Genomic DNA, 54,802 nt, shown 5'->3' with positions numbered 1-54,802 from the left:
AACAGCCCGGACGGTGAGCGGCCGGACATCTCCGCGGAGAACCTCCAGCGGAAGATCCCGGACGTCGACCACCACGACGTCTTCATGTGCGGGCCGCCCGGGTTCGCGCAGTCCGTGTACGAGGCACTGCGCGGCGCGGGAGTCCCCGCGCGCCGTATCCACCACGAGTCGTTCGAGATGTGAGCGGGAGCTGCGAAGCGATGAGGAAGAGCCACCCCATTCGGCGCGTCGTGCTGGCCACCGCGGCCACCGTGTCCGGAGTCGTGCTGCTGCTGTCGCTGAAGCCCGCGTCGGACCCGGCCGCGGCGCCGGCGGCCGGCGCGGCCTCGCAGGCGGGCGCGGCCGCGCAGCAGGCGCCGCAGGGCGGCGGCGCGGCGGCGGGCACCGTCACCGGTGACGCGGCGCAGACCCAGTACGGGGCCGTGCAGGTGCGGTTGACCGTCGCGGACGGGAAGATCACCAAGGCGGAGGCGGTGCAGGCGCCCAAGGGCGGGGTCAGCGACCAGAAGACCGCCCTCGCCGTACCCAAGCTCAACCAGGAGGCCGTGGCCGCCGGGAACGCCGACATCGACGCGGTGTCCGGGGCGACGTACACGAGCGCGGGGTACAAGAAGTCGCTGCAGTCGGCGCTGGACAAGGTGAAGGCGTCGTCGTCCAGGGGCGGTGCCGGCTCGGGTTCCGGGTCCGGCTCGGGTTCCCGCTCGGGTTCGGGTTCCGGTTCCTCGGGTGCCTCGGGGTCCGCGCAGGCCCGGACCGTCACCGGCCGGGTCGCGCAGACGCAGTACGGCCCGGTTCAGGTCAGGATCACGGTCAGCGGGGGCAGGATCACCCAGGCGCAGGCGGTGCAGGCGCCCAAGGGCGGGGTCAGCGACCAGAAGACCGCGCTCGCCGTACCCAAGCTCAACCAGGAGGCCGTGGCCGCCGGGAACGCCGGCATCGACGCGGTGTCCGGGGCCACGTACACGAGCACCGGCTACAAGCAGTCGCTGCAGTCGGCGCTCGACCAGGCCGGTGGCTGACCCGATGACCGAACCGGCCGACGCCCCCGCCGTGGTGCGGCACGCGGAGGAGGTCATGGGGACCGTCTTCTCCTTCGACGTCCGCGGCGGCCGGCCCGAGGCGGTACGCGAGGCGCTGGCCGGGGCGGTCGCGGCACTGCACCGGGCCGACGCCCTGTTCTCCACCTACCGCGAGGACAGCGAGCTGTCCCGGCTGGCCCGGGGCGAGCTGACCGTGGCGCGGTGCGCGCCCGAGATGGCCGAGGTGCTGGAGCTGGCGGCCGAGGCGGAGCGGGTCAGCGAGGGCTGGTTCAGCCCCCGGTACCAGGGCGAACTGGACCCGACCGGGATCGTGAAGGGCTGGGCGGCGGAACGGGCCGCCCGGCTGCTCGCGGCGGTGGACGGGGTGTGCGGGGTCAGCGTGAACGGCGGCGGCGACGTCCAGATGCTGGGCGCGCCGGAGCCGCAGCGGCCGTGGCGGGTGGGAGTGGCCGACCCGCTCCGGCCGGGTGGGCTGGCCGCGGTGGTCTCGGCGGCGGGCGTGGACGAGCTGTCCGTGGCCACGTCCGGTACGGCGGAGCGGGGCGCGCACATCGTGGATCCGCGCACGTGCCGCCCGGCGGTCACCGACCTGGTCTCGGTGACGGTGGTGGGGCCGCGGTTGACCTGGGTGGACTGCTGGGCCACGGCCGCGTTCGCGATGGGGTCGCGGGCGGGTCTGGCGTGGCTGGAGTCGCTGCCGGACATCGAGGCGCTGCTCATCACGGCGGGGGACGAGGTGCGGTGCACCGGGGGGTTGGCGACCCGGCTGGGCTGAACAGGATTGAAGAAGTTTCGACCTTTTCGACTGAAACGCCATCTATCTTCCGCCTCGGGACGTATCCAGAGTGGAGCAAGTTTCAGGAGGAACGAATATGTCCATCTTCAGCAGCCTGATGCCTGCCAACCGCCGGGACCACGGCGACGGCTCGGGACACGGCGACGGGTCGGGATTCGGGCACAACAACGACGGTCGCGGTAACAACAGCTTCGGAGGCCACAACCACGGCAACCGCCACGGCAACAGCGGCGGCCACGGCCACGGTCACGGCGGCCACGGCGGCCACGGCGGTTACTGATCACCACCTGCGGGCTGAGCGGACCGGATCCAGACGGACCCGGTCCGCTCCGCCGGTCCCTGAGGATTGCGTGACATGGCGAAGGTCCTGCGGCGTCTGCTGTCGCTCGGCGAGTCCTCGGACGCCGTGGTCGCGGCCGCGCCCCCGGTGCCCCCGCGCGAGGTCTTCCGGAGATTCTGGCCATACACCCGGGGTGGCCGCCGCTGGCTGATCCCCATCGTCGTCTTCAGCCTGGTCGGTCCCGCCGTCGACGCGGCGGAGATCTGGCTCTTCAAGATCGTCATCGACGATGTGCTGGTCCCCCGGGACCTGGGGCCGTTCGTGTGGATCGCCCCGACCTACCTGGGACTCATCTTCTGCTCCGGCGTCCTCGCGTTCGCCGACGACGTGACCTCGACCTGGGTCGGGGAACGCTTCCTGCTCTCGTTGCGCAGCGATGTCTTCCGGCACGTCCAGGGGTTGTCGCTCGGCTTCTTCGAACGCCGGCGGCTCGGGGACGTGCTGTCCCGGGTGACCGGCGACGTCGACGCGGTCGAGACGTTCCTGCTCTCCGGGGTGGCGGACGCCCTGTACTACGTGGTCCGCCTCGGTGTCTTCCTCGGCCTGCTGTTCTCCCTGGCCTGGGACCTGACCCTGCTGGCCCTGGTCATCGTGCCGGTGTTCTGGGCCGCCGCCCGGCACTTCTCCCGGCTGAGCAAGGAGGCGGCACGCGAGCGCAGGCGGCGCAGCGGCTCGCTCAGCGCGATCGCCGAGGAGTCGCTGGGCAACGTGGCGCTGGTGCAGGCGTACAACCGCCAGGGCTGGGAGGAGCACCGCTTCCACCGGGAGAACCTCGGCAGGTTCCGGGCGGTGATGGCCTCGACGCGGATCCGCGCCGTCTACCGCCCCATCGTGGAGCTCATCGAGGTGTCCGGCGGCCTCGCGGTGATGGGACTCGGTACCTGGAAGCTGGCCCAGGGGCAGCTCACACTGGGCGGGCTGATGGTCTTCCTCGCCCTGATCAGCAAGCTGTACAGCCCGGTGCGCGGCCTGTCCCAGCTCGGGACCACCTTCTACGCGGCCTCCGCCTCCGCCGAACGGATCATCGAACTGCTGGACCAGCGACCTCAGGTGGCCGAGGCGCCGCAGGCCAGGCGGACCGGGCGGGCACGCGGGGACGTGCAGTTCGACGCCGTCTGGTTCCGCTACCCAGGCGCCTCGTCCTGGGCCCTGTCGGGGGTGTCCTTCCATGCGGCACCCGGGGAGACGCTGGCGCTGGTGGGAGCCAGCGGGGCCGGCAAGTCGACGGTCGCGAAACTGCAGCTGCGCTTCTACGACCCCGAGCGGGGGTCCGTACTCCTGGACGGGACCGACCTGCGGGAGCTGCGGCTGGCCGACGTGCGCGAGAGCGTGTCGGTGGTGCTGCAGGAGACCCTCGTCTTCCACGGCACCGTGCGGGAGAACATCGCCTATGGCCGGCCGGACGCCTCGGAGGCGGACATCGTCGACGCGGCGCGCGCCGCGCAGGCCCACGAGTTCGTCGAACGGCTCCCGGAGGGCTACGACACGCTGGTCGGTCAGCGCGGCCGGACGCTGTCCGGCGGACAGTGCCAGCGGCTGGCGATCGCCCGCGCCATGATCAGGGACGCGCCGGTACTGCTGCTGGACGAGCCGACCACCGGGCTCGACGCCCGGTCCGGGCGGCGGATCATGGACCCGCTGCGCCGGCTCATGGCCGGACGGACGACCATCGTCATCTCCCACAACCTGCTGACCGTCCGCGACGCCACCCGCATCGTGGTGCTCGACCACGGCCGGGTCGTGGAGGACGGCACCCACGACGAACTGGTCGGGCGCGACGGGGCGTACGCCCGCCAGTACCGGCTCAGCGCGGCGCCCGGGCCTCCGGCCGAAAGGCAGGTGCTGTCGTGACCGTCTCCACCGCCGAGGCACCCCCCTTCGCGCCGGGCACGGTACCGGCCCCGGGCTACGAGGTGCTGGCGCATCTGGCGCGCACCGGCTGGCTCGACGTGTACGACGCCTGGAGCGAGGAACGGGCCTGCCGCTGTGTGGTCAAGGCGCTGCGTCCGGACCACCGGGGCGAGGAGGGACCGGCCGAGCGGCTGCTGCGGGAGGGCAGGTGGCTGAGCCGCTTCACCCATCCGCACCTGGTGCGCGGCTACGAGACCTTCGAGGCGCCCGAACCGCTGGTCGTCCTGGAGACCCTGACCGGCGAGACGCTGGACCACCTCGTGCACCGGCTGCGGCGCCGGCCGGCCGCCACCGACGTGGCGCTGCTCGGCACCCAGCTGTGCTCCGCGGTGCACTATCTGCACCGGCAGGGCCTGCTGCACCTGGACATCAAGCCGTCCAATGTGGTGGTCGAGCGCGGGCACACGAAGGTGCTGGACCTGAGCCTCGCGCGGCCGCCCGGCCCCGCGCCCACCGGGATCGGCACCTGCTGCTACCTCTCGCCGGAACAGGCCCGCGGCGAACCGCTCACGGCCGCCGCCGACGTGTGGGGCATAGGCATCACCCTGTTCGAGGTCGCCTGCGGCGAGCTGCCCTCCGGCGACCACGAGCCGTGCACCGAAACGGGCGACCGGTTCCCCCGGTCGCAGGAGAGCGCCCCACCGGTCGCCTCCCGCCGGCGCCTGCCGGCCGCCCTCGCCGCCGCCGTCGACGCCTGCCTGCGCTCCGCACCACCGGCCCGGCCCACGCTCACCGAACTGGCCGCCGCCCTCGGTTCGGTCCGGCCCAGCACCCGGCGCCGCCGCGGCTGATACCCGAACGGGCGCCCTCGTTCAAGCCTCTCCGGTGCGGACCTGGCCGGTCTGCAGCGGGGCCTTGGCGAGGACGGTGCCGTCCGGGGAGGTCAGGCGGGCGCCCGACACCGCGGCGGCATCGACGGAAGCCGCCACGCCCCAGGCGCCGCGCCCCTCGTGCATCGGGAACTCGCCGAGCCGGACCGTCGTGCCGTCGGGGCGCTCCAGGAGACAGGTGACCTTGCCGTCGTACGCGGTGCCGGGGCCCGTCAGGTCGACGGACATGAACACCCAGCCGGGGCTCCCGGGGTGGGCGTAGACCTCGCCGGCGGGCCGCGACCCGGCCGAGGTCAGATCGCCGACCAGCATGGTCTCGGCCCCGGCGGGCGCCGCGGGCGAGGCCGTGACCTCCTCGATGGCGGTGCCGATCCCCCAGCCGGCGAACCCGAAGGCGACGGCGAACGCGACCGCCACCGAGGCGAACCGGAGCCGGACCCGCCGGGCGCGGCCGCGCAGCCCCGCACGAAGTGGCGCACGTGTGCGCGGGCGCCGCTCGTACGCCGTCGCGTCCTGGGTCAGGGCGCGCGCCACCCGGGTCTCGAAGCCGAGCGGCGGCTCGCGGTCCGGCAGCAGCTCGATCAGCCGGTCGCCCAGGAGGGTCAGGTGCTCGACGTACTCGCGGCACTCCGCGCAGCGGTCCAGGTGCGCCACGGCCGCGGCGCGCTCGCGGCCGTCGAGCACGCCCAGCGCCAACTCGGCGCCGAACTCCCGCAGTCTCCCGCAGGTCACCTCACTGGACATGGTCGCCTCGCTTCGGAGCCGCGAGGGTGGTCCGCAGTTTGCCCATGGCCGCCCTGATCCGCGTCTTGGCGGTGCCCAGCGGGATCTTCTCCCAGTCGGCGATCTGCTGGGCCGTCATTCCGTAGACACCCGCCATCACCAGGGCACGCGCCTGTTCCCGCGGCAGCCGCGCCAGAGCGGCCCGGAGCTGGGACGAGGCCTCGTCGGCCAGCGCCCACCGCTCGGGGGTCTCGGTGACGACGCCCAGGAGCGCCTCGAGGTCCTCGGGCGCCAGCGCCTGCGTCCTCCGGGCGCGGACGGCGTCGATGGCGAGGTTGTGCGCGATGGTCGTCAGCCAGGTCGTGACCGACCCGCGGCGCGAGTCGTAGATCTGCGCATGACGCCACGCGCGCTCGAACGTCTGCTGGGCGATGTCCTCGGCGAGCTGCGGATCACCGGTGACGGCCATAGCGACACCGAAGACCCTGTGCTGGAACCTCCGTACGAAGGCGACGGCGAGTTCCTGGTCACCGGTGGACAGCCCGGACAGCAGAGCCTCGTCCGGAAGGCGGTCCACCGGTGTCCCGTAACCCGACACACCTCTGTATACGGTCGGCCGACGCCTGGGGATTGCGCCCCGGCTCCGGAAGATCACACGGCCATTGTCCGCCGGTCGGCCGGGACCCGCACGCGGGTCACTGCCCGTTCTGCGCCAGCCGCAGCAAATGGTCCGCGAGGGCCTGCCCGCCGTCCGGATTCCGGCTGATCAGCAGCAGTGTGTCGTCGCCCGCGATGGTGCCGAGGATGTCGTGCAGCTCGGCCTGGTCGATCGCGGAGGCGAGGAACTGGGCCGCGCCCGGGGGGGTGCGCAGCACCACGAGGTTGGCGGAGGCCTCGGCGGAGATCAGCAGCTCCTGGGAGAGCCGCCGCATCCGCTCCTCCTTCGCCGACTCCCCCAGCGGGGCGCGCGGGGTGCGGAATCCGCCCTCGCTGGGCACCGCGTAGATCAGGTCGCCGTCGTTGTTGCGGATCTTCACCGCGTTCAGCTCGTCGAGGTCCCGGGAGAGCGTCGCCTGCGTGACGCTCAGCCCGTCGTCGGCGAGCAGCTTCGCGAGCTGGCTCTGGGACCGCACCGGCTGCCGGTTGAGGATGTCCACGATCCGGCGGTGGCGTGCGGTGCGGGTCTGCGGGACGGCGGGTCCGGCACCCGCCGCCTGCTCGTGGTCCTGCGCCTGGCTCATCGTCGTCTCATTCCCCGGATCGTCCGTCCCCGTCGGCTGCGTCGAGGATGCCGGGCAGTGCCCGCAGCAAGGCGCCCGTCTCGTCGTCGCGCAGGTTCAGCGGCGGCATGAGCCGTACGACGTCGGGAGCGGGCGCGTTCACCAGGAACCCGGCCTCCTGGGCCGCCTGCTGCACCTGTGGCGCGTGCGGCCCGGTGAGCACGATACCCAGGAGCAGGCCCGCACCCCGGACATAATCGATCAACGGGTGGCCCAGCGCCTCGATTCCGTCGCGCAGCCTCTCGCTCTGCCGCTTGACGTTCTCCAGCAGTCCCTCGTCCGCGATGGTGTCCAGGACGGCGAGTCCGGCGGCGCAGGCGACCGGGTTGCCGCCGAAGGTGGTGCCGTGCTGACCGGGCTGGAGCAGCTCGGCGGCGCGCCCGAAGGCCACGGTGGCGCCGAGCGGCAGCCCGCCGCCGAGCCCCTTGGCGAGCGTGACGACGTCCGGCAGGACGCCTTCGTGGGCCTGGTACTCGAACCAGTTGCCGGTCCGGCCGACGCCGGTCTGCACCTCGTCCAGCACCAGCAGGGCGCCGGTGGCGGCGGTGATGGCGCGGGCCGCCTTGAGGTAGCCGGCCGGGGGCACCACGACCCCGTTCTCGCCCTGGATGGGCTCGATGACGACGAGGGCCGTCTCCTCCGTCACCGCCGCGGCCAGCGCCTGCGCGTCGCCGTACGGGACGTGGGTGACGTCGCCGGGCAGCGGCAGGAACGGCTCCTGCTTGCCGGGCTGGCCGGTGAGCGCGAGGGCGCCCATCGTCCGTCCGTGGAAGCCGCCCTGGGTGGCGACCATGTGGGTCCGCCCGGTGAGCCGGCCGATCTTGAAGGCGCCCTCGTTGGCCTCGGCCCCCGAGTTGCAGAAGTAGACCTTGCCGTCCCGGCCGAAGAGCTGCAGCAGGCGCTCGGCGAGGGCGACCGGCGGCTCGGCGACGAACAGGTTGGAGACATGGCCGAGGGAGCCGATCTGCCGGCTGACGGCCTCCACCACGGCCGGGTGGGCGTGACCGAGCGCGTTGACCGCGATGCCGCCGACGAAGTCGAGGTACTCCTTGCCGTCGGCGTCCCACAGCCGGGCGCCCGCACCGCGTACGAGGGGCAGCCGCGGGGTGCCGTAGTTGTTCATGAGTGCGCCCTGCCACCGCGCGGTCAGCTCCTGGTTGCCCGTCATGACTGCTCCCCCTGCGTCTCGTCGGGCACGACCATCGTGCCGATGCCCTCGTCGGTGAAGATCTCCAGCAGGATCGAGTGCTGCACCCGGCCGTCGATGACGCGGGCGGTGCGCACGCCGCCCCGCACGGCGTGCAGGCAGCCCTCCATCTTCGGGACCATGCCGGCGGACAGGTCCGGCAGCAGCTTCTCCAGCTGGGAGGCGGTGAGGCGGCTGATCACCTCGTCGGAGTTCGGCCAGTCCTCATAGAGGCCCTCGACGTCCGTGAGGACCATGAGGGTCTCGGCCCCCAGTGCCGCAGCGAGTGCCGCAGCCGCCGTATCAGCATTGACGTTGTAGACATGTCCGTCATCCTGTGACCTGGCGATCGAGGACACGACCGGGATGCGGCCGTCGGCGAGCAGTGCCTCGATGGCGCCGGTGTCGATCTGGGTGATCTCGCCGACCCGCCCGATGTCGACCAGCTCGCCGTCGATCTCGGGCTGGTGCTTGGTGGCGGTGATGGTGTGGGCGTCCTCGCCGGTCAGGCCGACGGCGAGTGGGCCGTGCTGGTTGAGCAGGCCGACCAGCTCGCGCTGCACCTGCCCGGCGAGCACCATCCGTACGACGTCCATGGCGTCCTCGGTGGTGACCCGGAGGCCGGCCTTGAACTCGCTGACGATGCCGTGCCGGTCGAGGGCGGCGCTGATCTGCGGACCACCGCCGTGCACCACGACCGGCTTGAGGCCGGCGTGCCGCAGGAAGACGACGTCCTGGGCGAAGGCGGCCTTCAGGTCCTCGTCCACCATGGCGTTGCCGCCGAACTTGATGACGACGGTCCTGCCGTGGTGCCGGGTCAGCCAGGGCAGCGCCTCGATGAGGATCTGGGCCTTGGGCAGTGCCGTGTGTTTCCGCGTCGTGGTCATGAGGAGTAGGCGCTGTTCTCGTGGACGTAGTCGGCGGTCAGGTCGTTGGTCCAGATGGTCGCGGTCTCGCCGCCGGCGGCGAGGTCGGCGACGATGTGCACCTCGCGGTAGCGCATGTCGACCAGCTCGCGGTCCTCGCCCACGGAACCGTTCTCGCAGACCCGGACGCCGTTGATGGCGACGTTCAGCCGGTCGGGCTCGAAGGCGGCCTTCGTGGTGCCGATGGCGGACAGGACGCGGCCCCAGTTGGGGTCCTCGCCGTGGAGGGCGCACTTGAGGAGGTTGTTGCGGGCGATGGAGCGGCCGACCTCGACGGCGTCGTCCTCCGTCGCGGCGCCCACCACCTCGATCTTGATGTCCTTGCTCGCGCCCTCGGCGTCGCCGATGAGCTGCCGGCCGAGGTCGTCGCAGACCTGCCGGACGGCCTCGGCGAACTCGTCGTACCCGGGGGTGATGCCGGAGGAGCCGGAGGCGAGCAGCAGCACGGTGTCGTTGGTGGACATGCAGCCGTCGGAGTCGACACGGTCGAAGGTGACCCGGGTCGCGGTGCGCAGGGCCTTGTCCAGCACCTCGCTGCCGAGGTCGGCGTCCGTGGTGAGGACGACCAGCATGGTGGCGAGGCCCGGCGCGAGCATGCCCGCGCCCTTGGCCATGCCGCCGACGGTCCAGCCTTCCCTGGTGACCACCGACGTCTTGTGAACGGTGTCGGTGGTCTTGATGGCGATGGCGGCCCTCTCGCCGCCGTGCTCGCTCAGGGCGCCGGCGGCCGCCTCCACTCCCCTCAGGAGCCTGTCCATCGGAAGCGGCACGCCGATGAGCCCGGTGGAGCAGACGGCGACCTCGATGGCGCCCCGGCCGAGCACCTCGGCCGCCTTCTCGGCGGTGGCATGGGTGTCCTGGAAGCCCTTGGGGCCCGTACAGGCATTGGCTCCGCCGGAGTTCAGCACCACGGCCGACACCTGGCCGCTCTTGAGGACCTGCTCGGACCACAGCACCGGGGCGGCCTTCACGCGGTTGGAGGTGAAGACGCCGGCGGCGGCACGGCGGGGCCCCTCGTTGACCACGAGGGCCAGGTCCGGGTTGCCGTTCTCCTTGATCCCGGCGGCGATGCCGGCCGCCGTGAATCCCTTGGCTGCCGTGACGCTCACGGTGCGACTCCGATCGTGGAAAGTCCCGTGGTCTCGGGGAGACCCAGGGCGATGTTCATGCTCTGCAGGGCACCGCCCGCGGTGCCCTTGGTCAGGTTGTCGATGGCGCTGATCGCGATGACGCGGCCCGCGGCGGCGTCGTACGCGACCTGCACCTGCACCGCGTTGGAGCCGTACACGGACGCCGTGGCCGGCCACTGCCCCTCGGGGAGCAGATGGACGAAGGGCTCGTCGGCGTAGGCCTTCTCGTAGGCGGCGCGGACGGACCCCGCCGTGACCCCGCCGACGGCCCTGGCGCTGCACGTGGCGAGGATGCCGCGCGGCATCGGCGCGAGGGTGGGGGTGAAGGAGACCGAGATCCGCTCCCCCGCCACCCCGCTGAGGTTCTGGATCATCTCGGGGGTGTGCCGGTGACCGCCGCCGACGCCGTACGGCGTCATGGAGCCCATGACCTCGCTGCCGAGCAGGTGCGGCTTGGGCGCCTTGCCCGCGCCGGAGGTGCCGGACGCGGCGACGACCACCGCCTCGGGCTCGGCGAGGTGGGCCGCGTAGGCCGGGTACAGGGCGAGGGAGACGGCGGTCGGGTAGCAACCGGGTACCGCGATGCGCTTGGACCCCTCCAGCGCGGCGCGGGCACCCGGCAGTTCGGGGAGGCCGTAGGGCCAGGTGCCGGCGTGCGGGGAGCCGTAGAACCGCTCCCAGTCGGCCGGGTCCTCCAGCCGGAAGTCGGCGCCCATGTCGACCACGAGGACGTCCGGGCCGAGCCGCTCGGCGACGGCGGCGGACTGCCCGTGGGGCAGTGCCAGGAAGACGACGTCGTGCCCGGCGAGGTTCTCCGGCGTGGTCTCGGCCAGCACCCGGTCGGCCAGCGGCAGCAGGTGCGGCTGGAGCGCGCCGAGCCGCCGGCCGGCGTTGGAGCTTCCGGTCAGGGCACCGATCTCGACCTCGGGGTGCGCGAGGAGCAGCCGCAGGACCTCACCGCCCGCGTATCCGCTCGCTCCGGCCACCGCCGCACGTACCGCCATGTCCACCCTCCTCTGGATGGCATGACTATACGTATCGCTGCACGTTTATGCAATGGCTTCCGTGTGTCACACAGGACGATCACCGGCCTCCTGGGACCGCCCTGGCCGGGACGCACCGCCAGGCGAGGGCCGCGGCGGACAGGTAGGCGAGGGCGCCGACCGCCATGGAGGTGCGCAGTCCGGTGCCGTAGTCGGTGCCGGTGGCCAGCAGGCTGCCGCCCAGGGCGACACCGGTGGCGCTGCCGATCTGGCGGGTGGTGTTGAACAGGGCGGAGGCGGCGCCCGCGTAGGCCGGGGGCGCGGCGCCCATCACGGTGGCGGTCGAGCCGGTGAGTGCGAAGGAGGTGCCGAACCCGGTGGCCATCATCGGGGCCACCAGCAGCGGGTACGCGGGGTCGGGTCCGGCCGCGGCCCAGCCGGCCAGCCCCAGGGCGCCCAGGAGCATGCCGGAGACCACCAGCGGGCGGTCGCCGGTGCGGCGGGTCAGCCGGCCGGACAGCACGGAGGCGAACATCGTCATCGCCACCGCGGGGAAGAGGGCCAGCCCGGTCCTGAGGGCGCTGAAGCCGCGCTGGTGCTGGAAGTACAGGCTGGCGGTGAAGACCATGCCGTAGAAGCCGAAGTTGAACAGCAGCCCGACGACGGCCCCGCCGCTCATCGCCCGGGAGCGCAGCAGCCCCAGCGGCAGGGCGGGAGACCGGGCCAGCCGCTCGCGCACCGCGAACGCCGCGACGGCGAGCACGGCCAGGGCCAGACCGGCGAGCACGGCGGGGTCGCTCCAGCCGCGCCGCCCCGCCTCGTTCAGCGCGGCGGTGAGCAGGGCCACCGCCGCCACCACGGCGCACTGCGCCGGCCAGTCCAGGGCACGGCCCGGGTGCCGCGGTGAGGGCGCGACGAACCGTGACGTCAGCATCAGGCAGACCACGCCGACCGGCAGGTTGATCAGGAAGACCCAGCGCCAGCCCACCGTGGACACCAGCAGCCCGCCCAGCAGCGGCCCGGCGGAGGCCGCGATGCCGGCCATCGATCCCCAGAGCCCGAAGGCGCGTGAGCGAGCCGCCGGCACCGGATAGGCCTCCTGGAGCAGGGCGAGGGAGCCGGGCACGATCAGGGCCGCGCCGAGCCCCTCCAGCAGCCGGGCCGCGACCAGGGAGGGGGCGCCCGGCGCGAACGCGCACGCCGCCGAGGCCACCGTGAACACCCCGACGCCCGCGCAGAAGACGCGCCGGTTGCCCAGCCGGTCGCCCAGCGCGCCCCCGGTCATCAGGAACCCGGCGAAGACCATGGTGTACCCGTCCGTGATCCACTGGATGCCGGTCAGCGAGGCGTGCAGTTGCCGGCCCACCACGGGCACGGCCACGTTGATGATCGTGACGTCCAGGATGACCATGAAGTATCCGGCGCACACGGCCAGCAGCGGTGCCGTGGAGCGCGGCGCGGCCGCCGGGGCCGGGCCGGGGGCGCCGGGCTCACCGCAGCCGGCGGACTCCGCGAAGGGCATGTCGCCGACCCCGTCCTGTCCGGAACCCCTGAGCGGTGAGCATGCTAGGCGGCGGCAGCGGGCGGTTCGACGAACCCGCGCCGCCGGGCGGCCCGCGTACACCGGACGGGCCAACCGGACGCGGCCGGCCGCGGGCCCGGGTCGGACCCGGCCCCGCGGGTTCCTCACCGCCGCCCGCCGGGCTCCCAGTCGTGGACCTCGACGGCGGCGTACACATCCGGGGCCAGGACGGCACGGGCGGCGTCCGGGTCCGGGGCCCGGACCAGTGCCGCCGTACCCAGCCAGGTGGCACCGTCGTCGGACAGCAGCGGCCCGAACGCGATCAGGTCGTCGCGGCCGGGCGGCAATGCGGGCTCGGCGGCCCGCTCGACGCCGAGGCCGAGCACCAGGTACCGGTTGCCGCCGGTCGGGCCACCGGGGAAGTCCCACATGGTGCGCCCCAGCAGGTTGCGGTACCGGCGCAGCAGCACGTCCCGGTACACGCCGGCCTGGTGGTTCGGCTCGTCGAAGGCGAACGCGCGGGCGGCGGCGGGATCGGGCAGGTCGACGATGTGCACGCTGCCCGTGGGCGTGTCGCCGTCGGCGGCGAAGGTCGGGCCGCGCGCGATCAGTTCCTTCGCGTACCGGTCCATGTAGGACCAGTGCTCCTCCAGCAGTTCGTCGCGCAGTGCCTCGGAGCCGGGCCGGTCGCGGTGGTGGCAGAAGAACTCCATGCCGCGGACCCTGGCGTACCTCGGTCCGGCGTCTCAACCGGATTACGACGTCACGCGGGCATGTGCGGCCGGTCCCGGACGTCTCTTCCGCCGGGCAGCATGATGCGGCGGGACACGACGAAGGTCACCGGGATCGCGGCCGCGGAGGCGAGCAGGGGGGCGAAGCGGTTTCCGGCGTGGAGGACGTCCACGATCACGTACACACCCGCGGTGGTGACGAGGAAATTGGTGATGTTCGTCAGCGGGAACAGCAGGAATTTCCGCCAGGTGGGCCGCGTCCGGTAGGTGAAACGCGCGTTGAGGAAAAAGGATCCGACCATGCTGAGCAGAAATGCCAGAACGTGCGCGCCGAGATAGGGAAGCCAGTGCAGGAACAGAAGATAGAGGCCGTAGTACACGGCCGTGTTGACGACACCGACCACGGCGAAGGTGACGATCTGTCTCGGGATCACTGTCTGTCTCGGCATCAGGGTATGAGGTCTTTCGTTCGTTCCACGTTGGTCGCCTTCACGAGGAAGTGCGGACGCCCCTTCACCTCGTAGTAGATGCGGCCGGTGTACTCCCCGATGACTCCCAGCATGACCATCTGCACGCCGGCGAGGGCGGTGACCGCGGTGATGATGGTCACATAGCCGGGGGCGTCGACGCCGTGGACGAGTGCGGCGCCCACGATCCAGGCGGTGTACAGGCCCGCGCACAGCAGCAGGCCGGTGCCGAGCCAGAGGGCGGCGCGCAGCGGCCGGTTGTTGAAGGACAGCAGGCCGTCGAGGCCGTAGTTGAGCAGGCTGCGCAGGTTCCAGGAACTGCGGCCCGCCTCGCGCGTCGCGTTCTCGTACTCGAAGGTGGTGCTCGGGAAGCCGACCCAGGCGAACAGGCCCTTGGAGAAGCGGTTGTACTCGGTGAGGGCCAGCACCGCGTCCACCACACGGCGCGACATCAGGCGGAAGTCGCCCACGCCGTCGACCAGTTCAACGTCGACCAGGCGGTTGACGAGCCGGTAGTACAGGCGGGCGGTGAGGGTACGGGTGAGGCGGTCGCCGGTGCGGGTGCGCCGGGCGATGACCTGGTCGTGGCCCTGCTCGCGCAGCCGGACCATGCGCTCGATCAGCTCGGGCGGGTGCTGGAGGTCGGCGTCCATCACGACGACCGAGTCACCGGAGGCGTGCCGGAGACCGGCGAGCAGGGCCGCCTCCTTGCCGAAGTTGCGGCTGAAGGAGACGTACCGCACCCGGGAGTCGCGCCCGGCGAGGTGCTTCAGCACGGCGAGGGTGCGGTCGCGGCTGCCGTCGTCGACGTAGACGAACTCCATGTCGTGCCCGAGCGGCAGCAGTTCGTCGGCGATCCGCTGGACCTCCTCGTGGAAGCGCTCGAGGACGGCTTCCTCGTTGTAGCAGGGCGCGACGATCGATATCAGCATGGCGGATCTCCCCCAGGACGCGTTCGGAACGCGGTGGTCACGCGCTCGCGTGGCGGTGTGGTCGGGTGCGGTGCCGGGACGCGCCGGCGGCGCACGGCCCCGAGCGCGCCGAGCAGGGCGAGCGTCAGGAGCGAGGCGGCCCCGACGGCCGTACCCAGGCGCAGGCCGGGCGGGTGGAAGGTGCAGGTGAGTGAGGTGGCGGTGCCGTCCAGAGGCACCGCGATCAGCCCGTGGTACGACTCGGCGCGCCGGGGCCGGCCATCACCCGCGGCGCACCGCCAGCCGGCGATCCGCGGTGCCGCCACGACGGCGATCCCCTTGCTGCGTGCGGGCAGTTCGGCGTGCAGGGTGCCGTCGGAGACGGTGACCTTCGCGGCGCCGGTGGCCTTCAGGCGGGCGGCCGCGGTGCGCAGGCGCCCGGTGTCCAGGCAGCCGATGGCGCCGCCCGGTACATGGCCGGGCCGGTCCGGGGTCAGCGTGACGCGCAGCCGCCCGGACGCCGGGGCCGGTCCGAGCGGCTCCATGGCGGCGCGGTTGCGCGGGTGGGCGAACCGGAAGCGCGCGTCGGCGCGGGCGCCGCCCAGGCGCGCCGTGCCCGAGAAGTGCGGGGCCCACAGGTACACCTGGCTGCCGGCCGGGCAGACGGCCGTGACCGTCGGACGGACCAGGGCGTTCCCGACGCCGACCCGGCCGCCCCGGGCGGGCCGCCCGGCGTCGTCGTGCACGGCGGTCCGGGGCACGGTGTAGACGCGGCTGCCGAGCAGCAGTTCCTGGTTGCGGTAGGGCGACGGCCCGAAGCCGGCCCGTTCGGGGGCGCCGCGTACGGTCACCAGGGGCGGCACGTCCCGCCGGGTGACGGCCACCGGGCCGCCGTCACCGTCGTGCGGCGGCTTCGACCGGCGCGGGTCCGGCGGGGAGTGCACCCGGGCGCCGACGGAGAAGACGACGTCGGTGACGGGGTTGTCCAGGCTCTGCACGCTCCGGCCGCGCGAGGTCCAGCCGCCGAGCGCGGTGAGGGTACGGCTGAGCACGTCGGAGGTCAGGCTGCTGTAGTACTGGGCGCCCTGGCCCCCGACCAGCATCGGGTCGTTGGCGACGGTCTGCTCGCGGCCGGGGTCGGTGCGGTACCGGGGCCAGCCGTCGGCCCGGGCGATCACCGCCGCCTGCCGCTGCTGCCGCTGCCCCCAGGGCGCGTAGTCGTCCAGGTGGGCGAGGCGCATCCGGGTGGCCACCGCGCAGGTGGCGACGCTCTCGCCGAGTTGTGCGCCGAGCAGGAGTACGGCGGCCAGGCCGGCCAGGGTCCGCGCGCACCGTCCGGTGTCCGCGCGGCGCAGCAGGCCGAGGCCGCCGAGGGTGCCCGCGGTGGCGAGCAGCAGCACCGGCCAGGTGTGCGGGCGGATCAGGTCGCTGCGGCTCGCGAGACCCGCGACCAGGGCGAGCAGCCCGGCGGCCGCGGCCAGGACGCGTGGAGGCGGCGGGCCGTACGACAGGGTGTGCCAGGCGGCGATGACCAGCAGTCCGCACAGCACGAAGGCCTGCCGGTAGGGGCTGCCCTGCGGGGTGGCGAAGGCGTGCCAGACGAGATGGGTGGGCGCCCACTGCAGCGACAGGGTCACCGCGAGCACGAGCAGGGTCCAGCCGGTGCGCACCCGGGCGGGGACCGCGCGGTGGAACGGCAGGGCGAGGGCGAGCAGCAGGGCGGTCAGGCCGACGTAGAGGGCCGGGGAGCCGAAGCCGTAGGTGGTCGGCAGCAGCCGGGCCAGCAGGTCCTCGCCGGGCACCGGGGCGAACTCGCGGATCCGGCCCGGGTAGGCGTGCCGGGTGCCGAAGTAGACGACCGTGACCAGCGGGGCGGCGAGGCCCACGCCGAGGGCGGCGGTGAGGGCGGCGCGGCCGGCTGCGGCGAGCGCCGGCCGGCGGGGCAGGTCCGCGAGCAGCAGGCGGAGCAGCAGGACCAGGCCGGCGCCGAGGGTGGCCATGTAGGCGGTGTAGAAGTTGGCGGTCCAGGCGAGGGCCACGACGAGGACGCCGAGTACGCGGTGCCGTCCGGCGAGGGCCCATTCACCGGCCAGGCAGAGCAGCGGCAGGGCGATGAGGCCGTCCAGCCACATGGGGTTGTACGAGGCGTCGGCCAGGCTCCAGCCGCACAGGGCGTAGGAGGCGCCGAGCAGGCCGGCCGCCCACCAGCGTCCGGGCCTGAGGGACAGCAGCAGCCAGGCCATGGCGGCACCGGCCGACGCGGTCTTCAGCGCGGTGATCACGTACACCGCGAGGTCGACCTCGTCCCGGGGGAAGACGGCGACGAGCAGGGCGAACGGGCTGCCCAGGTAGGTGCCGAGGTCGGGCAGGAAGCTGGAGCCGTATCCGGACTGCCAGTTGACGAGGAGGCCGCCGTCGGCCCTGCCGTGCAGCAGGTCCCACAGGTGGGCGTGGAACGGTACGTACTGGTTGCCCAGGTCGTTGACGCCACGGGTGCGGGGCCCGAACGGGTAGCTGCGCGCGAGGATGTCGGCGGCGCAGAAGGCGGTGACGGTGACGGCCGCGGCGAGCAGGGCGGCGCGTGCCGTGGTGCGGGGCCCAGGGGGCCGGGTCGAGCGGTCCATTGATCGGCAGGCCCCCAGCGAATTCATTTCCTCGATTTCGCCGGATTAGACGGGACGGATTTCCGGATGGTTGTGCGCTCACCGAAAAGTGATGGCTCTCGCTCCGAATAGGTCAAACACGTCGTGAATTTCTCGACGGCCAGGGAAACATCGGATTTCATGAAGGTGTTTTCAAGGTGAATCGACCTCGCGGACGGCGAGGAGGGCCACCGGGGCCGCCCTTGACCTGGAGTGCGCTCCAGCTCCTAACGTTCTGGCAACGGCGAACGGCGGCCGCGTCGAGCGGCGGCCCGGAAGGGATGTACCGACATGAGCGAGAGCACCACCCGTGACGAGCGTTTCGCCCACGGCCTGGCCGTCCTGCGGAAGGTCGACGGCGAGGCCGGGCAGCGCGTCGTCGACTCGCTCGCGGACATCAGCCCCGAGCTGGGCCACCAGGTCGTCTCCTGGGCCTTCGGGGAGATCTACGACCGGCCCGGACTGGCGCCGCGCGACCGCCAGCTGGTCACGCTGGGCGTGCTCACCGCGCTCGGCGGCTGCGAGGCCCAGCTCGACGTGCACGTGGGCGCGGCCCTGAACGTGGGCCTCACCCCGGAGGAGATCACGGAGGCGCTGCTGCACTCCGCCGTCTACTGCGGCATGCCGAAGGCGCTGAACGCCACGTTCGCCGCGAAGAAGGTCTTCGCCGAGCGCGGGCTGCTGCCGGTGGGACAGCAGCCCGCGCCCGGGGCTACTTCCGCTTGAGGGGGCCGCTCGTAGACTCGGGCGCATGCATGCGCTGACGCCGTATCCGATCGTGCTCGGCTCCCTGGCCGTGGTGTCGCTGGTCCTGACGAGGCTCGCGCGTGCGATCCGGCGTCGCGGCTCGGCCGGCGGCGGTGTGGGCGCGGCACTGGCCGCCTGCGAGGAGGCCTTCCGGGCGACGAGCCACGCCTCGCACCGCGAGATCCGGACCCAGGCCGAGCGCAGGTCGCCCACCGGGTCGCCGGCCGGTCCGCGCCCGGGGTCCCGGAAGGGCCGGCGGTGAGCGGGGTCCGGCCCGTGCCCGATGTGCTGGCCCATCTGGCCGGGCGCTGGCGGGTGGAGCGGAGCGTGCGGGATCTGGCGGGCGGGGACGAGGGGCACTTCGCGGGAGTCACCGTCTTCGGCCCGCTCGACGGTGGCGGGCTGCTGCACGAGGAGTCCGGGGAGTTCACCTGGCGGGGCGTGACACGGCCCGCGACGCGGACGCTGCGGTTCCTGCCGGGGCGGGAGCCGGGCACGGCGGACGTGCGGTTCGCGGACGGCCGGCCCTTCCACGAGCTGGACCTGACCTCGGGGCACTATGTCGCCGCCCACCCCTGCGCGGCCGACTTCTACCGGGGCGAGTTCACCGTGACCGACGCCGACCACTGGCGCACGGTGTGGCACGTGGGCGGACCGGCCAAGGATCTGGTACTCACCACGGACTACGTGCGCGAGGGCTGAGCGAGGACGCCGTCGAGACGGAGGTTCCAGCGGCCCGAGCGGCCCGTCACGGTGGTCACCGACAGCGGGCGGACGTCGATGTTCCAGTACGCGGCGGGCGGTGCCTTAAGGGCGTACACCAGGGCCGCGCGGATCACGGAGGGCTCCGCGACCGCGACGATCCGGCCGCCGTCGTCGGCGGGGCGCGTGTCGAGCCAGCCGCCGACCCGGGAGATGAAGGCGAGCAGCGACTCCCCGCCGTGCGGGGTGGAGCGCGGGTCGGAGAGCCAGGCGTCCACGGACTGCGGCTCGCGGGCCATCGCCTCGCCCAGTGTCAGCCCGCGCCAGCGGCCCATGCCGCAGTCGCGCAGGGCGAGCTGGACCAGCGGGGCGTAGCCGAGGGCGTCGCCGGTGGCACGGCTGCGCGGGGTCGGTGAGCAGTAGCGCAGTTCGGCCGCCGACAGCGGCAGCAGGTCCCCGGCGGCGCGCTGCACCTCGTCCCAGCCGGCCTGGTCCAGCGGCCGGTCGTCCTCGAAGCGCTCCGCGAGCAGCGGGGAACTGCGCGCGGCGGCGACGAACGTCACCCGAAGTGGCATGCGGTGATGGTGGGCCCCGGGGGTACTCAGGTCAAGAGGCGCCGGTCGTCGGTCACCAAGGGTAAGGGAACGCTCACTCGAAGGTGTGCACCATCCACCGTTCCGGGTGGTCGACCGCCCGGAAGCCGAGCCTGGCGTACACCCCCTGCGCGTCCTCGGTGGCCAGCAGGACGCGGCGCAGCCCGTACGGCCGCAGGTGCTCGCGGATCCGGCCGACGAACGCCGTACCGACCCCCTTTCCGCGCACGGCGGGGTCGACGTACACGTCGGCGAGCCAGGCGAACAGCGCCAGGTCGGTCACCACCCGCGCGTACGCCACCTGCTCCCCCGAGGCCACGTCGTACACCCCGAAGTTGATCGACTCCGCCATCGCGCGCTCGTGCTTCTCGCGGGGCCGGCCGATCGCCCAGTAGGCGTCGGACGAGAGCCAGCCGTGGACGCGGCCCACGTCCACGCGGCCGGTGTCGGCGGAGAACTCGTAGCCTTCGGGCAGCTCGGGTGCGTCGCTCATGCCGGAAATCCTCACAGCCCGCCGCAGCCGGCGTCGACTCCATTTCCCCGGCCGGACAGGGACGCTCGGGCCACGGCGTCCGGTCAGCGGCGCCCAGCCCGGGACACCTCGTCGCAGGCGGCCCGGAGCCGGCGCACCCCCTCCGTGATCTCCCCCGTGCCCGCGACCGCTGCGAAGCTCAGCCGGAGGTGGCCGGCGGGGGGCTCGGCGCTGAAGTAGGGGCGGCCGGGGGTGACGGCGACGCCCGCGCGCAGGGCGGCGGCGGTGAGGGCGGACTCCGCCTCGGGGCCCGAGCCGCCGGTGCCCACCGTGCCGTCGGGAAGGCGTACCCAGAGGTGGTAGCCGCCGGACGGGATGTGGGGCAGGGCGAGTTCGGGCAGATGGCGGGCGAGCTCCGCGGTCATGGTGTCGCGGCGGGCCTTCAGCTCGGCCGACAGGGTCCGCAGATGGCGGGGCCAGGCCGGGGAGCCGACGAGTTCCAGCGCGGCCTCCTGCAGCGGCCGGGGCACGAAGAAGCTGTCCACCACCTGGATGGCGCGCAGCCGTTCCAGCACCGGCCCCCGGGCGGCCAGCGCGCTCACCCGGAAGCTGGGCGAGGTCGCCTTGGTCAGCGAGCCGACGTGGACGACCACGCCGTCGGGGTCGTCGGCGGCCAGCGGGCGGGGCAGCGGCCCGGCGTCCGCGTGCACCAGGCGGCGTACGAAGTCGTCCTCGACCACGAACGCGCCCGCCGACCGGGCGATGCGCAGCACCTCGGCGCGGCGGCCGGGGGCGAGGACGGCGCCGGTCGGGTTCTGGAAGAGCGGCTGGCAGACGAAGACCCGGGCACCGGTGGCCCGGAACGCGTCGGCGAGCAGGTCGGGGCGGACCCCGTCGGGGTCGACCGGCACCGGGACCGGGCGCAGTCCGGCGGCGCGGGCCAGGGCGAGCATGCCCGGGTAGGTGGGGGACTCGACGAGCACCGGGGCGCCGGGCGGGGCGAGCGCCCGCAGGGCGGTGGCCAGCGCGGACTGGCCGCCGGCGGCGATGAGCACCTCGGCGGCGGTGACGGCCCCGCCGATGCCGCGCGCGAACCATTCCCGCAGCTCCGGCAGCCCCTCCAGCGGAGGCCTGCCCCAGGCGCCGGGCCGCCGTCCGGCCCGGGCCAGGGCGGCGGCCATGGCCCGCTCGGGCTGCAGGGAGGGGTGCGGATAGCCGCCGTTGAACTCCAGGACGCCCGGCGGCGGTGCGGCCAGCGAGACCGTGACCCCGGAGGCGTCCACGGTGCGCGGGACCAGCTCGGCGCCGTCGGCGCTCAGGGCGACCTCCTGCCAGGAGGTGTCCCCGGCGGGCGCGGAGGCGGCGCGCGGGCCGGCGCGGAAGGCGCCGGCGCCGGGCCGGGTCACCACCAGCCCCTCGGCGGCGAGCCGGCCCAGGGCCCGGGAGACGGTCACCGGGCTCACCCGGAACCGCTCGACCAGGGCCCGGCTGGACGGGAGTTTCCCACCGGGTGAGTAGCGGTCCAGTTCCCGGCGCAGTTGTTCTGCCAGTTCACCCACACTGCTACTCTGCTCCATGAGAGCACAGAGTAGCGCTACTGCCACCACCCCGATAACAGTCACCGCCCCCGCCACCGAGCGCCGGGGCTTCGGTACCGGTCAGGCCGCGCTCGGCGTCCTCGCCTTCTCCCTTACCTTTCCGGCCACCGCCTGGGGCCTGGAGGGCTTCGGTCCCTGGACGCTGGTGGCCGTCCGCAGCGTGCTCGCGGCGCTCGTGGCCGGCGGCTGCCTGCTGGCCCTGCGCGTGCCGCTGCCCGAGCGCCGGCATCTGCCGGGTCTCGCGGTCGTCGCCGCCGGCGTGGTGTTCGGCTTCCCGCTGCTGACCACGCTCGCCCTGCAGACCTCCACCACCGCGCACGCCGCCGTGGTGGTGGGACTGCTGCCGCTGACCACCGCCGTCTGCTCGGCCCTGCGCACGGGCCACCGCCCCGCACGGCGGTTCTGGCTGGCGGCGCTGGCGGGCGCGGCGGCCGTGGTCGCCTTCACCGTCGGCCAGAGCGGCGGCGCGCTCACCATCGCCGACGGCTGTCTGTTCGGCGCGCTGCTGGTGTGCGCGGCCGGGTACACCGAGGGCGGCCGACTGGCCCGGGTGCTGCCCGGCTGGCAGGTCATCGGCTGGGCGCTGGTGCTGTGCCTGCCGCTGAGCGTCCCGGCCGCCGCGCTGGCGCTGTCCTACGAGCCGGTGCGGCTGACCGCACACGGGGTGACCGGTCTGCTGTGGGTGGCGCTGGGCTCGCAGTTCCTCGGGCTGGTGGTCTGGTACCGGGGCATGGCGGTCATCGGCATCCCGAAGGCCAGCCAGTTGCAGTTGGCCCAGCCGCTGCTCACACTGGTGTGGTCGGCGCTGCTGCTGGGCGAGAACCTCACGGCGGCCGCTCCCCTGACCGCCGCCGCCGTGCTCGTGTGCATCGCCGTCACCCAGCGGTCGTGACGTGAGGAGGGCCTGCCAATGCATGCATCCGTGGGAGACCAGCTTGTCCAGCACGGCAGGGTGGTCGGCCAGCACGACCATGTGTCCGTAGTCGTCGAGGTGATGGGCACGGAGGGCAACCCGCCCTACCGCGTCCGCTTCCCGGACGGACACGAGGCCGTGATGTCCCCCGGCCCGGACTGCCAGATCAAGCACAAGGAGAACGAACAGCAGCTGTAGCTGCTCAGCGCGGGGTCCTCGCCGGCTGCCGATAGTGGTCGGCGACCACCCGTGCCATCGCCCCGATCGGGTCCGCCGCCACCTCCTTGGCGGCGAAGAAGACGTGCCCGCGCACCTGCGGGTACCGGGCGGCGAGCGTGAGGTGCCGGGACAGCTCGACGGGGTCCTGCCACTGCGAGGGCTGCCCCGCCGCCCCCGCCTTGTACAGCGCCTCCCCGATGTACAGCCGGGTGCCGGTGCCCCGGGCCACCTCGGCCCACCAGTCGACCAGGGTCGCGTAGTCGGCGGCGGCGAAGCCGATGTTCCAGTAGAGCTGCGGCACGATGTAGTCGATCCAGTGGTCGCGCACCCATGCGCGGGTGTCCGCGTGCAGGTCGTCGTACGTCTGCACGCCCGCCCGGGTGTCCGAGCCGAGCGGGTCGGTCGTGGCGTTGCGCCACACCCCGAAGGGGCTGATCCCGAACCGGGTGCCGGGCCGGACCCGCCGGACGCCGGCCGCCATCTCCCGCACCAGTCGGTCGATGTTGTCCCGGCGCCAGTCCGCCCGGGCGGCGAAGTCGCCGCCGTACCGGTCGTAGGAGGCGTCGTCGTCGAAGGTCTGCCCGGCGACCGGGTAGGGGTAGAAGTAGTCGTCGAAGTGGACGGCGTCGACCGGGTACCTGGCGACCGCGTCCAGCATGGCCCGCCGCACGAAGGCGCGGACATCGGGCAGGCCCGGGTCGTAGTAGAGCTTGCCGCCGTAGGGCACCACCCAGTCCGGGTGCAGCCGGGCCGGGTGCGACGCGGCCAGGAGACCGATGTCGGTGTGGTTGGCGACGCGGTACGGGTTGAACCAGGCGTGCAGTTCCAGGCCGCGGGCGTGGGCCTCGCGCACGGCGGTGCCCAGCGGGTCCCAGCCGGGGTCCTGGCCCTGGGTGCCGGTGAGGTACTGGGACCAGGGCTCGTACGGCGAGGGCCACAGGGCGTCCGCCGTCGGGCGCACCTGGAGGATCACGGTGTTGAGCCGGTCCCGGACCGCCCGGTCCAGATGGGCGACCAGCTCGGCGCGCTGCTCGGCGGCGGTGAGGCCGGGCTTCGAGGGCCAGTCGCGGTTGGCCACGGTCGCGAGCCACACGCCCCGCATCTCGGCGGCCGCGCGGTGCCCGCCCGTCGCGCCCCGCCCGGCGTCGGCGCCCCGTCGGCCGGGTGCCGCCACCGCGTCCTGGGCCCCGGCCGCCTGGGCCGCCGCCAGTGTCGACAGCGCCGCCGCAGCGAACGCCCGGCGTGAGATCCGCCCCATTCCCGCACCCCCATACGCTCCGGATCCGCGCCCTCACGGATCGTTCCGCGCCCCAGGATGCCCCCACCCGCGCGATCGATCATCGATACTTGGCGGTAACGTGCACGATCGGAGCAGGCGCCGACCCGGAGTCCTGCCACACCCGGACAAAGCCGGAGAACCAGCGAAGGGGACGATGTGACCGACATCGAGCGCGTCGGAATCGTGGGCTGCGGCCAGATGGGCGCGGGCATCGCCGAGGTGTGCGCCCGCGCGGGACTGGACGTGAAGGTCGCCGAGACCACCGGCGAGGCCCTGGAGATCGGCCGCACCCGGCTGCTCAACTCACTGGCCAAGGCCGCCGAGCGCGGCAAGATCTCCGAGGAGGAGCGGGACGCCACGCAGGCGCGGCTGAGCTTCACCACGGACCTCGGCGAGTTCGCCGACCGCGACCTGGTGATCGAGGCCGTGGTGGAGAACGAGCAGGTGAAGACGGAGATCTTCCAGGTGCTCGACCAGGTGGTGACCCGCCCGGACGCGATCCTCGCCTCCAACACCTCCTCCATCCCGCTGGTGAAGCTGGCGGTCTCCACCTCGCGGCCCGACCACGTCGTCGGCGTCCACTTCTTCAACCCGGCCCCGGTGCAGAAGCTGGTGGAGCTGATCCCGGCGCTCACCACCTCCGAGGGCACGCTCAGCCGGGCCCAGGCCTTCGCCGAGAAGCTGCTCGGCAAGCACGCGATCCGCGCCCAGGACCGCTCCGGGTTCGTGGTCAACGCGCTGCTGGTGCCCTACCTGCTGTCCGCGATCCGCATGTTCGAGTCCGGCATCGCCAGCCGCGAGGACATCGACAACGGCATGGAGATGGGCTGCGCCCACCCGATGGGCCCGCTGAAGCTGTCCGACCTCATCGGCCTGGACACCATCGTCTCCATCGCCAACTCCATGTACGCCGAGTACAAGGAGCCGCTGTACGCCGCTCCCCCGCTGCTCCAGCGCATGGTCGAGGCGGGCCGGCTCGGCCGCAAGACGGGGTCGGGCTTCTACAGCTACTGATTACCGTCCGCTACTCCCGTGGGCCCGGCACCGGTTTCGGTGCCGGGCCCATCTGTTTCACACACCGTGTGCGCGCCGGGCCCGCATATGCCCGTCACACACGCTCCCCACGCGCCTACCAGCCGAGTTGACTCTGCATGCGCATGCAAAGGGTGCGGAACCACCACGTCCGACTACGGAAAGGAGTGGACCCGTGAGCGCCGAACCGGAGCATCCCGTGGTCCATGGAGAACTCGCAGAGTTACGGCGCCGCCTCGACGTGGCGTACGCCCGCGTCGAGGGAGGACTCGCCCTGCTCAGTCACCGCGCGGAGGAGACCGCCAAGGAGGTGGACGACCTGCACACGCGCATGACCTCGCTGGAGCACGCGCGCTGGCCCCTGCCCTCGCTGGCCGTCCTCACCGCCCTCGGAGCACTCGTCGTGACGGTCTGGCAGGCACTGGCCCGTTAGGCGACCCTGTCGTCGGCGAGCCTCATGTGGTGCAGCAGGAGTAACGCGGCCGCCATGTTGGCGGCCGGGACCTCCCCCCGGGCGATGAGGTCGGGGACGACCTTGAGCGGGACCCACTCCCGGCGGTCCGACTCGAAGTCGTCCACGGGGTGTCCGACGTACTCGCCGTGGTCGGACCAGTAGATGTGGTGCCGGGCGTCGGTGAGGCCGTTGGACGGCTCCACGCTCATCAGGTGGTGCAGCGGTCCCGGCCGCCAGCCGGTCTCCTCCTCCAGTTCCCTGGCGGCCGCGCTCGCGATGTCCTCGCCGTCCTCCACCACGCCCGCGGCCAGTTCCCAGCCCCAGCTGTCGGTGATGAAGCGGTGCCGCCACAGCAGCAGAACCTCGTTCGCCTCGTTGACGACCGTGGCGACGGCGACCGGCCGCAGCCGGATCAGGAAGTGGTCGAGATGCCGGCCGTCCGGCAGCTCCACATCTGCGAGATTGACGCTGAACCAGCGGTTTTCATACACAGTTTGTTCGTTCTGTTTCGTCCACTGCACGGTGCTGCCACCTTCCGCCGAGTAAGGGGCAATATCGCAGCAGGGGCTGTGTACCTACAGTGCGCCTACAGCGGTACGCGCAGTGCGCCGTCGATGAGTTCGGCGGCTTCGGCGGTCCCGGCCGAGCCGCAGCGCACCAGGTGCTCGCGCACCGCGCGGAGTCTGTCGCGCAGTCGCTGGGACTCCATCCCGCGCGCCTGCTCGGCCATCTGCACGGCCGTGGCCACCGCGTTGTCGGCGTTGCCCTGCCGCAGCTCGATGGTGCTGAGCATGGCGAGCCGGTGCACCCGGCCACGGTCGTGCGCGGGGTTGTCCACCGCGGCCGCCGCGTGCTCCCGGGCGGCGGCCAGCTCGCCGAGGCTCAGCAGCGCCTCGGCCACCTGGACGTTGACCAGGCCGGGCTGTACGTAGCCGGTCTCGTCGGGCTCGTACCCCCGCCGGATGCGGTCGGCGGCCGTCTCGGCCCGGCGGATGCAGGACAGCGCGCTGCCGGAATCGCCGAGGTGGGCGTACGCCTTCGCCTGCATCGCGTACAGGTCGGAGGCGAGGGCCGGGGTGATGTGCTTGCCGGCCGCGCGCAGGGCCGCCTCGGCGAACGCCACGGCCTGCCGGTACTCCCGCATGAACAGCGCCTGGTTGACCAGCAGCGCGATCACGTAGGCGCCAAGTCCCCGGGCCCCGCTGGCCTTTGCCAGCCGGAGCGCCTGGTGGAAGTAGCGCTGGGCCAGGCCGTGCGCGTCGGAGTCGTAGGCACAGATACCGGCGATCGCCACCAACCCGCCCGTGGCCCGGTGCAGTTGGCGCCCGGTGGCGTCGGTGTAGCTGCCGCGCAGCAGCGGGGCCGCCTCGGCGTTGAGGAAGCCGACGATCCGCGCCCGGGTCGCGACGCCGCCGGCCTTCCGGTACATCTGCTCGTAGTGGGTGCGGGCGGCGCGCAGCAGTTCGAGGTCGGCCGCGGTGACCCGGTGCCGGCCGCCGCGGGAGACGTCCACGTCCTCGGGCGGGTTCTCCCACTCCCACACCGGCATGACGGCGGGGGTGCCGGTCACCGCGGGCGCGCCGAGCACGTGCGGGCGCTGCTGTTCGTCCGAGCGCCACAGCGCGGTGGCCCGCTCCACGAAGCCGGACAGCGAGCCGGTGTGCGGGGTGCTGGGCTCGCCGGGTACGCCGAGGCCGATGTCGTCCAGGGTGACCGGCCGGTGCAGCCGTCCGGCGAGCACCTCGCAGATCAGGTCGGGCACCTGGCCGCGTGGCCGCTGGCCCTTCAACCACCGTGCCACGGCGGTGTGTTCGTAGCGGAGCGCGAGGCCCCGTCCGCGGCCGGCCTGGTTCACATGGGCGGCGAGACCGGCGTGCGAGATCCCCGCCTCGTCCAGGATCGCGTCGAGCAGAGTGTTGGGCTGCATGAATGCCCCCCGAATGGCCTGGTGTCCGTCAGCGTAGTGGCTCGGCCTTCACACGGGGTGTGAACGGAGTGCCCGCATCCGGGCTGTGCGCGCACTGTCGCGGAGCGTGCTGCTGCCGGTTGACTGGTTGCCCGGCCAAGCCGTCGGCTCCCCCTCGAAAAGCGGTGGCTTGGCCGGGTCGACCTCCGGCGACTCGGGCGTCGGCAAAGCGAACGGACCGGCCCCGGGGGGCCGGTCCGTTTCTGCCGACAGGCACGGGCCCGGGTCAGCGGGCCGCGTTGACGCGGATCAGCCGCGCAGCACGGCTCCGGTCCGCTCACCTGCCAGGGCGACCGCCGCGTCCCGGGCCGCGGACGCCTCGTCCACGGTCAGCGTCCGGTCACCCGCGCGGAAGCGCAGCGCGTAGGCCAGGGACTTGCGACCCTCGCCCAGCTGCTCCGCGTTCTCGTACACGTCGAACAGCCGGATGGACTCGAGCAGTTCGCCCGCGCCCTCACGGAGCGCGGCCTCGACCTCCGCGGCGGGGACCGGCCTGTCGACCACGAGGGCGACGTCCTGCGTGGCCACCGGGAACGTGGAGATGCTCGGCGCCTGCGGAACGCCGTCGCCGACCGCCTCCAGGGCGTCCAGGTCCAGCTCCATCGCGCAGGTGCGCTCAGGCAGGCCGAGCGCCTTGAGGACCCGCGGGTGCAGTTCGCCCGCGTGGCCCACGATCTGCTCCGTGCCGTCGGCGACGACGACCAGCTCGGCGCAGCGGCCGGGGTGCCAGGGGCCGTACTGGCCCTTGCGCACGATCAGGTCGGCACCGGCCTCCCGGGCTACGGCGCGGCCGGCCTCGATCGCGTCGGCCCAGTCCGCCGGGCGGCCCTTGCCCCACCAGCCGGCCCGCTCGCGAGCGCCCGCGAGCACCACGGCGACGTGCCGGGGCTGCTCGGGCAGCGCGCCGTCCAGCGACGCGATCTCCTCGTCGGTCGGGCGGCGGTCGACGATCAGGTGCACGCCGGCACGCTGCTCCTCGCGCGGCTGGAACACCAGCCCGGTCTCGAACAGGGCCAGGTCGTGCGAGCCGCGGCCGTCGTTGCGCCGCAGTGCGCCCAGCAGGCCGGGCAGCAGCGTCGTACGGAGCGCGGGCTCCTCGTCGTTCAGCGGGTTGACCAGCTTCACCACGCGGCGGGCCGGGTCACCGGACTCCAGGCCGAGCTGGTCGAAGACCTGCTCGCCGACGAAGGGGTAGTTCGGCGCCTCGACGTAGCCGGCGCCGGCCAGCGCGCGGCCTGCCCGGCGGTGCAGCCGCTGGCGGTGGGTGAGGCCACGGCCGGAGGGCGGCTTCGGAAGCGTGGAGGGCAGGTTCTCGTAGCCCTCGAGGCGGATGACCTCCTCGGCCAGGTCGTTGGCCTCGGTGAGGTCGGGCCGCCAGGACGGCACCGTGACGACCAGCTCGTCCTGACCGTAGACGTCGCAGCCGATCTCCTGCAGCCGGCGCACCACGGTCTCGCGGCCGTAGTCCACGCCCGCGACCCTGTCCGGATGGTTCGCTGGGATCGTGATGGTCCGCGGGGCGGAGGGCGCGACGACCTCGGTGACGCCGGCCTCGGCCGTGCCGCCCGCGAGCAGCACCAGCAGGTCCACGGTGCGCTGCGCGGCGGCCGCGGCGGCCCGCGGGTCGACGCCCCGCTCGAAGCGGCGGGAGGCCTCGGAGGACAGCTTGTGACGGCGGGCCGTACGGGCGATCGAGACGGCGTCGAAGTGGGCCGCCTCGATGACCACGTCGGCCGAGGCGTTCTCCACGTCGTCGTGGTCGGCGATCTCCGTGTTCGCGCCGCCCATGACGCCGGCCAGGCCGATCGGGCCGCGCTCGTCGGTGATGACCAGGTCCTCGGAGTGCAGCTTCCGCTCGGTGCCGTCGAGGGTGACGAGCTTCTCGCCCTCCTCGGCCCGGCGCACGCCGATCGTGCCCTGGACCAGGTTCCGGTCGTAGGCGTGCAGCGGCTGGCCCAGCTCCATCATGACGTAGTTCGTGACGTCGACGGCGAGCGAGATCGGGCGCATGCCGACCTTCTGCAGCCGGCGCCGCAGCCAGATCGGGGAGCGTGCCTCGGGGCTCAGGCCGGTGACCGTGCGGGCGGTGAAGCGGTCGCAGCCGACCGGCTCCGCGACCCGCACCGGGTAGCCGAAGGCGTTCGGGGCGGGCACGTCGAGCAGCGCCGGGTCGCGCAGCGGCAGGCCGTAGGCGATGGCGGTCTCGCGGGCGACGCCGCGGATGGACAGGCAGTCGCCGCGGTTGGCGGTGACGGCGATGTCCAGCACCTCGTCGACGAGCTGGAGCAGCTCGATGGCGTCCTTGCCGACCTCGGTCTCCGGCGGCAGCACGATGATGCCGTGGGTGCCGTCGTCGCCCATGCCCAGCTCGTCGCTGGAGCAGATCATGCCGTGGGACGTCCTGCCGTAGGTCTTGCGGGCGGCGATGGAGAAGCCGCCGGGCAGCGTGGCGCCGGGCAGCACCACGACGACCTTGTCGCCGACCGCGAAGTTGCGGGCGCCGCAGACGATCTCCTGGGGCTCGCCGGTGCCGTTGGCCCGGCCGACGTCGACGGTGCAGAAGCGGATCGGCTTCTTGAAGCCCTCCAGCTCCTCGATGGTCAGCACCTGGCCGACGACCAGCGGCCCCTTGAGGTCGGCGCCGAGCTGCTCGACGGTCTCGACCTCGAGGCCGGCCGAGATGAGCTTGGCCTGGACGTCACGGCCGGTTTCGGTCGCCGGCAGGTCGACGTACTCCCGCAGCCAAGAAAGCGGGACCCGCATCAGATCTCCATCCCGAACGGCCGGGTGAACCGGACGTCACCCTCGACCATGTCTCGCATGTCCTCGACGTTGTGGCGGAACATCAGCATCCGCTCGATACCGAAACCGAAGGCGAACCCGCTGTACTTCTCCGGGTCGACGCCACAGGCGGCCAGCACCTTGGGGTTGACCATGCCGCAGCCGCCCAGCTCGATCCAGCCCTCGCTGGAGCAGGTGCGGCAGGGCCGGTCGGGGTTGCCGACGGACTCGCCGCGGCAGACGTAGCACACCATGTCCATCTCGGCGGACGGCTCGGTGAACGGGAAGAAGTTCGGCCGCAGCCGGGTCTTCATGCCCTCGCCGAACAGCGACTGGACCATGTGGTCCAGGGTGCCCTTGAGGTCGGCCATGGTCAGGCCCTCGTCGACGGCGAGCAGCTCGACCTGGTGGAAGACCGGGGTGTGCGTGGCGTCCAGCTCGTCGGTGCGGTACACGCGGCCGGGGCAGATCACGTAGACCGGCAGCTCACGGCTGAGCAGTGAGCGGATCTGCACGGGCGAGGTGTGGGTGCGCAGCACGACGCCGGAGTCGGCGGTGCCGTCCGGGCCGGTCACGAAGAAGGTGTCCGCCTCGCCGCGGGCCGGGTGGTCCGGGCCGATGTTGAGGGCGTCGAAGTTGAACCACTCGGCCTCGACCTCGGGCCCCTCGGCGACCTCGTAGCCCATGGCGACGAAGACGTCCTCGATGCGCTCCGAGAGCGTGGTCAGCGGGTGCCGGGCACCCGCCGGGACGCGGTCGTGGGGCAGCGTGACGTCGACGTCCTCCTCGACCAGTACGCGGGCGTCCCGCTCGGCCTCGAGCTCGGCCTGGCGGCCGGCGAGGGCCTTGTTCACGGCGCCGCGGGCCATGCCGACGCGCTTGCCGGCGTCGGCCTTGGCGTGCGGGGGCAGGGCGCCGATCTCGCGGTTGGCGAGGGCCAGCGGGGAGGCTGGGCCGGTGTGGGCGACCTTCGCCTCGTGGAGCGCGTCGAGGGAGTCCGCGGCGGCGAAGGCGGCGAGCGCCCCGTCCCGCATGCGCTCGATCTCTTCCGGTTTCAACGCCTCGACCTCGACAGGGTCGTACGACTTATTCGGTGCCGACATCTCTTCCCGTGCTTCCGATTGGCTGGCGGACGGTCCCCGTCACCGACTTCGAGCCGGCTGTGGCTCTCTGCGGGCCGTGTGCAGGACACAAAGGTGCCAAAGGCCGAGTCTAACGGGGTGGGGGTGGGCGAATGGCCCGTGGGCCGCTAGGCGAGATACGCCGGCGTGCACACGGGCAACGTAAATCGGAACTCGGCGCCGCCGCCGGGGGCGCGGCCGACCGTGATGGTGCCGCCGTGGGCCTCGACGATGCCCTTGACGATGTACAGCCCGAGGCCCGTCCCGCCGCGCTTGCTGCCCCGCCAGAAGCGGGTGAAGACGCGGTTCATGGACTCCTCCGGGATGCCGGGCCCCTCGTCGCTCACCGTGACCGACGTGGCCGTTTCCTCACCCTCGCGCGGGGACGGCGCGGGCGTGATGTCAATGGTGACGGTTCCCTCGCCGTGCCGCACCGCATTTTCCAGCAGGTTGCTCAGCACCTGGTCGACCTTGTCGGGGTCGGCCCACAGGGCGGGCAGCGGCTGCTCGACGCGCAGCAGGAAGCGGTCGGCCCGCTGGCCGGCGGCGACGTAGGCCTGGATGTGCCGGCCGACGGCCGCGCCGATGTCGACGGGCTGCCGGCGCACCTCGAGCCGCCCGCTGTCGATCCTGGAGATGTCCAGCAGCTCGGCGATGAGGCGGGTGACGCGGTCGGCGTCGGCGTCGACGGTCTCCAGCATCAGCCGCTTCTGGTCGTCGGTGAAGCGTTCCCACTTGGCGAGGAGCGTGGCGGTGAAGCCCTTCACGGAGGTGAGCGGGGAGCGCAGCTCGTGGGCGACCGTCGCTATCAACTCGGCGTGGCTGCGCTCGGTGCGGTGGCGGGCCTCGGTGTCCCGAAGGGAGACGACCACCCCGCGCACGGGCCCGAGGGGTTCGGCGCGCACGTACCGCGCGGAGACCAGCACCTCCCGTCCACCGGGCAGCAGCAGGTTGCGCTCGGGCTGCCGCACCCGGATGGCGAGGCCGCCGTACGGGTCGGTGAGCTGCCACCAGCGCCGCCCCTCGAGGTCCTCCAGGGGCAGCGCCTTCTCCAGGTGCCGGCCGAGGGCGTCCTCGGCGCGGATGGCGGTGATGCGTTCGGCGGCGGCGTTGAAGCAGGTCACGCGACCGTGTTCGTCGGCGGTCACCAGGCCGTCGGGCAGCTCGTCGGGGTCGATGCCGGCGCGGTCGGTGTGCCGGGGCGCGGAGGTGCGGCGCACGTCCCGCCCGTCCGGCGCGGTGCTGCTGCCGACCACCCTCATCCCCGTACCCCACCTCTCAGACGGCGCAGGGCCCCGAGCTGGCCACCCTACTAGCTCTGGGTGACGGAGCGGCACCCTCCGGAGGCGCGCTGGGCACGCGCCGACGCGTAGAGACATACGGCGGCGGCGGTGGCGAGGTTCAGGCTCTCGGCCTTCCCGTGGATGGGGACGCGCACGACGGCGTCGGCCAGCGCGCGGGTCTCCTCGGGGAGCCCCCAGGCCTCGTTGCCGAACACCCAGGCGGTGGGCCCGCCCATGGTGCCCTTGTCCAGTTCCTCGTCCAGGTCGCGGTCGCCCGCTCCGTCGGCGGCGAGGATGCGCACTCCGGCGGCCCTCAGCCCCTGGACGGCCCGCTCGACGGGCACGCCGACGGCGACGGGCAGGTGGAAGAGGGAGCCGACGGAGGCGCGTACGGCCTTGGGGTTGTACAGGTCGACGGAGGCGTCGGTGAGTACGACGGCCTCGGCGCCGGCGGCGTCGGCGCAGCGCAGCACGGTTCCGGCGTTGCCGGGGTCGCGCACGTGGGCGAGCACGGCGACCAGCCGGGGCCGGGCGGCGAGGACGTCCTCGAAGGGGGTGTCCAGGAAACGGCAGACGCCGACCAGGCCCTGCGGCGTGACGGTGGTGGAGATGTCGGCGACGACGTCCTCGGAGGCGAGGTGCACCCGGGCCCCGGCCTCGTGCGCCGCCCCGACGATGTCGGCGTACCGCTCCGCGGCCTCGACCGTGGCGAACAGCTCGACGAGCGTGGGCGTCCCGTCCCCCCGATGCCCGGCGGCCTCCCGGACGGCCTGCGGCCCCTCCGCGAGGAACAGCCGGTCCTTCCCCCGGAAGTTCCGCTTGCCGAGCCGCCGGGCAGCGGCGACACGACCGGACCGGGACGAGATCAACTCGGGGCTGGCGGGGGGCATGCTCTTCTTCACCTTCAGGAGAGTCTCGAATGCGCAGCGCTTCCTGGACTGCGGTACTGCAGCGCCCCCGAAGGGGCGCGGGGAACCGCGCGACCAGCCACGACGCACTCGCAGCCGACCGACGACCGAGGACCCCAACAGCAGGACCCGCAAGCCACAACAGCTTGCGGGTCCATTAGCCGGCCTGGAGCCGGCGCAGCGTCACGCAGCCTTGGGCGCGTTGACGTCGCTCGGCAGAGCCTTCTGGGCGACCTCGACCAGCGCGGCGAACGCGTTGGCGTCGTTGACGGCCAGCTCGGCCAGGATCTTGCGGTCGACCTCGACGTTCGCGGCCTTCAGACCCTGGATGAAGCGGTTGTAGGTCATCCCGTTGGCGCGGGCAGCGGCGTTGATGCGCTGGATCCACAGCTGACGGAAGTCGCCCTTGCGCTTCTTGCGGTCGTTGTAGTTGTAGACCAGCGAGTGGGTGACCTGCTCCTTGGCCTTGCGGTACAGGCGCGAACGCTGACCGCGGTAGCCGGAGGCCTGCTCGAGGATCGCCCGGCGCTTCTTGTGGGCGTTGACTGCCCGCTTGACGCGTGCCACTTCTTAACTCCTTGTAGCGGGGCCACGGGGGTACTCACGCGGCCCGGAAACGAATGGGTCCCGGTCCAGACGTACGGCGTCGCTCAGGCGACGCCGGACGTCACTTGCCGAGAAGCTTCTTGATCTTCGCGGCGTCGCCCGGGGCCATCTCGGCGTTGCCGGTGAGGCGACGCGTCACACGGGACGACTTGTGCTCGAGCAGGTGGCGCTTGCCGGCGCGCTCACGGAGCACCTTGCCGGAGCCGGTGATCTTGAAGCGCTTGCTGGCACCGCTGTGCGACTTGTTCTTCGGCATAGCGCCGTTCTCTCCTCGTCGGTGGCGCTCCGGTGCCCGGTCGGGAAAACCGGGCACGGTGGAGCGTCGCTCTTGTTTCGGTTACATCCTCGGGGACTCGCGTCCCCCGGGATCACGCCTCGGCAGGTTCCTCGGCAGGTTCCTCGGACGGCGCCTCGGCCTCGAAATCGGCCTCGGCGGCGTTCTGCGACCGGCCGGGGTTGGCCTTCGCGTCAGCCTTGCGGGCTTCCTGCGCCTGACGAGCCTCGGCCATCGCCTCGGTCTTCTTCTTGTGCGGACCGAGGACCATGATCATGTTGCGGCCGTCCTGCTTCGGGTTCGACTCCACGAAACCGAGGTCCTGGACGTCTTCCGCGAGACGCTGCAGCAGTCGGTAGCCCAGCTCGGGGCGGGACTGCTCGCGGCCACGGAACATGATCGTGATCTTGACCTTGTCGCCCTGCTTGAGGAACCGGACGACGTGACCCTTCTTGGTGTCATAGTCGTGCGGGTCGATCTTCGGCCGGAGCTTCATCTCCTTGATGACCGTGTGCGCCTGGTTCTTGCGCGCCTCACGGGCCTTCATGGCCGACTCGTACTTGAACTTCCCGTAGTCCATGAGCTTGCACACGGGCGGACGGGCGTTCGCCGCGACCTCGACCAGGTCCAGGTCGTACTCCTGCGCAAGCTCCAGTGCCTTGGCCAGCGGGACGATGCCCACCTGCTCGCCACTGGGACCGACGAGGCGTACCTCGGGAACGCGAATCCGGTCGTTGATGCGGGGCTCGGCGCTGATGGATCCTCCTCGGTAGCACCACGCGACCGCCTGGCGGACAGCCGCGTTATGTCTGTTTTCGACAGACCTAACCGCGCCGAAGCACAAAAAATGCCCCGGCCGATCACAGGCGGGGCTCCCATAGCTACCGGAGCACCGCCGCGGGGACCGCGGGGCGCCATTCGGACGGCTCCATCGTCCGTACGGAACGATGGTGGCCGTCTGACCGGATGACCTGCCGTCCCGAGGGACAGTCAGGTGGGAGATCGGAGCCTCCACTTGTGGGCCGGGCACAGCGTGTCCGGCCGGTCGTCAACAAGGTTAGCAGGATCGCTTGACAAGGGCTAATTGAGAAGGCGGAACGAGGAACGCCTATCGTGTGGGGCATGAGTGACACCCCTCCTGAGTCCCCCGACTTCGACGCGATGACCCGGGACATCGCCGAGGTCCCCGCCGTCGAGGTGATCGTGACGGTCGCCGTCAACCTGATGAGCGCCGCCGCCGTGAAGCTCGGGCTGAGCGAGGAGGGCGAGAAGTACAAGGACCTGGACGAGGCCCGCAAGCTGATCAGCGCGCTCGCCGGTCTGCTGGACGCGAGCGCCACCGAGGTCAGCTCCTTCCACGCGGCCCCGCTGCGGGACGGCCTGAAGTCGCTGCAGCTCGCGTTCCGCGAGGCCTCGATCGTGCCGGACGAGCCGGGCCAGGGTCCGGGCGAGAAGTACACCGGCCCGATCTACGGCTGACCCGCCCCCCGTACGCGACCCGCGTACTCACTCCCGTACGAACAAGGGCTCGCCCGGAGGTGTGGTCCCGGCCGGCAGCAGTGCCAGGTCGAGGCCGCGCACCAGGCGGGCCCTCAGTGTCTCGTCGGCGGCCAGCCGCCCGGCGACCGCGCGGGCGGCATCGGCGGGCGCGGCGGCCGGGTCGAGGACGAGGACGAGGGTGCCGTCGGCCTGCCCGGGACCGAGATGGGCGCGCAGGACGGCCGGCTCGGCGGCGACGGCGCCGCGCACGGCCTCGCGGACGGCCGGGTCGGTGAGCGGGTCGGTGCTGGTGCGGCCCTCGGCCAGGGCGAGCAGCGCGGGGCCGGTCAGCTCGAAGGGCACCGGTCCGGCGAGGTCGAGCACGACCGTGTCCGCCTTCTCGTGCGCGGCGGCCTCGAGCGCCTGGTGCAGGGGAACGGCGACGGGCCGGGCCGACGGGTCCCAGCGGGCCAGGGACTCGGTGGAGGTGAAGGCGGGCAGGGCGGTGCGGTCGCCCGCCTTCAGGGTCGGTACCGCCATGTCGCTGGTCTTCTCGCGGCGCAGCCCGCCCTCCCGTCGCCCACCACCGCCCTTCCAAGGAGCTTCGCGCCCCTCTTGACTGGCCTCCTCCACTTCACCGAGCACGGCCACGACCGGAACCAGCAGCCGGGCGCCCTTCAGCGCCGCGAGGACCGGGCCCACGGCCGTGCGGTCCACCGCCCAGGCGGTGAGCGCGGCGCTCAGTTGGGGGTCGGCGGAGCCGTCGTCGTCGGAGTAGCCGGAGTCGGGAATGTTCTTCTTCGCCACGATCCCGACCCTATAGGGAGGCCGGCGCCGTGCCCGTCCCGGTCCGGAGCCCGGAGTCACAGGAGACTTCGGCTCTCGCTGACGTGATTCTCAGGTTCGTCCAACGGAGCGCACAGCGACCGCCCCGAGCATCGCGGGCATGGAGTCCTCCGGATCCGGCCGTCGTGGCCGCCGCGCCCGCCGCTCGCGCCGCCCGCTGCTGCTCGCCGCCCTGGCCGTCGTGGCGATGGGCGGGGTCACGGCGGGCGGCACGGTCTATGTGACGGCGCGCACGCACTCCGGTGCCGGGCCCGTATCGTCGGCCTCGTCGCCGTCGCCCTCCTCCTCGGCCGCGGCGGGTGAGGAGGCGTCGGTGGAGAGCGCGGCACAGCCGGTGACGGTGGACCGGGAGGCACTGCTGTCGGAGTCCATGGCATCGGTGACCGTGCCGTCGGGGGCCCGGGTGTCGGCGGCGGTGCTGGAGACGGGCTCCGGGGAGAGCGCCACGTACGACACGGCCGCCTTCGACACGGCGAGCATCGTCAAGGTGGACATCCTGGCCGCGCTGCTGCTCCGGGCGCAGGACGCGGGCCGGGGCCTGACCGCGGCGGAGCGGGCCCACGCCACGAAGATGATCGAGAACAGCGACAACGCGTCCGCGACCGCGCTGTGGCACGCGATCGGCCGGGCCGGGGGGCTGGACGCGGCGAACGAGCGGTTCGGGCTCACCCACACCTCGGGGGGCGACGGCGAGCTGTGGGGGCTGACCCGGACCACCGCGGCCGATCAGCTCCTGCTGCTGCGGCAGGTGTTCGGGGCGGACTCGGAGCTGAGCGCCGCCTCGCGCGGGTACGTGCGGAAGCTGATGGGGGCCGTGGAGGCCGATCAGCAGTGGGGGGTGTCGGCCGCCGGTTCGTCGTGGGCGCTGAAGAACGGGTGGCTGGCGCGCAGTACGACCGGGCTGTGGGACGTGAACAGCGTCGGGCGGGTGACGGTGGACGGCACCGAGTACCTGGTGGCGGTGCTGTCGCGGGGGACCACCACGCAGGCCGAGGGGATCTCGCTGGTGGAGGCGGCCGCCAAGGCGGCGGTGTCGGCCTTCACGCGGGCCGACTCCGCCGCCTCCCCGGGGACCGCTTCCCCGGGGACGGGCTCCGCTTCCCTGGGAACCGACTCCGCCGCCTCGGGGACGGGCTTCGCCGCCGGGTCGTGAGGCCGGTCAGCCGTAGGCCAGGCTCAGCGCCAGGTAGCAGGCGAAGGTGGACAGGACGTAGTAGGCGGCGGAGGCGGCCGGCCAGCGCGGGGCGTGGGCCCTGAAGAACCGCCAGCCGGCCCGGGCGGGCAGCAGCAGCGGCAGCAGGGCCAGCGGCACCAGCAGCGCCTCCGGGCGGGCCTGCGTGACCAGCAGCAGCACCGCCAGCACGGGGGCGGCGAGCGCCACGGCGACGGTGCCGCCGAGGCCGAGGGTGCTGACGTAGCTGCGCTCACCGGGCCTGAGCCTGCGGGTGATCTTCTTGGCGAACTCCAGGTGGACGGTGACCAGCACGGTGATCGCGATGGCGAGCACTCCCCCGCGTCCGGCGTCCTGCCCGGTGTCGCTCAGGTAGCGGGTGTACAGGTAGACGTGCAGCAGCAGTTGGGCGGGGAAGCTGATCAGGAGGCTGAGCAGCAGCCGGTCGCCCGGGGGCCAGGCCAGGGCCCGGTCGGCGGCCAGCACCAGGGCGCAGTAGCCGAGTTGCCCGGCGAGTACCGCGAGGGCGGCGGGGCGGCCCGCGTTCAGGGCGAGGACCAGGACCGCGCCCGCCGCGCACAGCACGAGCAGGTCGCGCTCGCGCACGGCGCCGGAGGCCAGCGGCCGCCGGGGGTTGAACGCGCGGTCGTAGGCGAGGTCGCGGATGTCGTCCACGGCCCGCATCAGCAGCAGCGTGACGGTGAGCGTGAGCGCCGCGGTGAGGGTGCCGAGGCCGGGGCGCCACGCGGGGTGCGCGGGCTGGACGACCGCGAACAGCCCGGAGACGCCGTAGGCCCACAGGAACGCGAACGCCACGGACGGCAGCGGCGGGTAGCTGCCCGCCACGAAGCGGGCCCAGCGGCTCAGCACGGCCGTGCCTGACCGATCGGGCGGACGCGCACGGGGAGTTCCCACACGCCGCGCATGAACATCCGGTCCCGCCAGCGGAGTTCGGCCGGATCGACGGCGAGTTCCAGTCCGTCGAGCCGGTCGAGCACGGCGGTGAGGCCCTCCTGGAGCTCCACACGCGCGTGGGCCGCGCCGAGGCACAGGTGGCGGCCGTGGCCGAAGCCGATGTGCGGGTTGGGCGAGCGGTCGACGCGGAAGACGTCCGGGGCGGGGAAGACGTCCGGGTCGCGGTTGGCGGCGTCGGTCAGCGGGACGACCACCTGGCCCGCGGGCAGGACGCGGCCCGCCAGGCGCACCTCCTCGGTGGTGACGTGCGGCTGGCCGCCGGTGCCGGCGAACCAGACCCAGCGCACCAGTTCCTCCACGGCGGCCGGGACCGCCGAGGGGTCGCGGCGCAGCCGGCCGGCGAGGCCGGGCGTGGTGAGCACGTGCAGTACGCACATGGCGAGGTGGGAGGCGGTGGTCTCGCCGCCCGCCATCATCAGGCCGAAGCCGAAGACGGCGATCTCCTCGTCGCTGAGCCTGGTGTCCGGCGGCGCGGTCAGCAGCTGGGTGAGCAGGTCGTCGCCGGGCCGGCCGGCCTCGACGGCCGCGCGGCGCGCGGCGAGCTGCCCGAAGAAGTAGTCGTACATGGAGGAGTGGGCCCGGGCGCTCTCCTCGGGGGTGAAGCGCCCGGCGGACATCATGACGGTGACCTCGGGCAGCAGCCGGTCCAGGTCGGCCACGGGCACGCCGAGCATCTCGCAGATCACCCGGTACGGGAACGGAGTGGTGAACTCGGCGATCAGGTCGACGGGGCGGTCGGCGGCGCGCAGTCCGTCCAGGAGTTCGGCGGCGATCGCGGCGATGCGGGGCCGGTCCTCCTCGGCCCTGCGGTGGGTGAAGCGGGCCTGGACCCTGCTGCGGCGCCTGGTGTGGGTGGGCGCGTCGCTGGTGACCAGGGCCAGGGCGCTGGACTTCCGGGCGAACAGGGTGCCGCCGGCCCAGGCCTCGCGGCTGAAGCGGTCGTCGGACAGGACGGTCCTGACGTCCTCGTGGCGGGTCACGAGCAGCGCGTCCCGGCCGTTGCCCAGCCGCACCGGCACCAGCGGCTCCTCCCGGAGGCGGGCGAGCCGGCCGGGGTCGAGGCAGATGCCGGGCAGGTCGGGGAAGGGGTAGGCGGGCGGCTGCCGGTCCGGGCCGGCGCCGGTGACCGGGCACCGTACGGTGGGCGCCCCGGTCATCGCAGCCACCCCTCGGCGGGCTCGAGTTCCTGGCCCGGGGCGCCGTGCCAGTACTCGTGGAGGGAGGCGCAGCGGCCGTCGGCCGCGAAGCGGAGCACCAGGCAGCCGGCCGCGTTGCGGGGTGCGCCGGTCTGCGGGTCGTACAGGACGCACCACCATTCCACCGCGGCCCGCCCGCCGGAGACGACGGGCTCGCCGAACCACATGCGGGCGTCCCGCTGCCGGGACAGGGTGTTGCGCCAGTGCGCGGCGACGGCCTCGCGGCCGGTGTGCGGGGCGCCGTAGGGGCCCTGGTGGTAGACGGCGTCGTCGGTGAAGAGAGCGGCGACGGCGTCCGCGTCGCGGGCCCGCCAGCCGTCCTTCAGGGCGTCGATCCACCGGTCCACGGCGGTCGTGGCCTCGGGTGCCTGGGCGAGGGTCTGCGGCTGGGTCATGTCCATTCCTTGTACGGGGAGGGCGTCCCGGTGGCCCAGGACGGGGTGGCGGTGATCTCGACGACGGCGGCGAACAGGGAGACGCCGAAGCTGTTGTTGAGCATCAGCACCCGGTCGCCGGGGCCGACCTGGCGGGTTTCCACGAGGTGGTGCAGGGCGGCGAAGTGGTCGCTGGTGGTCATGTGACCGAGGGCGCGGCCGAATTCGAGTACGCCGCGGGCCGGGTCGATGCCCAGGGGTTCGAGGACCGAGCGGATGTACTCGGGGCCGCCGGACAGGACGTGGGTGACACGGGTGATGTCGCCGGGCCGCAGCCCGGCGTCCTCGATGGCGCGCAGTCCGGTCTCGGTGCGGGCCGCGTCCACGGCCTTGCGGGCCAGGGTGGCGGCGCCGGGGTCGCTGCGGGCGTAGTCGAGCATCCGGGCGACCAGGTCGATCCGGCCGGTGCGGGTGCGCCGGGGCGGGAAGAGGGGGCCGCGCGGCCGGTTCATCTCCTCCAGCTCGGGCAGCGAGCCGGAGACGAGGGACAGGACGCGGGCGAAGCCGCCCCGGGTGGACAGCACGACGGCGGTGGCCGCGTCGCCGAGGACGGACGGGCGTTTCATCCGGGCGCCGCTCTGGTAGCGCCAGCGGTCGACGCGTTCGGTGCCGAAGTTCTCGGCGGCGGTCACCAGCGCGGCCGTCCGGGACGGGTCGGCGCTCAGGTGGCCGTGGGCCAGTTCCAGGGCGCCGAGGGCCGCGTTGCAGCCCTGCCGGACCTCCATCGCCGGGACCCGGGTGCCGACCGCGTGCCGGAGCACGTACTGGTGCGGGGTCCACAGTTCGGGACCCTGTTCGTGCAGTGAGGCGTGCAGCACGAGCGCGATGTCGGCGGCCGGGTGCGCGGAGCGTTCCAGAGCGGTGCGGGCGGCCTCCACCGCCATCTCGGGCGGCGAGACGTCGCCCGCGACGGCGGCGCCGGTCCAGCCGCCGGCCCGCCACTCGTCCTCGGCGTACCTGCCCTCGGCGACCGCGCGGTCGGCCGGGTAGGGCCGCGGCAGGTAGCAGCCGAGGCCGTCGATGAACAGGTCGGCTACGCGCACGGTCCGTCCTCCCCCGCCGCGGTGCCGTCGCCGGGCAGCAGGCGTACGGTGCCGGCGGTGCCGTCGAGCTCGATCCAGGCGCCGTCCTCGATGACCGTCATGGCCTCGCGGACCGCGACGACCGTCGGGACGCCGAGCAGCCGGCCGCTGATGGCGGTGTGCGAGACGAGGCTGCCGCGCTCGACGACGATGCCCTTGGCGGCCATCATCAGCGCCAGCCAGCCGGGGTCGGTCTCCTTGGCGACCAGGATCCGTCCCACGCACGCCTCGGGCGGTACGTCGGTGTCCCGGACGACGAGGGCACGGCCGCGTACCGTGCCGCTGCTGGAGGCGATGCCGCGCAGCACGCCGTCCGCGTCGGGGCCGCCGGCCGCCGCGGTGTCGTGGCGGGAGGCCTGCGCGACCGACACGGGCAGGCCGCCGGGGACGGTGAAGTAGGCGGGCGGGTCGGCGGCGGCCGCGCTCTCGGCGAACCGGGCGGCGCGCCGGCGCACCAGCGCGCGCAGGTCGGTGTCGGGCAGGGTGCCGTCGAAGGCGCCGAGCACCTCCTCGGTCTGGAGGTGGACGACGTCCTCGGCCCGGTCCAGCAGTCCCGCCTCGACGAGCCGCCGGGCGAGCCCGCGCATGACCTCGCGGGAGACGCCGTAGAGCTGGCTGCGGCAGAACCTGGTGTCCTCGCGGGCCTTGACGCTGAACCGCAGCGAGGCCAGCACGGCGCCGAGCGCGGCCCGCTTGAGCGGGGCGGGGCAGGCCTCGCGCAGGGCGTGCCGGGCGGCGTCGCGGGCGGCGGCCTCGTCGGCCTCGTTGGCGGCGACGGTCAGCCCCTGGCCGACGTAGGGGCGCAGCGCGGTGACGATCTGCCAGGGTTCCTGGCGCGGGGTCAGGACCTCCAGTTTCAGGTCGTGCAGCGCGCGGTCGCCGTAGGTCCGCAGGTGCCGGGCGAAGGCGTCGGCGGTGCCGGTGCCGTATTTCCCCTCGGTGATCTCCCGCCAGACCTCGGGCGCGGGGCGTTCCAGGACGGCGGTGCGCAGGTCCGGGTCGGCGGCCGCGCGTTCGGCGAGGGCGAGCGCCGAACGGACCGAGGCGAGCGTGCGGTTGGGGCGGCCGCCGCCCATCAGCCGGGGCAGCAGCGCCGCGCCGTCCGGCACCCAGCGGTCGAGGAGGGCGTCGGCGCAGGTCAGGGAGACGAGGGCGAAGTAGCTGGCGACCATGGTGACGCCCCAGCGGTGTTCGGCCTCGGCCCACATGGTGCGGTAGCGGGCGATGAGCTCGTCGGCGGTGCAGTCCTCGAAGGAGGGCCAGCGCGCCATCAGGTCGTCCCACCACCGCAGGAACTCGCGCAGCCGGCGCGGCTGGGTGACGTAGGCGCGGGTGAGGCGGGGGGTGGCGCGCAGGACCTGCTTCCAGGCGCGGCGGCGGGCCGCGCGGTCCGGGGCCGTGTCCTCGGTGCGTTCGGTGAGGCCGAGGGAGCGCTGCCACATGGGGCGGATGAGGTCGAAGCCGGGGATCTGGCCGTGCAGCGCGAACCAGGCGTCGAGGCGGTAGTAGACCCGCCCGTCGAGGTGCCCGATCATCCGGCTTAGGTGGTGCTGGTTGCGGCGCAGGGAGTCCTCGGGCACGCCGAGCCGCCGGTAGAAGTCGGTGAAGCCGGTCCGGTAGAAGACGCGGGCCTGGGAGTAGGTCAGCGTGGAGGTGACGCCGGGGAAGGACTCGGTGAGGTTGTGGTTGGTCCACGGCACCGGCGGCGCGCTCTCCTCGGGCGGGGCCGCGGCGCGGACCACGGGCCGGGCCTGGACGAGGTGGATCCGGCCGTCGGCGGTAAGGGTGCCCTCGATGTCCTGGGGGCCGCCGAAGAGTTCCTCGGCGCGGGCGGCCAGCTCGCCGATGGCGCGGACCTCGTCGTCGGACAGCACGGGTGGTTCGCCGAGCGCCTCCGGGACGGGCAGCAGCACCGGGCCGGCGTCCGGCCGGGCCGGGTCCGGGCCCGCCATCACGGACTTGACGGCGAGTTCGGCGCGTACGGCGCCGGTGGCGCGGTCCATGAAGAAGTGGTCGATGTCGGCCTTCTCCTGCACGATGCCCTCGCCGATGCCGTGCGCCGCGGCCACCACCGCCTGGTCGGCGCCGCCGCGCGGATCGCTGGTGAACATCACGAAGGACCGCACGCCGGGCACCATCCGCTGGACGCCGACCGCGACCCGTACCGCGGTGGCGTCGACGCCGCGCCGCACGCGGTAGAGCACGGCCTCGGGGTTGTAGGCGGAGGCCCAGCAGTCCGCGACGCGGTCCAGGAGGGCTTCCCGGCGGACGTACAGATAGCTGTCGGAGAGTCCGGCGAACGGGTCGTCGGCGCCGTCCTCGCCACTGCCGTCCGGCTGGGCGGCGACGCAGCCGCGCACGGCCACCAGCCCTTCGGGACCGGTGAGTTCGTCGAAGCCGGCGAGCACCTGCCGGGCGAGGCCGGGCGGCAGCGGGGTGGCGCGGACCTCGTCGCGGGCCGCGCGGGCCCAGGCGGTCAGCTCCTCGGTGCTCGCCCCGGCGCCGGGGAACCCGGTGGGAACCGGCACGCAGGCGGTGTACGCCTCGGCGGTCAGCGCGAAGAAGGCGGGGACGGGCAGCCCGGCGCGGCGCATCTCGTGCTGCCGGGAGAACTTGTGGCCCACCAGGGCCGGATCGGCCGGCGCGGTGCCGGGATCGCCGCCGGTGCCGGCCAGCAGCGGGCCGTGTCCGGTGGCCGGGCCGGAGTGGGCGAGCGGGGTCGTGGAGGCCATCGTCTACCACACCCCCGGCAGCAGCCGCGCCCGGCTGCCCGCGTATCCCGGGTATCCGGGGACGGCCCACAGCACGCGCTCCTCGACCCGGATCCGCCACACGATCACGGCGGCCAGGGCGAGCAGGAACAGCACGCTGAGCGGGTTGCAGAAGAACGCCACGAACGCGGCGTTGGCCAGCAGCATCCCGGTGTACGCGGGGTGCCGCACCTGCCGGTAGGGGCCGTGGGTGACGATGGAGTGGTCGGAGTAGCGGACCACGTGGTGGGAGTAGAACCGGCCGAGGGTGCGGATGGCGGTCAGGCGCAGCGCGACGGACGCGGTGAACACCACGACCGGCACGGTCAGCCACGCCGACCAGGCGTGCCAGGGCAGCGGCCACAGCACCGCGGAGACGCCGGTACCGGCCCGGGCCAGGGCGTACGGCAGCAGGGTGCTGTTCTCGGCGGCGGACTGCTTGGGGTGGCGCACGGTGATGCCGGTCTCGGCGAGGATCCACAGCACGTAGAGGCCCGCGAACAGGGCGGCCACCGCGTGCGGTCCCGCGGTGTCCGAGGTGAGCTGCAGCACGATGGCGAGGGCGAACAGGGCGCAGGTCAGCGGCAGCAGGGCGCGCAGGACGAGGACGACGAGGCGCTGGTTCATGCCGCCGCCCCGGCACCGGCGCGGAAGGCCCGGTAGGCCTCGGGGGTCAGGCCCTTGCTGACGTAGACGAGGCTGCCGATCCGGGTGCCCGGTCCATCGCCAGCTATCAGCTCGAAGGTGAGCCGGGCCTTGTCGTCGGACATGCGGGTCTGCCGCCAGCGCAGCGCCAGCGGGAGCGTGGCGGGCAGGTCGGCGGGCAGGTCGGCGGTGAGCCGCAGCCACAGCATCCGCACCTCGTCCGGCCAGCCGCCGACCCGGTGCGAGAGCCAGGTGGCGAACTGGCGGCCGGCCTCGACGACCGACTTCACCGAGCGCCGGCCCGGGCGCCAGCCGGCCAGGGTGTGCCCGGCCTCCGGTAACAGGACCGGAGCGGTGAACACGCCGTCGTCGGCGAGGGGTTCGCCGAGCATGACGTTCTCCGGGCGGGTGCGGTGCACCAGGAAGGCGCGGGCGGGCTCGGCGGCCGGGGCGGGCGGTAGGGCCGCCGCGCCGAGCCGGTCGCCCTCCGGATCGGTGGCGAGGGTGAACCAGCTGTCCGAGACGACGGTCGGGCCCTGGGTGACGCGCAGGGTGTGGCGGCCGTTCTCGGGCGGTGCCGCGTAGAGCACCAGGCGCGGGGTCAGCTCGGGCATCACCCGGAAGTTGACGACCCATTTCACGCGGGAGCCCGCCGGGACGTCGACGCGGTCGCTGACGGCGTCCGCCATGGCGCACACCAGGAGCATGCCGGGGACGTGGTCCAGCGGGTGGTCGTAGAAGAACGGGTCGCTCTGGTCGACGGTGAGGTCGGTGAGCCAGGAGTCGGCGTCGTAGCCCCGGGCCGCGGGGCGCGGTGCCCCGGCCGGGCCGTGGCCGGTCTGCTGAACGCGTGTCTGGGCTCGGGTCGTTGGCGTGGTCATCCGTCTTCCTCGATTCCTGACTGTGCTGTCGCTCGGCTCGGGCCGGCCCGCGGCGTCGGTTCCCGCGCTCGCGGTGGCGGCACGCCGCCCGGCCCCCGGTCCACCACGTGGGGCGCGTTCGCGGCGCCGGGCCCGGTGGCCGGCCGCATCGGTGCGGGCCGTCGTCGGCCCGGTGTTCGCGGCAGTCTTGACGAGCCACCTGACATGCCGCTGACCCCTGCCGGTGGCAGCGGCGTCCGGCATGACAGCGTTGTCCGCGTGTCAGCGGCGGGTCAGCGGCCCGGACCACGATCGGTCATCCGTTCACTTTTCGAGGGACCGGACGCGGTCGCCGGCCGTGTCGCGGCCGGCCGTGTCCGGTCCCGGTGGTCCGGCTGGGGAGGTCTCCGCATGATTCTGGTGACGGGCGCGACCGGTGTGGTGGGCGGCGAGGTGGCGCGGACGCTGGCGTCGGGCGGCCCGGTGCGCGTGTTCTGCCGAGACCCGGCCCGGCTGCCGGTGCTCGGCCCGGGCGGTGAGGTGGCCGTCGGCTCGTACCAGGACCACGGCTCCCTGCTGCGCGCGCTCGCGGGGGTGGACCGGGCGTTCCTGGTCACCCGCGATCCCGGCGGCGACAGCGACGCGCGTTTCCTGCGGGCCGCTGAGGCGGCCGGGGTGCGGCACGTGGTGAAGCTGTCCGCGTACGCGGCCGGTGAGGACGACGCCGACGACCTGATCACGCGCTGGCAGCGGGACTGCGAGGACCTCCTGCGCTCCTGCGGCCTGGAGTGGACGCTGCTGCGCCCGCGCGCGTTCATGTCGAACACGCTGGCGTGGGCGGGCTCGATCCGCGCCGAGGGCGTGGTGCACGCCCTTCACCCCGAGGCGCCGAGCGCCTGCGTCGATCCCCGTGACATCGCCGAGGTCGCGGTGGCCGCGCTGACCTCACCCGGTCACGAGGGCCGGATCCACGCGCTCACCGGCCCGGAGGCGATCTCCGCCGTGGGGCAGACCCGGGAGCTGTCCAGGGTGCTCGGCCGCCCGTTGGTGTGCCGCGGACTGACGGCGGAGCAGGCCGCGGCCCGCTGGTCGCGCCGTCATCCGCCGCATGTGGTCGAGGCCCTGCTGCGCGGCGCCGAACGGCAGTCGAGGGGCCGCAAGACCGCGGTGGACCCGTCCTTCACCCGCCTCACCGGCCGTGCGGCCCGGTCGTACGCGCGGTGGGCGGCGGATCACCGGGAGGCGTTCGGACCGGTGCCCGCGGCCGCGGTGCTCTCCGGGCCCGCGCGGGTCTAGGGCCTGTCCTCGACAGGCCCTAGAACTCCTCGTTCCGCTGCCGTCCCTGGTTCCGGCTCCGCCACAGGACCACACCGGCCACCAGTAGCACCGCGCCGGTGCCGCCCGCGAGCGGGCCCGCCCAGCCGGCCGTGGTGCCGGTGGCCCTGGGGGTGTCCGGGCCGGGGCCGAAGTACTTCTCCCCGTACGACGCCGGGCGCAGGCTCCGGGGTTCGAGGCGGGCAGCGGCCTTCAGGGCCGCCGCGGGGTCGATCATGCCGAAGCCGCGGGAGTCGTCCCGGCCGCCCAGCGGGGCGTTGCGGGCGGTGTCCTCCAGGAGCTTCTTGACCTGGGCCGGGGTGAGCCCCGGATGGGCCGCCTTGACCAGTGCCGCCGCGCCCGAGACGTAAGCGGCGGCGGCCGAGGTGCCCCAGCCCTCGTAGTACTTGTGGTCGGGGTCGGCGATCACGACGTTCACGCCGGGTGCGCTGACCGCGGCGTACCAGCGGCGGGTGGAGAAGGAGGCGCGGGTGCCGTAGCGGTCGACGGCGGTGGCGGCGATGACGCCCGGGTAGGCGGCCGGGTAGGAGACGTGGTCGCCCTTGGCGCCGCCGTTGCCCGCGGAGGCCACGACCACCACGCCCTTCTTCAGGGCGTACTGCACGGCCTCGTCCTCGCTCGGCTCCGGATGGGCGGAGTCGGAGTCGTCGCCGAGGGAGAGGTTGATGACGTCGGCGCCGTGGTCGGCGGCCCAGCGGATGCCGTCGGCGAGGGCGTTGCCCCGGTTGGTGCGGGCCTTGCCGCGGGCGGAGTCGCCGTCCTCGAGGATGACCCGCACGGGCAGGATCTTCGCCTCGGGGGCGACGCCCATGACGCCGGCGGTGCGTCCGGTGCCGTGGCCGTGTCCGGCGATGATGCCGGCCATGGCGGTGCCGTGCCGGGCCCAGTCGCGGTCGCCGGGGCCGGCACCGAAACCGATCATGTCCTTGGCGTCCAGGACGTTGCCGGCGAGGTCGGGGTGGTCGGCCTCCACCCCGGTGTCCAGCACGGCGACGGTGACGCCCCGGCCCCTGGTGGTCTGCCAGGCCTCGTCCAGGCGCAGGGCGGACAGGCTCCACTGCTGAGCGCGGATGCCGTCGGCGTGGGCGGCGGCGGACGGCAGCAGGACGAGGGAGCCGGCGAGCAGCAGGCTCACCGCGGACCCGGTCCCGCGCGGGCGGCGGCCGCGGCGCGCCGTTCGCCTCATGAGGGGCTCTCCGTGGCCGGTCCGGCGGTCTGGCGCAGCCGGCGTTCGACGCGGTCGGCCAGGCCCTGCGCCTCCTGGCCGAGGCCGGCCTGGGCGGGTGCCGAGCCGGCGCCGGACCGTACGGCGTCCGCGGCGGCCTGCGGCGAGTCGACCGTACGGCCGTCGGCCCAGCCGGATACCGCGTAGGCGACGACGGGGGCGTCGGTGAGGACGGAGACGGTCCAGGTGGCGCGCTGCCCGTCGCCGAAGCGGGCCGCGGCGGTGCCCTTGGCGGCGTACGGCCGGGGCATCAGGTCGGCGCGCCGGTCCAGGTGCTCGTCGCGGAAGCGGGCCGCGAGCGCGGACATGGCGGCGAGGTCGCCCTTGGTGAACAGCAGGCCCACGGTGGTGACATGGCTCTGGGTGGCGTCGGTGTAGGTGGCACGCAGGAGCCGCCGGCAGCCGACCGGGGCGAGGACCTTGCGCAGCAGCGGGTCGAAGGCGTCGGCGCAGCCGCTGTCCGGGGCGACGGCGATCCGCGTCCAGGTCCGGTCGGCGCCGCCGGGGCCGGCGCCGGTGCCCTGGACGGTGGGCGGGAACAGCCGGTCCACGGGCACGCTGTGCCACAGCGTCCCGGCCGCGCTGAACCCGGTGCCGGCCTTGCCGTCGGAACCGTCGCCGGTGAGCCAACTCCCGGTCACCGCACCGCCGATGAGGCCGAGACCGAGGACCAGGCAGGCGGCGGCAGCGGCCGTGCGGGGCCGCAGCCACGCCGGGGTGCGGGTGCGCGGCCGTTGACCGTACTCGGGCTCCCCGAACGACACGACGGGCCGGGCGGCCCCACCCGCGCTCCAGGACAGGACGGGGTCCGGCGACACCGGCGCGGGACTCACGGGGTACGCGGGGTCGCCCGGACTCCACGCGGGCCGCCCGTCACGCGCGCGGAATCCGGACGGCGACGCCGGGGACGACGGGGTCGCGGCGCCGGGTGCCGGGGCGGGCTGCCGCGCGGCGCCCGGGCGGGTGGGAGCGGTCGGCTGCGTAGGGGCCGGGTGGGCGGGAGCGGCGGACCGCGCGGGGACCGGGCGGTCGGAGCCGGACGCCGAGACCGAGCCTCCACGGACCGGGGCGGACCCGGATGCGGAGCCGGAGCGGCGCTGCTCGGGCGCGGACGGGACCGGCCGCAGCCGCGTCGTCGTCTCCGAGGCGGACTCGGCGGGAGCACCGGGCCGCGCCGCCGCCGAGGCGGCGGAACCGGAACGACGCTGCTCCGGCGCCGAGCGGATCGGCCGCAGCCGCGTCGTCGTCTCCGACGCGGACTCCGCCGGAGCGCCCGGCCGGCGGGGCGGCGCCCCCGCGCGTGCCGCGTTCGGCGGGGCGTCGGGGAAACGGGCGGAGGCCGGCGGCGGAGGCGGGCCCATCGGGTCGGTGTCACCGGGCACGGCGGCGGAAGGAAAAGCGGGGAAGCGGGGGCCGTCGGCCCCGCTCGCGGCACCTGACCTCTCGCCGCCCTGCCGCGTCTCCCCCAGCGCCCGGCCGGCCGGATTACGCGCGGCTCGCGGTGCGAAGACCGAGGGCTCCTCGTCGTCGGCGTCGTCGCCCGACGAGGAGACGGGCACGGCAGCGGTGGCAACCGCCTCGGGACGACGCGCGCCCGGCTGGGCGGCGGATACGGCTGTGGCGCGGCTCGTCCCCTGGCCGCCGTGGCCGCCCGGCTCCGCGTTGTCGCCCGGCGGGGTGGACGCCGGACCGGTCGTGCGGGGCTGCGGTGCCGTCGGGCCGCTGTCCGCGGGGCCGGCCGTCGGGGTACCCGCTCGGGTGCCCGGGGGCGCCGCAGCGGTGTCCGGGGCGTGACCCTGAGGCTGGGTGGCGGGGCGGGGCGGGATCGGGGCGCGGCGCGCTTCCGTGCTCATGCACCCCCCGTTTCCTCGTGCCCGGGCCGTCTTCCGCAAGCGGGCCGCTGTGCTCCTCGGCCGTGCCCGGTGCGAAGCTCCGTCCGGGCACGCATACCCGTACGGCTGGACCGGCATCCCGGTTCAGGTGATGCGGCCGGGAGCGTTCCGCCGTCGTGCGCGTCACTCTACGGGTTGTCCGGGAGAGAACGAGAACCAGTCCGCGAGCCGGTGGCATCTGCCCGTATCGTCCCCCTACCCTGCGGTAATCCTGTCTGGCACGCTTCCGTCATGACTGCGCGCGCCGCCGACCGGGCCCGTTACGACCGGGCCACCGCCCATCTCGACGCCCCTCTCGCGATCGTGGACCTGGAGGCGTTCGACGCGAACGCCGACGACCTCCTGCGCCGGGCCGGCGGCAAGCCGGTCCGGGTCGCCAGCAAGTCCGTGCGCTGCCGGGCCCTGCTGGAGCGGATCCTGGCCAGGGACGGTTTTCAGGGCATCATGTCGTTCACCCTCGCCGAGTCCCTGTGGCTGGCCCGCTCCGGGTTCGACGACGTCCTCCTCGCCTATCCGTCCGCCGACCGGACGGGTTTCGCGGAGCTGGCCGCCGATCCCAAGCTCGCCGGCGCGGTCACCGTGATGGTGGACGACGTGGCCCAGCTCGACCTGATCGACGCGGCCCGTGACGGCGGCCGTGAAGTGGTGCGCGTCTGCCTGGAGTTGGACACCTCGCTGCGGCTGCTGGGCGGCCGGATGCGGGTCGGGGCCCGGCGCTCGCCGCTGCACTCCCCCGCCCAACTCGCCGAGCTGGCACGGACGGTGGCACGGCGGCCGGGCTTCCGGCTGGTGGGGATCATGGCGTACGAGGGCCATGTCGCCGGGGTCGGGGACGCGGTGGCCGGGCGGCCGCTGCGCTCGCGGGCGATCCGGCTGATGCAGGCCGCCGCGCGGCGGGAGCTGGCCGAGCGGCGCGGGGCGGTGGTGCGGGCGGTACGCGCCGTGGCGCCCGCCCTGGAGTTCGTCAACGGCGGCGGGACGGGCAGTGTGCAGCACACCGCCGCCGAGGACGCGGTCACCGAGATCGCCGCCGGTTCGGGGCTCTACGTGCCCCGGCTCTTCGACAACTACACGTCCTTCACCGGGCGTCCGGCCGCGCTGTTCGCACAGCCCGTCGTGCGCCGGCCCGGCGTGGGTGTCGTCACCGTGCTGGGCGGCGGCTATCCGGCCTCCGGCGCCGCCGGCCCCGACCGACTGCCGGTGCCGTACCTGCCGGAGGGGCTGGAGTACGACCCGCAGGAGGGTCCGGGCGAGGTGCAGACCCCGCTGCTCGGCTCGCCCGCCGACGACCTGCTGATCGGCGACAAGGTGTGGTTCCGGCACGCCAAGGCGGGCGAGCTGTGCGAGCGGTTCGACGTCCTGCACCTGGTCGAGGGCGACACGGTCACGGCCGCCGTGCCCACCTATCGCGGTGAGGGCCACACCTTCCTGTGAGCCACGCCCGTGAACGACGCCCTGAGCCGCGCCCGTCGGACGCTCAGGGAATCCGGTCGGCCTGGTCCGGCACCACCGAGCCGTCGGCGCGCCGGAGCGGTCCGGGCGTGCCGTCGGGCGCGGTGTAGGCGGTGGTCGAGCACGGGTACGGCTCGGTCCGGCGCGGCAGCGGGTCGATGAACATGGGGTTCACCAGCCAGCGCCGGTCGGCGTCGTCGTAGGCCCGGCACATCAGTTCCGGCTTGTCGCGGTCGATCACGAGGTGGGCGCCGGTGGCGTCGCCGACGAAGGTGACGTCGGTGTCGGCGTCGCCGGCCGCGAGGGCGGGCCGCCGCTGCCAGGGCTGCCGCTGCCAGGCCGCGGCGCCCCGAACGCCGTAGACCTCCTGGTTGATCCAGCAGCGTTTGCCGTCGATGTAGGGGATCACCGCTCCCCGGGTCGCCGGGACGCCGCCGCAGCCCTCGTTCCGGGTGGTGATCCGGCCCCGGCGGTCCAGGACCGGGCGGATGGCGATCGTGTGCGCCGCGTCCACGCCGACGCCCCTCGACCACACCTCGGTGATGGGCTCGGCGCCCGCCGAGACGACGTAGACCCGGAATCCGGCCCGGTGCAGGGTGCGGATGAGGTCGCGCTGCTGGGCGTAGTGCCGGACGTAGGCGGGGACGGTGCGGGTGCCGAGGGTGCGGGTCGCGCCGATCGGCGCGGCCAGGGCCTCGCGGCGGGCGGCGCGGGCGTAGGAGGCGAGTTCGGCGGGGGTGCGGCCGGCGAAGAGCTGCGGGATCCAGGCGTACTGCGGGACCGTGCGGCGGCGGTTCCAGTGGCCCGCGAAGGCGCGGGCGCCGCTCGTGGTGGTGGCGTTCTCGCGGATCTGGAGGATCTCGTCCGTGCAGCGCGGCTCCGCCGAGGTCCTCAGGGGTGCGCCCGCCCCGGTGCCGCAGGCGGCCGTCAGGGCCAGGTCGGCGGCCTCGGTCAGCCAGGCGCTGGTGTCCTTCCAGCGGGCGGGACGCGGCAGGCGGTCGTGGCGCAGGGCCCAGGAGAGGGTGGCGTCGGTGACGTCGTTCTTGGTGACCGTGTTGTCCCAGTCGAACGCGGCGACCGCGCCGGTGTGCCCGGAGCAGGTGCCGCGGGCGTCGATGACGCGTTGCAGACGGGCCCGGTTGTCGCCGTGCCAGGAGGTGGTCAGCCGGGGGCAGCCGGGCCGCGCCGCCGGCGCGGTGGGCGCGGCCGCCAGGGCGGCGGCCGCTGCCAGGGTCCACGCGAGAAGTAGTCGCATATGCGCGGACCGTACACCTTTGCCCCTTATAGGGGAGTGACGTACGCGCCCGAGATCCCGCCGTCCACCAGGAAGTCGGTGGCGTTGACGAAGGAGGAGTCGTCGCTGGCCAGGAAGGCGACGGCGGCGGCGATCTCCTCGGCCCGGGCGAACCGTCCGACCGGGATGTGCACCAGGCGGCGCGCCGCGCGCTCCGGGTCCTTGGCGAACAGCTCCCGCAGCAGCGGGGTGTCGACCGGGCCCGGGCACAGGGCGTTGACCCTGATCCCCTCCCGGGCGAACTGCACGCCCAGCTCACGGGACATCGCGAGCACGCCGCCCTTGGAGGCGGTGTACGAGATCTGCGAGGTGGCCGCTCCCATCCGGGCCACGAAGGAGGCCGTGTTGATGATGGAGCCCCGGCCCTGGCGCCGCATGTACGGGATGGCGGCCTTGCAGCACAGGTAGACGGAGGTGAGGTTGACCTCCTGGACGCGCTTCCAGGCCTCCAGGCCGGTGTCCAGGATGGAGTCGTCGTCGGGCGGGGAGATGCCGGCGTTGTTGAAGGCGACGTCGACGCTGCCGTAGGTGTCGTGGGCCGCCGCGAACAACGCCTCGACCTGCCCGGGGTCGGTGACGTCGACCTTCACGAAGAGCCCGCCGGTCTCGTCGGCGGCGGCCTTGCCGCGCGCCTCGTCTACGTCGCCGCAGACGACGTGGGCACCTTCGGAGGCGAGCCGGCGGGCGCTGGCGAGGCCGATGCCGCTGCCGGCTCCGGTGACGACGGCGGTACGGCCGACCAGGCGGCGGCAGACGTGTTCTGCGTTCACTGTGCGGGGCCCTCCGTGCTGATGAAGACGTTCTTGGTCTCGGTGAAGGCGGTCAGGGCGTCGGGGCCGAGTTCGCGGCCGAGTCCGGACTGCTTGAAGCCGCCGAACGGGGTCCAGTAGCGGACGCTGGAGTGGGAGTTGACGGACAGGTTGCCCGCGCGGACGGCCCGTGAGACGCGCAGGGCGCGGCCGATGTCCCGGGTCCAGAGGGAGCCGGACAGGCCGTAGGGGGTGTCGTTGGCGAGGCGGACCGCGTCCTCCTCGTCGGTGAAGGGCAGCAGGACGGCGACCGGCCCGAAGATCTCCTCGCGGGCCGCCGGGGAATCGGGCCGTTCGCCGGTGAGCACGGTCGGCGGGAACCAGAAGCCGGGGCCGTCGGGGGCGACGCCGCGCAGCGCGGGGGCGTCCTCGGGGACGTACGACCGTACGCGGTCGAGTTGCCGGCGGGAGATCAGCGGGCCCATCCGGGTCTTCTCGTCGGCCGGGTCGCCCACGACCACGGAGGCCAGCGCGCCGGCCAGGAGGTCACGGGCCTCCTCGTACACCGATTCCTGGACCAGGACGCGGGTGCGGGCGCAGCAGTCCTGGCCGGCGTTGTCCAGGAAGGAGAAGGGGTCGAGGGCGGCCTCGAGGTCGGCGTCGGCGAAGACGACGTTCGGGCTTTTGCCGCCGAGTTCCAGGGTGACCGGCTTGACCAGCCGGGCGCAGCGCTCCATGACCTCACGGCCGGTGTCGGTGGAGCCGGTGAACACGATCTTGGCGACGTCCGGGTGGTCGACCAGTGCGCGTCCGGCGGTGTGGCCGTGACCGGGCAGCACCTGGAAGAGGTACTCGGGAAGGCCCGCCTCCAGGGCGAGTTCGGCGAGGCGGAGGGCGGTGAGCGGGGTGGTCTCGGCGGGCTTGAGGACGACGGCGTTGCCCGCGGCGAGCGCCGGGAAGGAGCCCCAGGCGGCGATGGGCATGGGGAAGTTCCAGGGGGCGATCACCCCGATGACGCCGAGGGGTTCGTGGAAGGTGACGTTCCAGCCGC

At 73.7% G+C, this 54,802-nt stretch carries 55 protein-coding genes (2 of these 55 running past the window's edge); 17 read left to right on the top strand and 38 right to left on the bottom strand.

Translation table 11 applies throughout. The features are described from left to right. From ACFVVO_RS19975 to ACFVVO_RS19950, 6 genes are all read left to right on the top strand, one after another. Positions 1-183, top strand: the final stretch of a protein-coding gene (locus tag ACFVVO_RS19975; protein WP_390056596.1) for a ferric reductase-like transmembrane domain-containing protein. Its footprint begins 1,200 nt before the window's first position; only the last 183 of its 1,383 coding nucleotides appear in the window; its start codon lies beyond the left edge, outside the window; it ends in the stop codon at positions 181-183. A gap of 17 nt (positions 184-200) precedes the next feature. After that, positions 201-1,019, top strand: coding sequence for an FMN-binding protein (locus ACFVVO_RS19970; protein WP_390056594.1), 819 nt, complete (start codon positions 201-203; stop codon positions 1,017-1,019). Positions 1,020-1,023: 4 nt separating this feature from the next. Continuing rightward, a complete protein-coding gene (locus ACFVVO_RS19965) occupies positions 1,024-1,815 on the top strand; it encodes an FAD:protein FMN transferase (RefSeq protein WP_390056592.1) in 792 nt (263 codons plus the stop codon). 97 nt (positions 1,816-1,912) lie between these two features. Beyond that, on the top strand, positions 1,913-2,116 hold the full coding sequence (locus ACFVVO_RS19960; protein ID WP_390056590.1) for a hypothetical protein: 204 nt from the start codon (positions 1,913-1,915) through the stop codon (positions 2,114-2,116). Positions 2,117-2,191: 75 nt separating this feature from the next. Continuing rightward, positions 2,192-4,027: an ABC transporter ATP-binding protein gene (locus ACFVVO_RS19955; RefSeq protein WP_390056589.1), complete on the top strand. Its 1,836-nt coding sequence runs from the start codon at positions 2,192-2,194 to the stop codon at positions 4,025-4,027. After that, positions 4,024-4,878, top strand: coding sequence for a serine/threonine-protein kinase (locus ACFVVO_RS19950; protein WP_390056587.1), 855 nt, complete (start codon positions 4,024-4,026; stop codon positions 4,876-4,878). Before ACFVVO_RS19955 ends, ACFVVO_RS19950 begins: the two co-directional genes overlap by 4 nt. 21 nt (positions 4,879-4,899) lie before the next feature. On the opposite strand, the gene ACFVVO_RS19945 is transcribed toward ACFVVO_RS19950, so the two are convergent. The 12 genes from ACFVVO_RS19945 to ACFVVO_RS19890 all read right to left on the bottom strand — a co-directional run bounded on the left by ACFVVO_RS19945 (position 4,900) and on the right by ACFVVO_RS19890 (position 17,400). Beyond that, positions 4,900-5,661, bottom strand: coding sequence for a hypothetical protein (locus ACFVVO_RS19945; RefSeq protein WP_390056586.1), 762 nt, complete (start codon positions 5,659-5,661; stop codon positions 4,900-4,902). Then, positions 5,651-6,238, bottom strand: coding sequence for an RNA polymerase sigma factor (locus ACFVVO_RS19940; protein ID WP_390056585.1), 588 nt, complete (start codon positions 6,236-6,238; stop codon positions 5,651-5,653). Before ACFVVO_RS19940 ends, ACFVVO_RS19945 begins: the two co-directional genes overlap by 11 nt. 97 nt (positions 6,239-6,335) lie before the next feature. Next, positions 6,336-6,881: an arginine repressor gene (locus ACFVVO_RS19935; protein WP_383024142.1), complete on the bottom strand. Its 546-nt coding sequence runs from the start codon at positions 6,879-6,881 to the stop codon at positions 6,336-6,338. A 7-nt stretch (positions 6,882-6,888) separates the two neighbouring features. After that, on the bottom strand, positions 6,889-8,088 hold the full coding sequence (locus ACFVVO_RS19930; RefSeq protein WP_390056584.1) for an acetylornithine transaminase: 1,200 nt from the start codon (positions 8,086-8,088) through the stop codon (positions 6,889-6,891). After that, a complete protein-coding gene (gene argB / locus ACFVVO_RS19925) occupies positions 8,085-8,993 on the bottom strand; it encodes an acetylglutamate kinase (RefSeq protein WP_390056583.1) in 909 nt (302 codons plus the stop codon). Before argB ends, ACFVVO_RS19930 begins: the two co-directional genes overlap by 4 nt. Then, positions 8,990-10,141 carry a bifunctional glutamate N-acetyltransferase/amino-acid acetyltransferase ArgJ gene (gene argJ, locus ACFVVO_RS19920; RefSeq protein WP_390056581.1) on the bottom strand — a complete coding sequence of 384 codons (1,152 nt, stop codon included), beginning with the start codon at positions 10,139-10,141 and terminating at the stop codon, positions 8,990-8,992. The genes argB and argJ overlap by 4 nt, the downstream gene beginning before the upstream one ends. Then, positions 10,138-11,166 carry an N-acetyl-gamma-glutamyl-phosphate reductase gene (gene argC, locus ACFVVO_RS19915; RefSeq protein ID WP_390056579.1) on the bottom strand — a complete coding sequence of 343 codons (1,029 nt, stop codon included), beginning with the start codon at positions 11,164-11,166 and terminating at the stop codon, positions 10,138-10,140. Before argC ends, argJ begins: the two co-directional genes overlap by 4 nt. A gap of 79 nt (positions 11,167-11,245) precedes the next feature. Beyond that, positions 11,246-12,667, bottom strand: coding sequence for an MFS transporter (locus ACFVVO_RS19910; RefSeq protein ID WP_390056577.1), 1,422 nt, complete (start codon positions 12,665-12,667; stop codon positions 11,246-11,248). A gap of 164 nt (positions 12,668-12,831) precedes the next feature. After that, the gene (locus ACFVVO_RS19905; RefSeq protein WP_390056575.1) at positions 12,832-13,380 is read right to left on the bottom strand and encodes a YciI family protein; all 549 of its coding nucleotides are present in this window, start codon (positions 13,378-13,380) and stop codon (positions 12,832-12,834) included. A 50-nt stretch (positions 13,381-13,430) separates the two neighbouring features. Beyond that, positions 13,431-13,847, bottom strand: coding sequence for a GtrA family protein (locus ACFVVO_RS19900; protein WP_390056573.1), 417 nt, complete (start codon positions 13,845-13,847; stop codon positions 13,431-13,433). Continuing rightward, a complete protein-coding gene (locus tag ACFVVO_RS19895; protein ID WP_390056571.1) occupies positions 13,847-14,797 on the bottom strand; it encodes a glycosyltransferase family 2 protein in 951 nt (316 codons plus the stop codon). The genes ACFVVO_RS19900 and ACFVVO_RS19895 overlap by 1 nt, the downstream gene beginning before the upstream one ends. After that, complete coding sequence (locus ACFVVO_RS19890; RefSeq protein ID WP_390056569.1) at positions 14,791-17,400, bottom strand: YfhO family protein; 2,610 nt, start codon at positions 17,398-17,400, stop codon at positions 14,791-14,793. The genes ACFVVO_RS19895 and ACFVVO_RS19890 overlap by 7 nt, the downstream gene beginning before the upstream one ends. 309 nt (positions 17,401-17,709) lie before the next feature. Between ACFVVO_RS19890 and ACFVVO_RS19885 the strand changes: the two genes are divergently transcribed. From ACFVVO_RS19885 to ACFVVO_RS19875, 3 genes are read left to right on the top strand one after another with little or no spacing between them, the layout of a single operon-like run. Then, positions 17,710-18,144, top strand: a complete 435-nt coding sequence (locus ACFVVO_RS19885) for a carboxymuconolactone decarboxylase family protein (protein ID WP_390056568.1) — start codon at positions 17,710-17,712, stop codon at positions 18,142-18,144. A gap of 25 nt (positions 18,145-18,169) precedes the next feature. After that, positions 18,170-18,427: a hypothetical protein gene (locus ACFVVO_RS19880; RefSeq protein ID WP_390056566.1), complete on the top strand. Its 258-nt coding sequence runs from the start codon at positions 18,170-18,172 to the stop codon at positions 18,425-18,427. 14 nt (positions 18,428-18,441) lie between these two features. Then, positions 18,442-18,867, top strand: coding sequence for a DUF6314 family protein (locus ACFVVO_RS19875; RefSeq protein ID WP_390056564.1), 426 nt, complete (start codon positions 18,442-18,444; stop codon positions 18,865-18,867). On the opposite strand, the gene ACFVVO_RS19870 is transcribed toward ACFVVO_RS19875, so the two are convergent. From ACFVVO_RS19870 to ACFVVO_RS19860, 3 genes are all read right to left on the bottom strand, one after another. Beyond that, positions 18,849-19,442: a histidine phosphatase family protein gene (locus ACFVVO_RS19870; RefSeq protein ID WP_390056562.1), complete on the bottom strand. Its 594-nt coding sequence runs from the start codon at positions 19,440-19,442 to the stop codon at positions 18,849-18,851. The genes ACFVVO_RS19875 and ACFVVO_RS19870 overlap by 19 nt on opposite strands. A gap of 73 nt (positions 19,443-19,515) precedes the next feature. After that, positions 19,516-19,953: a GNAT family N-acetyltransferase gene (locus ACFVVO_RS19865; RefSeq protein ID WP_390056560.1), complete on the bottom strand. Its 438-nt coding sequence runs from the start codon at positions 19,951-19,953 to the stop codon at positions 19,516-19,518. Positions 19,954-20,036: 83 nt separating this feature from the next. Continuing rightward, positions 20,037-21,509, bottom strand: a complete 1,473-nt coding sequence (locus ACFVVO_RS19860) for a PLP-dependent aminotransferase family protein (RefSeq protein WP_390056558.1) — start codon at positions 21,507-21,509, stop codon at positions 20,037-20,039. Here ACFVVO_RS19860 and ACFVVO_RS19855 point away from each other — a divergent pair. Further along, on the top strand, positions 21,508-22,422 hold the full coding sequence (locus ACFVVO_RS19855; RefSeq protein ID WP_390056557.1) for a DMT family transporter: 915 nt from the start codon (positions 21,508-21,510) through the stop codon (positions 22,420-22,422). The genes ACFVVO_RS19860 and ACFVVO_RS19855 overlap by 2 nt on opposite strands. A gap of 18 nt (positions 22,423-22,440) precedes the next feature. After that, positions 22,441-22,641 (top strand): DUF1918 domain-containing protein, encoded by a 201-nt coding sequence (locus tag ACFVVO_RS19850; protein ID WP_390056555.1) that lies wholly within the window; start codon positions 22,441-22,443, stop codon positions 22,639-22,641. A gap of 4 nt (positions 22,642-22,645) precedes the next feature. Here the strand turns inward: ACFVVO_RS19850 and ACFVVO_RS19845 are convergent, their stop codons facing one another. After that, positions 22,646-23,920 carry a glycoside hydrolase family 10 protein gene (locus ACFVVO_RS19845; RefSeq protein WP_390056553.1) on the bottom strand — a complete coding sequence of 425 codons (1,275 nt, stop codon included), beginning with the start codon at positions 23,918-23,920 and terminating at the stop codon, positions 22,646-22,648. Positions 23,921-24,097: 177 nt separating this feature from the next. Here ACFVVO_RS19845 and ACFVVO_RS19840 point away from each other — a divergent pair, with 177 nt between their 5' ends. Beyond that, positions 24,098-24,955, top strand: coding sequence for a 3-hydroxybutyryl-CoA dehydrogenase (locus ACFVVO_RS19840; RefSeq protein ID WP_390056551.1), 858 nt, complete (start codon positions 24,098-24,100; stop codon positions 24,953-24,955). A 193-nt stretch (positions 24,956-25,148) separates the two neighbouring features. Beyond that, positions 25,149-25,406: a hypothetical protein gene (locus ACFVVO_RS19835; protein ID WP_351664034.1), complete on the top strand. Its 258-nt coding sequence runs from the start codon at positions 25,149-25,151 to the stop codon at positions 25,404-25,406. Here the strand turns inward: ACFVVO_RS19835 and ACFVVO_RS19830 are convergent. The 9 genes from ACFVVO_RS19830 to infC form a co-directional block, all read right to left on the bottom strand. Continuing rightward, entirely contained in the window at positions 25,403-25,948 is a 546-nt protein-coding gene (locus tag ACFVVO_RS19830; RefSeq protein WP_390056550.1) for an NUDIX hydrolase, read from the bottom strand. The two genes, ACFVVO_RS19835 and ACFVVO_RS19830, sit on opposite strands and share 4 nt — an antisense overlap. Positions 25,949-26,013: 65 nt before the next feature. Then, positions 26,014-27,354, bottom strand: a complete 1,341-nt coding sequence (locus tag ACFVVO_RS19825; protein WP_390056549.1) for a transcriptional regulator — start codon at positions 27,352-27,354, stop codon at positions 26,014-26,016. Between the two features lie 288 nt (positions 27,355-27,642). Beyond that, positions 27,643-30,156 carry a phenylalanine--tRNA ligase subunit beta gene (pheT, locus tag ACFVVO_RS19820; RefSeq protein WP_390056548.1) on the bottom strand — a complete coding sequence of 838 codons (2,514 nt, stop codon included), beginning with the start codon at positions 30,154-30,156 and terminating at the stop codon, positions 27,643-27,645. Continuing rightward, positions 30,156-31,277, bottom strand: a complete 1,122-nt coding sequence (pheS, locus tag ACFVVO_RS19815) for a phenylalanine--tRNA ligase subunit alpha (protein WP_390056546.1) — start codon at positions 31,275-31,277, stop codon at positions 30,156-30,158. Before pheS ends, pheT begins: the two co-directional genes overlap by 1 nt. 146 nt (positions 31,278-31,423) lie before the next feature. Next, positions 31,424-32,557, bottom strand: a complete 1,134-nt coding sequence (locus ACFVVO_RS19810; protein ID WP_390056545.1) for an ATP-binding protein — start codon at positions 32,555-32,557, stop codon at positions 31,424-31,426. Positions 32,558-32,607: 50 nt separating this feature from the next. After that, positions 32,608-33,468 carry a TrmH family RNA methyltransferase gene (locus ACFVVO_RS19805; protein WP_390056544.1) on the bottom strand — a complete coding sequence of 287 codons (861 nt, stop codon included), beginning with the start codon at positions 33,466-33,468 and terminating at the stop codon, positions 32,608-32,610. 201 nt (positions 33,469-33,669) lie between these two features. Continuing rightward, a complete protein-coding gene (gene rplT, locus ACFVVO_RS19800) occupies positions 33,670-34,053 on the bottom strand; it encodes a 50S ribosomal protein L20 (protein ID WP_030381833.1) in 384 nt (127 codons plus the stop codon). A 100-nt stretch (positions 34,054-34,153) separates the two neighbouring features. Continuing rightward, the gene (gene rpmI, locus ACFVVO_RS19795; RefSeq protein WP_003977225.1) at positions 34,154-34,348 is read right to left on the bottom strand and encodes a 50S ribosomal protein L35; all 195 of its coding nucleotides are present in this window, start codon (positions 34,346-34,348) and stop codon (positions 34,154-34,156) included. A 112-nt stretch (positions 34,349-34,460) separates the two neighbouring features. Continuing rightward, a complete protein-coding gene (gene infC, locus ACFVVO_RS19790; RefSeq protein WP_390056883.1) occupies positions 34,461-35,123 on the bottom strand; it encodes a translation initiation factor IF-3 in 663 nt (220 codons plus the stop codon). A 365-nt stretch (positions 35,124-35,488) separates the two neighbouring features. Between infC and ACFVVO_RS19785 the strand changes: the two genes are divergently transcribed. Beyond that, complete coding sequence (locus ACFVVO_RS19785) at positions 35,489-35,845, top strand: DUF1844 domain-containing protein (protein ID WP_390056542.1); 357 nt, start codon at positions 35,489-35,491, stop codon at positions 35,843-35,845. A 27-nt stretch (positions 35,846-35,872) separates the two neighbouring features. On the opposite strand, the gene ACFVVO_RS19780 is transcribed toward ACFVVO_RS19785, so the two are convergent. After that, positions 35,873-36,652: an SseB family protein gene (locus tag ACFVVO_RS19780; RefSeq protein ID WP_390056540.1), complete on the bottom strand. Its 780-nt coding sequence runs from the start codon at positions 36,650-36,652 to the stop codon at positions 35,873-35,875. A 139-nt stretch (positions 36,653-36,791) separates the two neighbouring features. On the opposite strand from ACFVVO_RS19780, the gene ACFVVO_RS19775 reads away from it, so the two are divergent. Next, positions 36,792-37,844 (top strand): serine hydrolase, encoded by a 1,053-nt coding sequence (locus ACFVVO_RS19775; RefSeq protein WP_390056539.1) that lies wholly within the window; start codon positions 36,792-36,794, stop codon positions 37,842-37,844. 6 nt (positions 37,845-37,850) lie between these two features. Here ACFVVO_RS19775 and ACFVVO_RS19770 read toward each other — a convergent pair whose 3' ends face one another. Genes ACFVVO_RS19770 through ACFVVO_RS19740 form a run of 7 tightly spaced genes read right to left on the bottom strand, consistent with a single transcriptional unit; the run spans position 37,851 to position 45,825 of the window. Continuing rightward, positions 37,851-38,732, bottom strand: coding sequence for a hypothetical protein (locus ACFVVO_RS19770; protein WP_390056537.1), 882 nt, complete (start codon positions 38,730-38,732; stop codon positions 37,851-37,853). Then, entirely contained in the window at positions 38,726-39,994 is a 1,269-nt protein-coding gene (locus ACFVVO_RS19765; protein ID WP_390056535.1) for a cytochrome P450, read from the bottom strand. The genes ACFVVO_RS19770 and ACFVVO_RS19765 overlap by 7 nt, the downstream gene beginning before the upstream one ends. Beyond that, positions 39,991-40,428 (bottom strand): nuclear transport factor 2 family protein, encoded by a 438-nt coding sequence (locus ACFVVO_RS19760; RefSeq protein ID WP_390056533.1) that lies wholly within the window; start codon positions 40,426-40,428, stop codon positions 39,991-39,993. Before ACFVVO_RS19760 ends, ACFVVO_RS19765 begins: the two co-directional genes overlap by 4 nt. Beyond that, entirely contained in the window at positions 40,425-41,510 is a 1,086-nt protein-coding gene (locus ACFVVO_RS19755; RefSeq protein ID WP_390056531.1) for a ketoacyl-ACP synthase III family protein, read from the bottom strand. The genes ACFVVO_RS19760 and ACFVVO_RS19755 overlap by 4 nt, the downstream gene beginning before the upstream one ends. Then, positions 41,501-44,281 carry a PEP/pyruvate-binding domain-containing protein gene (locus ACFVVO_RS19750; RefSeq protein WP_390056529.1) on the bottom strand — a complete coding sequence of 927 codons (2,781 nt, stop codon included), beginning with the start codon at positions 44,279-44,281 and terminating at the stop codon, positions 41,501-41,503. The genes ACFVVO_RS19755 and ACFVVO_RS19750 overlap by 10 nt, the downstream gene beginning before the upstream one ends. Positions 44,282-44,284: 3 nt before the next feature. After that, on the bottom strand, positions 44,285-44,926 hold the full coding sequence (locus ACFVVO_RS19745; protein WP_390056528.1) for a methyltransferase family protein: 642 nt from the start codon (positions 44,924-44,926) through the stop codon (positions 44,285-44,287). Continuing rightward, on the bottom strand, positions 44,923-45,825 hold the full coding sequence (locus ACFVVO_RS19740; RefSeq protein ID WP_390056526.1) for an AfsA-related hotdog domain-containing protein: 903 nt from the start codon (positions 45,823-45,825) through the stop codon (positions 44,923-44,925). The genes ACFVVO_RS19745 and ACFVVO_RS19740 overlap by 4 nt, the downstream gene beginning before the upstream one ends. A 390-nt stretch (positions 45,826-46,215) precedes the next feature. Here ACFVVO_RS19740 and ACFVVO_RS19735 point away from each other — a divergent pair, with 390 nt between their 5' ends. Next, positions 46,216-47,100: an NAD(P)H-binding protein gene (locus ACFVVO_RS19735; RefSeq protein WP_390056525.1), complete on the top strand. Its 885-nt coding sequence runs from the start codon at positions 46,216-46,218 to the stop codon at positions 47,098-47,100. Positions 47,101-47,119: 19 nt separating this feature from the next. Here ACFVVO_RS19735 and mycP read toward each other — a convergent pair whose 3' ends face one another. Together mycP and ACFVVO_RS19725 are read right to left on the bottom strand one after the other, a co-directional pair. Next, a complete protein-coding gene (gene mycP / locus ACFVVO_RS19730; protein WP_390056523.1) occupies positions 47,120-48,325 on the bottom strand; it encodes a type VII secretion-associated serine protease mycosin in 1,206 nt (401 codons plus the stop codon). Continuing rightward, positions 48,322-50,217: a hypothetical protein gene (locus tag ACFVVO_RS19725; RefSeq protein WP_390056522.1), complete on the bottom strand. Its 1,896-nt coding sequence runs from the start codon at positions 50,215-50,217 to the stop codon at positions 48,322-48,324. The genes mycP and ACFVVO_RS19725 overlap by 4 nt, the downstream gene beginning before the upstream one ends. Before the next feature lie 270 nt (positions 50,218-50,487). Here ACFVVO_RS19725 and ACFVVO_RS19720 point away from each other — a divergent pair, with 270 nt between their 5' ends. Next, the gene (locus tag ACFVVO_RS19720; protein WP_390056520.1) at positions 50,488-51,690 is read left to right on the top strand and encodes an amino acid deaminase/aldolase; all 1,203 of its coding nucleotides are present in this window, start codon (positions 50,488-50,490) and stop codon (positions 51,688-51,690) included. Between the two features lie 43 nt (positions 51,691-51,733). Here the strand turns inward: ACFVVO_RS19720 and ACFVVO_RS19715 are convergent, their stop codons facing one another. The 3 genes in view from ACFVVO_RS19715 to ACFVVO_RS19705 are tightly spaced (at most 26 nt apart) and all read right to left on the bottom strand, a layout consistent with a single transcriptional unit that may run on beyond the window. Continuing rightward, positions 51,734-52,963 carry a haloacid dehalogenase-like hydrolase gene (locus tag ACFVVO_RS19715; RefSeq protein WP_390056518.1) on the bottom strand — a complete coding sequence of 410 codons (1,230 nt, stop codon included), beginning with the start codon at positions 52,961-52,963 and terminating at the stop codon, positions 51,734-51,736. 26 nt (positions 52,964-52,989) lie between these two features. Next, a complete protein-coding gene (locus ACFVVO_RS19710; protein WP_390056516.1) occupies positions 52,990-53,772 on the bottom strand; it encodes a 3-oxoacyl-ACP reductase in 783 nt (260 codons plus the stop codon). Then, positions 53,769-54,802, bottom strand: partial view of an aldehyde dehydrogenase family protein gene (locus ACFVVO_RS19705; RefSeq protein WP_390056515.1) — the 3' portion only. Its footprint extends 340 nt past the window's final position; 1,034 of the gene's 1,374 nt are visible here — the last part of the coding sequence; its start codon lies off the right edge, out of view — the gene reads right to left on this strand; its stop codon occupies positions 53,769-53,771. Before ACFVVO_RS19705 ends, ACFVVO_RS19710 begins: the two co-directional genes overlap by 4 nt.

This window comes from Streptomyces sp. NPDC058145 (assembly GCF_042884245.1).
In the GTDB taxonomy this organism is placed as follows: Bacteria; Actinomycetota; Actinomycetes; order Streptomycetales; family Streptomycetaceae; genus Streptomyces.
The sequence above is the reverse complement of the archived record's forward strand: the minus strand, read 5'-3'. Positions and strand labels throughout refer to the sequence as shown.

Excerpts from the sequence above, each read along its gene's own strand:
- ACFVVO_RS19970 (WP_390056594.1), top strand. The coding sequence starts at position 201 with ATGAGGAAGAGCCACCCCATTCGGCGCGTCGTGCTGGCCACCGCGGCC.
- ACFVVO_RS19965 (WP_390056592.1), top strand. The coding sequence starts at position 1,024 with ATGACCGAACCGGCCGACGCCCCCGCCGTGGTGCGGCACGCGGAGGAG.
- ACFVVO_RS19960 (WP_390056590.1), top strand. The coding sequence starts at position 1,913 with ATGTCCATCTTCAGCAGCCTGATGCCTGCCAACCGCCGGGACCACGGC.
- ACFVVO_RS19955 (WP_390056589.1), top strand. The coding sequence starts at position 2,192 with ATGGCGAAGGTCCTGCGGCGTCTGCTGTCGCTCGGCGAGTCCTCGGAC.
- ACFVVO_RS19945 (WP_390056586.1), bottom strand. The coding sequence starts at position 5,661 with ATGTCCAGTGAGGTGACCTGCGGGAGACTGCGGGAGTTCGGCGCCGAG.
- ACFVVO_RS19935 (WP_383024142.1), bottom strand. The coding sequence starts at position 6,881 with ATGAGCCAGGCGCAGGACCACGAGCAGGCGGCGGGTGCCGGACCCGCC.
- ACFVVO_RS19930 (WP_390056584.1), bottom strand. The coding sequence starts at position 8,088 with ATGACGGGCAACCAGGAGCTGACCGCGCGGTGGCAGGGCGCACTCATG.
- argB (WP_390056583.1), bottom strand. The coding sequence starts at position 8,993 with ATGACCACGACGCGGAAACACACGGCACTGCCCAAGGCCCAGATCCTC.
- argC (WP_390056579.1), bottom strand. The coding sequence starts at position 11,166 with ATGGCGGTACGTGCGGCGGTGGCCGGAGCGAGCGGATACGCGGGCGGT.
- ACFVVO_RS19910 (WP_390056577.1), bottom strand. The coding sequence starts at position 12,667 with ATGCCCTTCGCGGAGTCCGCCGGCTGCGGTGAGCCCGGCGCCCCCGGC.
- ACFVVO_RS19905 (WP_390056575.1), bottom strand. The coding sequence starts at position 13,380 with ATGGAGTTCTTCTGCCACCACCGCGACCGGCCCGGCTCCGAGGCACTG.
- ACFVVO_RS19900 (WP_390056573.1), bottom strand. The coding sequence starts at position 13,847 with ATGCCGAGACAGACAGTGATCCCGAGACAGATCGTCACCTTCGCCGTG.
- ACFVVO_RS19895 (WP_390056571.1), bottom strand. The coding sequence starts at position 14,797 with ATGCTGATATCGATCGTCGCGCCCTGCTACAACGAGGAAGCCGTCCTC.
- ACFVVO_RS19890 (WP_390056569.1), bottom strand. The coding sequence starts at position 17,400 with ATGGACCGCTCGACCCGGCCCCCTGGGCCCCGCACCACGGCACGCGCC.
- ACFVVO_RS19885 (WP_390056568.1), top strand. The coding sequence starts at position 17,710 with ATGAGCGAGAGCACCACCCGTGACGAGCGTTTCGCCCACGGCCTGGCC.
- ACFVVO_RS19880 (WP_390056566.1), top strand. The coding sequence starts at position 18,170 with ATGCATGCGCTGACGCCGTATCCGATCGTGCTCGGCTCCCTGGCCGTG.
- ACFVVO_RS19870 (WP_390056562.1), bottom strand. The coding sequence starts at position 19,442 with ATGCCACTTCGGGTGACGTTCGTCGCCGCCGCGCGCAGTTCCCCGCTG.
- ACFVVO_RS19865 (WP_390056560.1), bottom strand. The coding sequence starts at position 19,953 with ATGAGCGACGCACCCGAGCTGCCCGAAGGCTACGAGTTCTCCGCCGAC.
- ACFVVO_RS19855 (WP_390056557.1), top strand. The coding sequence starts at position 21,508 with ATGAGAGCACAGAGTAGCGCTACTGCCACCACCCCGATAACAGTCACC.
- ACFVVO_RS19860 (WP_390056558.1), bottom strand. The coding sequence starts at position 21,509 with ATGGAGCAGAGTAGCAGTGTGGGTGAACTGGCAGAACAACTGCGCCGG.
- ACFVVO_RS19850 (WP_390056555.1), top strand. The coding sequence starts at position 22,441 with ATGCATGCATCCGTGGGAGACCAGCTTGTCCAGCACGGCAGGGTGGTC.
- ACFVVO_RS19845 (WP_390056553.1), bottom strand. The coding sequence starts at position 23,920 with ATGGGGCGGATCTCACGCCGGGCGTTCGCTGCGGCGGCGCTGTCGACA.
- ACFVVO_RS19825 (WP_390056549.1), bottom strand. The coding sequence starts at position 27,354 with ATGCAGCCCAACACTCTGCTCGACGCGATCCTGGACGAGGCGGGGATC.
- pheT (WP_390056548.1), bottom strand. The coding sequence starts at position 30,156 with ATGCGGGTCCCGCTTTCTTGGCTGCGGGAGTACGTCGACCTGCCGGCG.
- pheS (WP_390056546.1), bottom strand. The coding sequence starts at position 31,277 with ATGTCGGCACCGAATAAGTCGTACGACCCTGTCGAGGTCGAGGCGTTG.
- ACFVVO_RS19810 (WP_390056545.1), bottom strand. The coding sequence starts at position 32,557 with ATGAGGGTGGTCGGCAGCAGCACCGCGCCGGACGGGCGGGACGTGCGC.
- ACFVVO_RS19805 (WP_390056544.1), bottom strand. The coding sequence starts at position 33,468 with ATGCCCCCCGCCAGCCCCGAGTTGATCTCGTCCCGGTCCGGTCGTGTC.
- rpmI (WP_003977225.1), bottom strand. The coding sequence starts at position 34,348 with ATGCCGAAGAACAAGTCGCACAGCGGTGCCAGCAAGCGCTTCAAGATC.
- ACFVVO_RS19785 (WP_390056542.1), top strand. The coding sequence starts at position 35,489 with ATGAGTGACACCCCTCCTGAGTCCCCCGACTTCGACGCGATGACCCGG.
- ACFVVO_RS19775 (WP_390056539.1), top strand. The coding sequence starts at position 36,792 with ATGGAGTCCTCCGGATCCGGCCGTCGTGGCCGCCGCGCCCGCCGCTCG.
- ACFVVO_RS19765 (WP_390056535.1), bottom strand. The coding sequence starts at position 39,994 with ATGACCGGGGCGCCCACCGTACGGTGCCCGGTCACCGGCGCCGGCCCG.
- ACFVVO_RS19760 (WP_390056533.1), bottom strand. The coding sequence starts at position 40,428 with ATGACCCAGCCGCAGACCCTCGCCCAGGCACCCGAGGCCACGACCGCC.
- ACFVVO_RS19750 (WP_390056529.1), bottom strand. The coding sequence starts at position 44,281 with ATGGCCTCCACGACCCCGCTCGCCCACTCCGGCCCGGCCACCGGACAC.
- ACFVVO_RS19745 (WP_390056528.1), bottom strand. The coding sequence starts at position 44,926 with ATGAACCAGCGCCTCGTCGTCCTCGTCCTGCGCGCCCTGCTGCCGCTG.
- ACFVVO_RS19740 (WP_390056526.1), bottom strand. The coding sequence starts at position 45,825 with ATGACCACGCCAACGACCCGAGCCCAGACACGCGTTCAGCAGACCGGC.
- ACFVVO_RS19735 (WP_390056525.1), top strand. The coding sequence starts at position 46,216 with ATGATTCTGGTGACGGGCGCGACCGGTGTGGTGGGCGGCGAGGTGGCG.
- mycP (WP_390056523.1), bottom strand. The coding sequence starts at position 48,325 with ATGAGGCGAACGGCGCGCCGCGGCCGCCGCCCGCGCGGGACCGGGTCC.
- ACFVVO_RS19725 (WP_390056522.1), bottom strand. The coding sequence starts at position 50,217 with ATGAGCACGGAAGCGCGCCGCGCCCCGATCCCGCCCCGCCCCGCCACC.
- ACFVVO_RS19720 (WP_390056520.1), top strand. The coding sequence starts at position 50,488 with ATGACTGCGCGCGCCGCCGACCGGGCCCGTTACGACCGGGCCACCGCC.
- ACFVVO_RS19715 (WP_390056518.1), bottom strand. The coding sequence starts at position 52,963 with ATGCGACTACTTCTCGCGTGGACCCTGGCAGCGGCCGCCGCCCTGGCG.